The sequence below is a fragment of the Agrobacterium vitis genome, from assembly GCF_014926405.1.
Classification (GTDB): Bacteria; Pseudomonadota; Alphaproteobacteria; order Rhizobiales; family Rhizobiaceae; genus Allorhizobium; species Allorhizobium vitis_H.
Genome location: NZ_JACXXJ020000005.1, coordinates 3607566 through 3665236 on the forward strand (window position 1 = coordinate 3607566; position 57671 = coordinate 3665236).

Consider the following 57671-nt stretch of genomic DNA (forward strand, 5'->3'; position numbering starts at 1 on the left):
TCCGGTGGTTGACCGTGGCCGCCCCAGCGGGTCGCGACCGCCCTGATTGCCTTCCGCCATGCCTTGCCCCTGGCCCTGACCTTGCCCCTGGCCTTGCTGCATGGCCTGCATCATCTGGTTCATCATATCACGCGCCCCTTGGCGCAGGGCTTCCAGCGCCCGACCTTGACCCTGCACCGCCCGGTCACCCTGGCTTTTGCCGAGCGCCTCGCCCGCGCCTTGCATTTCCCGGCCTGCCTGGCCGAAATTTTCTCCTGGTTTGATACCAAGCTTGCCAAGTCCGTCCTGAACGCCCTTCAACTGCTTGCCAAGCGCATCCTGCTGCTGGCGCAATTGTTTGAGCGCTTCCCGCAATTGCTCGGCGGTCATCTGATCCGGTGATGAGGGATTTTTTCCGGCGCTGTCTTTATTCTGGTTCTGGTCCGGGTTTTGGCCCTGTTGCTGGTTTTGATCGCCATCGGGCGTTGGTTCAGCCTGAGGATTGTCCTGGCTCATGCCGTCACCGTCTTCCGGCTGAAGGTCATCGCCCATCTGTGACCGGCTCTGTAATTCCTGATCCAGTTTGAAAGTCTGGTCCATCAGCTTCTGCTGGTCCTGCATGATCTGGCCGAGTTTGTCGATCTGCTTGCGCGCTTCGCTGGTCTGCTGTTGCTGCTGCGGATTGGAGCGCTGTGGACGTCCGGCCTGGAGATTGTTCATCATCCGTTGCATCTCCTGCAACATCTGGCGGGCGGCATCCTTGTTGCCGGAACGGGCCAGGTTCTCGATCTGGTTCATCATGTTTTCCAGATCGCGCTGGGTCAGCATTTTCTGGGCGCTCTGCTGGTTCTGCTGGCCGTTTTGCGGCTGCTGGCGCTCTGCAAGAGCCTTCATATAGTCCTGCATTGCCTGACGGACCTCGTCCATCAGCTTTTTGATCTCGGCATCGGGCGCATTGCGTTCCAGTGCCTCCGAAAGCTTTTGCTGCGCTTCGCTCAGCTTGCGTTCCGCCAGTGACAAATCGCCATCGTCGATGCCGAGCGCGATTTCCCAGAGATAATCCGCCGTGTCCTTCAAGGCTTCGGTCGTGCTGGCCATCTGCATACGGGCATGGGCCGAGGAAATCAGCAGGTAATGGGAAAGCTGCGGAATGGTTTCATCTGCGCGTAGCGTCAGCGCCTCGTTGAGCGCCACGGCACGGGGCATCTGCCGCGTGTCCAGCGCAAACACCTGCCGCTGTTCGGCCACGGCGGCGGCCAGCGGTTCGGAAAAATTGCGGCCGGGCAGGATCATCTCATGGGCTGGGCTGCGGCCCTCCTGGCCCAATCCGTCCTTGGCAATCAAGGTGATGCGCACCTTCTTTCCAGCCAGCGGATGTTCGGTCAGGTTGCGGCTCGATATGCTTTTGATGTCGCGGGCATTGCGGCTTGGCAGGTCCAGCTTGAACTCGGGCAGGGGATAGAGAGGGCTGGCCTGCGGATCTGCATCCACAGGGACGATCTCGGCGCGCGCTTCCAGCAGGCCATAATCGTCGCGGGCGGTAAAGCCGATTTCCAGCGCTCCGTTGACCGCACGTTTCGGAATGCCGTCAAAGGCGATGGTTGGGCCATGGTCGGGAATGACCTTCAGCGGCCATTGCCGGGTGCCGAGGTCCAGCGTGCCGCTTTCACCCAATGTCAGGGTTAGCGTACGGGCGTTGTTGTCAGTCTGAGCGGGTGTTGGTGTGGCTGACGAGACGGCAGGCGAGGAGCCGGGCGTGTTTTCCTGGTCGGCCTTGACCGCTTGGAAAGCGACTGCCGCTGCCCCGGATGCCGGTTTGAAGTCTGCCTGTTCGTCTCCACTGCTGCCGGTCAACCGAACGGTGACCACCGATTGGGTGGGAACGGCGATATCCTGGGTGCCATCGCCATTGCGTCCCGTGAGGAAAACAGGGGGGCGGCCCGTATAGCCCGGCGGGGTAATCCAGGCATCGATGCGCAGGGTAGGGGCGTTGTCGTCCCTGTCTTGCAGCAGAAAGGCATCGGTGAGACGGCCAGCGCCATTCGAGCCGGAATAGGCAAAGGCCACCGCCAAAAGCAGAGCGGGCAAGGCGCGCAGGCCGAAGCGGTCAAAGCGGGCGATATCAGGCTTTGGTCGTCCGGCATCGAGCGTAGCGATCCGGGTTGCCATGCGCCGTTGATGCTCATGCCAGAGGGCGCGGGCAAAAGGCGTGTCGAAGGCCGGCTCCTCACCCTGCACGCCAATGGGTTGATGCGGCAGATGATTACGCTCTTCCAGCAACCGGTCCGCTTCGCCGATGTGTGGCCAGCGCAGACGGGCCAGGGGCAAAAGCGAGGCGAGAAAGCCGAAGACCAACAGGAAAACCAGCGGCCAGCGCAGATAGCTGGGTGCCTCGCGGAAAAAGCCGAGCCAGGCCAGTGACAGGAAAATAGCGGCAATCGAGGCTGGAAGCAGCAGCAAGGGCAGCAACCGCTCACAAAACAGCACGAGCCTTGCCGTCCAGCGGTTCACGGCCAGCCTGCGGGCCAGCTTTTGATCGCTGTTCAAAGCCCCTTGGCTCTTTTTCGTGCCGGAAGCGGTCATGGGCAGTCTCCGGTTTCCTGTCATCTCAACGCTTATACTGCGTATCGCAACTCATACGGTTCACGACAGCGTTGACATGTTAGGATAGCATTGTTTGTGGCGAAGACGAGGGGCAGGCCCGGTGCAGGGGTGGTTTTTTCAGCCATCCGGCTAAATTGTGAACGCTATCTCCTGAAAAGACAGCCTGCTCAGGATGCCAGCCAATCGGGCAGGCTGTCCAACCGGATCATATCCTCATAGCTCGGCCTTGGCCGGATCACGTGGAATTGGTCGCCCTTGACCAGCACTTCGGGCACCAGTCGTCTCGTATTATACGTGCTCGATTGAACAGCGCCATAAGCCCCTGCCGAACCGATGGCGATCAGGTCGCCGGGCCTTGGCATGCTCATTTCGCGGTCGAGCGCCAGATAATCGCCGGTTTCGCAGACCGGCCCGACCACATCGGCGCGGATGCGCGGGGCGCTGGCCGCAGACAGCATTACCGGGCGAAGCTCGTGATGGGCGTCATAGAGCGTCGGGCGGATCAGGTCGTTCATGGCGGCATCGACGATGACGAAGGTCTTGTTACCGCCGTCCTTCACATAAATCACTTCGGTGACGAGAATACCGGCATTGCCGACGATCAGCCGGCCCGGCTCGGCGACGATCCGGCAGTCCAGCGAGGCCAATTGCTGCTTGACGATTGCGGCGTAGGCCGCCGGGTCGGGCGGCGGATTGTTGTCGTCTTTGTAGGGAATGCCAAGTCCACCGCCGACATCGACGTGATCGATAGTGTGGCCTTCGGCCCGCAGCGTGGTCACCAGGTCGCGCAGCAGCTTGAAGGCCTCGGCAAACGGCTGGAGATCGGTGATCTGGCTGCCGATATGCATGTCGATACCGGTGACCTTGATACCTTCCAGGCTGGCGGCGTGGGCATAGACGGCGCGGGCGCGCTCATAGGAAATCCCGAATTTGTTTTCTTTCCGACCGGTGGAAATCTTCGCATGGGTGCCAGCATCAACATCGGGGTTGATGCGGAAGGAGACATGCGCCGTTTTACCGGCTTTCAGCGCTCTTTGATTGAGGACGTCCAGTTCCGGTTCGGATTCGACATTGAAACAGTAAATCCCGACCTCCAACCCGAGATCCATTTCCGACGGGGTCTTGCCGACGCCGGAAAACAGGATGCGGTTGGGGGGAATGCCAGCAGCCAGCGCCCGGCGCAATTCGCCTTCGGAGACCACATCGACGCCCGCTCCCAATTGCCCAAGGGTTTTCAGCACCGCCTGGTTGGAATTGGCTTTGACCGCGTAGCAGACCATAGAATCGACGCCGTCGAAGGCCTCGGAAAACACCCGGTAGTGGCGCTCCAGCGTTGCGGTGGAGTAGCAGTAGAAGGGGGTGCCGACCGCCTTGGCGATCTCTGGAACGGACACATCCTCGGCATGGAGAATGCCATCGCGATACTGGAAATGGTTCACGGTGCGCCTATCACAGAAGCGGATCGAGGAAGAATTTCTTCTCTGGCGCCTTGGCCTGGGTTGGCGCGTCCGCCTTGTTCTGCTGGGCAACCGGCGTGCTAGGCTTGTCCAGATCGCCCTTGCGGCCGCAGCCGGTGACGACAATGCTGGCGGCACCGAGCAGGGCGGCAGAAATCATCAGTCTTCGATAGGAAACAGCCATAATATCCTGTCCAACGTGGTGGTGGGCCTATGTCTAGCCAAAAACCGGGCTCTATGCACCCCGATTTTTGTGATGGATCGATCGGGTTTGGCGATCAGTTGCGGCTACGCCACCATTTGATCTGCTTGCGCACCTCGTCAGGTGCGGTGCCGCCATAGCTTTTGCGGCTGGCAACCGAGGCTTCCACCGTCAGGACCGAATAGATATCGGCGGTGATGGCGGTATGAATGGCTTGCAAGTCCTCAAGCGGCAGATCGGCAAGATCGCAGCCTTTTTCCTCCGCCAGGGCGACAACCCGGCCCGTGACATGATGGGCATCGCGGAAGGGAAGCCCTGCCTCGCGCACCAGCCAGTCAGCCAGATCGGTGGCCGTGGAAAAGCCGGAACCGGCTGCGGCCTTCATGCGGTCTGCCCGCACAGTCATGTCGCGGATCATCCCGGTCATGGCGGCCAGCGCCAGTTCCAGGCTTTCGGCAGCGTCGAAGACCTGCTCCTTGTCTTCCTGCATGTCCTTGGAATAGGCGAGCGGCAGACCCTTCATAATGGTCAAAAGCGCAATCAGCGAGCCGTTGATCCGGCCCGTCTTGGCGCGCACCAGTTCGGCGGCATCCGGGTTCTTCTTTTGCGGCATGATCGAGGAGCCGGTCGAAAACGCATCCGAGAGCCGGATAAAGCCGAATTGCGGTGTTGACCAGATGACGATTTCTTCTGCCAAACGCGACAGATGCACCGCCGAAATGGCGGCAATCGACAGAAATTCCAGCGCGAAATCTCGGTCTGACACGGTATCGATGGAATTGCGGGTCGGCTCGCGAAAACCGAGCGCCTTGGCGGTCATATGGCGGTCGATAGCATAGCCGGTGCCGGCAAGAGCGGCAGCACCGATTGGGCTCTCATCCAGATGTTCGATAGCGTGGCGCACCCGCTGGCGATCCCGGCCAAACATTTCCACATAGGCCATGCAGTGATGGCCGAAGGTGACTGGCTGCGCGGTCTGCAAATGGGTAAAGCCGGGCATGACTGTCTCGGCATGTTCCTCGGCACGGTCGAGAAAGGCGGCGATCAGGTCCGTTAGCAGGCTTTCGGCTTTTTGCAGCTCTTCCTTGACCCAGAGGCGGAAATCCAGCGCCACCTGGTCATTGCGCGAGCGGGCGGTGTGCAGGCGACCGGCGGCGGGGCCGATCAGGTCGGCCAGCCGCGCCTCGATATTCATGTGAATGTCTTCAAGCTTGCGGGAGAAGGTGAATTGTCCGGCTTCGATCTCTGACAAAATCGTGTTCAGCCCGGTGACGATCTTGTCTTTGTCTTCACCGGAAATAATGCCTTGATGGGCCAACATGGTGGCGTGGGCAATTGAGCCGCGGATATCCTGGGCATAGAGCTTCTTGTCGAAACCGATCGAGGCGTTTATCTCCTCCATGATGGCCGCCGGGCCAGAGGCAAAACGGCCGCCCCACATCTGGTTGGAGGATGTCGTGTCTTTGGTGTCCTCGGCCATGCTCAATAGATCCTGGAGACGTCGATGACGAAAAAAAGACCGCTGGGACTTCCTTCCGCCAAGCTGATTGCGTTTGCGGCGATTGCCGGTGTGTTGGCCGGCGCGGTTGCGGTATACGTGAAGGAGACGGGGTCTGGCAATGGCTCTGAAATCGCTGCCGCCCAAGGGTGTGAGACGGCAGCACAGGCGGTCAAGACGCTTGACCCGTTTATCAAGGGCCAGGTTGCGGCTGTGGTGGCGGCCAATCCGCCGCGCCCGATTACCGGTCTCAGCTTCAAGGATGCCAGCGGCGCCGACAAGAGCCTCCAGGATTTCAAGGGCAAGCCGCTATTGGTCAACCTCTGGGCGACCTGGTGCCTTCCTTGCCGGGAGGAAATGCCTGCCCTCAATCGCCTGCAACAGACCAAGGGCGGCGATAAATTTGAGGTTGTGGCGATCAATATCGACAGCGGTAGCGACGAAAAGCCGAAAGCCTTTCTCAGCGACAACGGCATCGATCATCTGGGCTTTTACCGTGACAGTTCTATGGGCGTGTTCAATGCACTGAAAAAGCAGGGTCTGGCTTTCGGCCTGCCGGTGACTTTGGTGCTTGATGGCAAGGGTTGCCTGCTCGGCTCCATGAATGGCCCTGCCGTATGGGACAGTGAGGACGCCAAAACCCTGATCGACGGGCTGAAGACGCTTTGATCTCGGCTTTTATCGATCTGGCTTGATAGCATCGTGCAGAAAAGCGGAATTGGCACGATGCTTTATACCAATTCTCCAAAATGCTCATGCAAGCTTGACTTGAAAAATATAAAATATATCAACTTTATCAGAGGTTTGATTTTTTTCATAGGAAATGCGAAGAGCCATTCTCAATGGCTCTTCGCATGATCCAGTCCGAATCTTTACCGTGTAGGAATCGGGATTTCGCCGCGGTAATCGTAGAAGCCTCGGCCGGACTTGCGACCAAGCCATCCCGCTTCCACATATTTGACCAGCAGAGGGCATGGCCGGTATTTGCTGTCTGCCAGGCCATCATGCAGAACCTGCATGATCGACAGGCAGGTATCGAGACCGATGAAATCGGCGAGCTGCAACGGTCCCATCGGATGATTGGCGCCGAGCTTCATCGCCGTATCGATGGCCTCAACCGAACCGACGCCTTCATAGAGCGTGTAGATCGCCTCGTTGATCATCGGCAGCAGGATGCGGTTGACGATGAAGGCGGGAAAATCCTCGGCGACGGTAATGGTCTTGTCCAGCGACCGCACGAAGTCCTTGGCGGTCTCAAAGGTCTTTTCACCGGTGGCGATGCCGCGCACCAGTTCCACCAACTTCATCACCGGCACCGGGTTCATGAAATGGATGCCCATGAAGCGCTCCGGGCGATCCGTGGATGCTGCAAGCCGGGTAATGGACAGCGAAGACGTATTGGTGGCCAGCAGCGCTTCGGGCTTCAGCACCGGGCAGATCTGGCCGAAAATCTTGCGCTTGACGCTTTCATCCTCGGTGGCCGCCTCAATCACCAGGTCCACCTGGGCCAGATCCTGCACGTCGGTGACGCCGGAAATGCGGGCCAGCGCCGCCTTGCGTTCGCTATCCTCCATCTTGCCATTGGCAACCTGGCGGGCCATGTTGCCGTTGATGGTGGCAAGCCCGGCTTCAATCCGTTCCTTGCTCAGGTCGTAAAGCGTGACATCGTAACCGGAAAGCGACGAGACATAGGCAATGCCGCAGCCCATCTGTCCCGCGCCGACAATTCCAACATTCTTGATCATCACGTCTCCCATCCCTGCCTTCGGGCTGCGAAAGCGCCCGTTTCCCATCTCGCTGCCGGGCCTTAAGCCTTGCAAACCGTGGCGCGCGCAGATTGTGCCTACAGCTCATCCGGCGTGTCATGGTCGACAGTGATAAAGCCATGTATCGCTGTTTTCCAGCCCTGATCGCAGCCCGTTGCTTTATTCCTGTCACCGCTTGGCTTCAGCCCCGGGATTGTCCCGCTCTTGTTGGCGGAGCAACCAGCGCTATCCCCAGCGCTTTAGGGTTATTTTAAGCCGCAACGATTAAAGTCACCGAAAGGGTGGCGAGGCTTTTTCAGGTGGCGCCATAAGGATGACTATAGCGCTCTGACGCATTCACTTCGTTCATGCTGTCATACGCTCACATTTTTTTGCATCGATTGTTCAAACCCGGCTGAGGCCGCCGTTTGGATCGATGCTCCAGGGGGAGAAATCGCATGCGCATTGCGCGTAAGTTGCCATTGTTTGTCTGTTTGATCACGATTCTGTCGATCGGAGCAGCCAGTTGGGCCACTTTGATTCAAAGCTCCACCCTGGTCAAAAAAGAAGTGATGCAGAAGCTGGAGGCGACGGCTGACGGTCGCCGCAACGAGGCCAGGCTTTATTTCGAAAATCTGGTCACCAATCTGCGGGCTTTTTCCAGCGTCGCCACGACGGGTGAGGCCCTTTACAAGTTCAAGGCGGACTGGCGCTATTTGGGCGAAAAGCCGCGCGAAGCGCTGGTTGATCGCTACATTACTCAGAATCCCAATCCGGCCGGGCAGCGATTGCAGTTGGAGTCGGCCCGTATCGATACCTATGACAGCAACCATGCCAAATTCCATCCGCTGCTGCGCATGGCTTTGCAGCAATATGGTTATGCGGATGTGTTCCTGATCGATCCGAAGGGCAATATCGTCTATTCGGTGCAGAAAAATGATGAATATGCCGGCAATATCGCCGATCCCACGCTGAAAGACGGTCCTTTGGCCCAGGCCTATGCCCAGGTCGCCAAGAGCGACGACCGGCAATTCTATGCGCTGTCCGATTTCACCCTCTATGGTCCGTCGCGTCAGTCGGTGGCCTTCCTGTCGACGCCGCTGTTCATGGGCGACATCAAGATGGGCGTGCTGGTCGTTGCCATTCCCTCGGAACGGCTGACCGCGATGTTTTCCAACCGGACAGGGCTTGGCGATACGGGTGAGACCATTCTTCTCGATTCCAATAGCATGATGGTCAATGATTCCGCTCTAACAGGTGAAAAGGATTCTCTCGTCACCAAGGTTGCCGCACCGATGCTGACCGATGTTTTGAAGGGTGCCAAGGCGAGCGGTCAGATCGATGGCTATCGCAATATGGTGAGCTATGCGGCGGCCATTCCCCTGTCCTTTGCCGGGCACAACTGGGCTGTCGTTGCGCTGATGAGCGAGAAAGAGGCACTGGCCAATGTCGCGCAGCTGCGCAATATCGTGCTGCTGATTGCCGCCGGTCTACTGGTTCTGGCGATCACCGGCGCGGTTCTGTTTTCCCGCTCGCTGACCGGGCCGATCAATCAGTTGGTCGATAGCATGAAACGGCTGGCCGATGGTGATACCGGCGTGACGCTTGTCGGTGAGAACCGGGCCGATGAAATCGGCGATATGGTGCGGTCCGTGGCGATCTTCCGCGACGCGGCCATCGAGAAAACACGGCTGCAATCCGCCGCCGAACAGGATCGGCAGACATCGGAGGCCGAGCGTCTGGCCCGCGAAGCCGCCCGCAACGAGGAAACGGCACGGCTTCAGCAGGCCGTCGATATTCTCGGTGCCGGTCTGCAACGGCTTGCTGCTGGCGACCTGACGACCACTATCGAGACGCCGTTCATGGAAGGTCTTGACCGGCTTCGCACCGATTTCAACGATTCGATTCGGCGGCTGGCCTCGACAGTGAGACAACTGTCCGGCAGCACCGGCTCGATCAATGGCACCGCGACCGGAATGGTCGCGGCAACGCATGACCTTTCACGCCGCTCCGAGCAGCAGGCGGCGGCCATTGAGCAAACATCCGCCGTGATCAACCAGATCATGGAAGCCATCCGCACATCCACGGAGCGGGCCGAAAATGCGAGGCGTATGGTGGCGGACGCCAAGACGTCAACAGAACGCTCAGGAGCAATTGTCGGGTCTGCAATCGACGCCATGGGCCGGATCGAAGAGGCATCACAGGCCATTTCGCAGATCATCAATGTCATCGATGAGATCGCCTTCCAGACCAATCTTCTGGCCTTGAACGCTGGGGTGGAAGCGGCCCGTGCGGGCGAAGCAGGCAAGGGCTTTGCCGTTGTTGCCCAGGAAGTGCGTGAATTGGCGCAGCGTTCCGCTGGTGCCGCCAAGGAAATCAAGGAACTGATCAGCAAGTCTGGCGAGGCGGTGAAAAGCGGTGTCGGGCTGGTGCGCAATACCGGCGACGCGCTGGGCGATATTGCTGGTCAGGTCGTGCATATCAACGAGGAAATCTCGTTTATCGCCACGGCTGTCGGCGAACAATCGGAAAGCGTGCGGGAAATTTCCACGGCGATCCGCCAGATGGAGGAAACGACCCAGCAGAATTCGCAGATGGCAGACCGCACCAATTCCGATATGTCGCGTCTGACCAGCGATGCCGAAGCGCTGTCCAATCTGGTGTCGCAGTTCCGGGTCATGGACGGTGAGATCGTTCCCAATCCGGCAGCCTCTTCCTATCGTCCCGGCGGTTCGCAGCGTCCGTCTGCCCCCAATGCCCGTCAGGCCGTCAGGCCAGCCGATCCGGCCAGCAGTCGTCCTTCTGCTTCGCCTGCCCGCGCCTTGATGGGCAAGCTGGCGGCTGGGTTGAAGACTGGCGGTGGCACACCCGCCCCAAGCGGTGGCAACAATTGGGAAGAGTTCTGAGCACTCTCCACTGTCGAAATAATCCCTGAAAAGCAAAAAGGCCGCATGTCTGCGGCCTTTTTGCTTGTCTAAATTTCGTTGATCAAGGCGCGATCAAAGCGCCTTTTCAAATTCCGGCAGGGCCTCAAACAGGTCTGCAACCAGGCCATAATCGGCGACCTGGAAGATTGGGGCTTCCTCGTCCTTGTTGATGGCGACGATTACCTTGCTGTCCTTCATGCCGGCGAGATGCTGGATGGCACCGGAAATGCCGCAGGCGATGTAGAGCTGCGGTGCAACGACCTTGCCGGTCTGCCCAACCTGCCAGTCGTTCGGCGCATAGCCTGCATCGACGGCGGCGCGTGAGGCGCCGACGGCGGCACCCAGCTTGTCGGCCAGCGGCAGGATGACTTCCTTGAACTTCTCCGAGGAGCCGAGCGCACGTCCGCCCGAGATAATGATCTTGGCGGATGTCAGTTCCGGGCGCTCCGACGACGACAGCGCATCTGAGACAAAGCTGGACAGGCCAGGATTGGCAACCGCTGCCAAGGCCTCGACCGCAGCCGAGCCATCGGCAGCAGCGGCGGCGAAAGAGGCGGTGCGCACGGTGATGACCTTCTTGGCATCGCTCGACTGGACTGTCTGGATGGCATTGCCGGCATAGATCGGCCGCTTGAAGGTGTCGGCAGAGATCACTTCGACGATTTCCGAGATCTGAGCGACATCGAGCAGGGCTGCGACGCGCGGCGCGACATTCTTGCCAACGGACGTGGCGGCGGTGATGATCGTATCGTAGGCGGGTGCCAGCGACACGATCAAGGCTGCCAGCGGTTCGGCCAGCTGGTTGCCAAGCTCGGCGCTGTCGGCCAGCAGCACTTTCGAGACGCCGGACAATTTGGCGGCGGCGTCTGCGGCGGGTTTAGCGTTTGCGCCTGCGACGAGAACATGGATATCGCCGCCAATCTTGGCCGCTGCCGTCAGGGTCTTGGCGGTCTGTTCGGAAATGGTTGCGTTGTCGTGATCTGCCAGAAGAAGAATGGCCATTTTACTATATCTCCCAATCCGAAATCAAAGCACGCCGGCTTCGTTTTTAAGCTTGTCGACCAGTTCGGCCACCGACTTGACCTTGATGCCTGCCTTGCGGCCACCCGGCTCCTCGGTCTTCAGCACCTTGAGACGTGGTGTGGTATCGACGTTGAAATCGGCGGGCGTCTTCTTGTCGAGCGGCTTCTTCTTGGCCTTCATGATATTCGGCAGCGAGGCATAGCGCGGCTCGTTCAGGCGCAGGTCGGTGGTGACCACGGCGGGCAGTTTGACAGCAATGGTCTGCAAGCCGCCATCGACTTCGCGGGTGACATTGGCCGAACCCTCACCGATCTCCAGCTTGGAAGCAAAGGTGGCCTGCGCCCAGCCCAAGAGGGCCGCGAGCATCTGACCTGTCTGGTTGCTGTCATCGTCAATCGCCTGCTTGCCGACGATGACCAGGCCCGGGGCCTCGGCCTCGACGATGCCCTTCAGGATCTTGGCGACGGCCAGCGGCTCGACGGCATCCTCGGTTTCCACCAGGATGGCCCGGTCTGCACCCATGGCCAGCGCCGTGCGCAGGGTTTCTTCCGCCTTGGCTGGGCCGATAGAGACCACGACCACTTCCTCTGCCTTGCCCGCTTCTTTCAGGCGCAGCGCTTCCTCAACGGAAATTTCGTCGAACGGGTTCATCGACATCTTCACATTGGCAAGCTCGACGCCGGAGCCATCCGGCTTGACGCGGATCTTGACGTTATAATCGACGACGCGCTTGACGGGCACGAGAATCTTCATGGGGTCCTTCCTTGCTTCACGTTCTTGTGGGCCTTGCGCATGATGACATGCGGTGCCGCAATTGCTTTATTCCTGCATCATTCCGTAGATCAGCGACGATTTAGGGAATAATGCAGTCGAGTTTTCACACTTTCTTCAATGCGATAGCCCAGTTTATCCGCCAGTCGAAACATCAGTGATCCGTTTCCAGGCAAACGCCAGACTGCGGCATTTTGCACGTCGGAGATTGTCAATTGGCGACATGGATACGCATTTTTTCCTCCATGACAACGGTGCCATTCATTCTTGCGATGCTCCTCCCGCAGACTGATGCTCCGAGGCCAGAATTACCTAACTTTTACGTTCACGTCAAATATTGCCTTTCATCGAACCAAAATCGGTTTGCTGCGCGATGCTGTCGCTACCGGTTTTTTCCAGGCACCCACAAAACATCGGCTTTGCCAATCTCATTGGCATAGCGGGCGGCGACGAACAGGAAATCGGAGAGCCGGTTCACATATTTCAGCGCTGGTGCCGAGACGGCTTCGCCGGGGATCTGCATCAGATCGACGATGATCCGTTCGCCGCGTCTTGCTATGGTGCGGGCCAGATGCAGATTGGCGGAGGCTGGTGAGCCTGCGGGCAAGACAAAGGATTTTAGCGGTTCGAGATGGGCGTTCAGCGCATCGATTTCCTGCTCTATCCTGTCCACCTGGCTCTGGACGACGCGCAAGGGTTCCCATTCCAGTTTTTCGCCGGTATCGGGCGTGGCCAGATCAGCACCAAGATCGAAAAGGTCGTTCTGGATGCGAAACAGCATGGCGTCCAGCACCTCATCGCCTGCCGTGTACAGTCGGGCAACACCGATGGCGCTGTTGGCCTCATCGATCGTGCCATAGGCATCGACACGCAGATCGTGCTTGAAGCGGCGCGGGCCGCAGACCAGCGCCGTGGTGCCGTCATCGCCGGTGCGGGTATAGATTTTATTGAGTTTTACCATGGAACCATTCGTCTTGAGAAAGCGGGTGGTACCCGCATTATTAGAGTTTGCCTGACAGCCTGCTCAAGAATTGCTGCTGGCCAGCGGCGATTTTTGGATAGACTGCTAGGAAAAGTGGAGACTGACAGACCTAACGGCCGCCGCCGGTGATCCACAATGTCAACATGATCAACACCACGGCAATGGCCTGAAGCAGCACACGCATCTGCATCAGCTTGTTGGAACGGTTGGCATCGCCGCCCTTCATCATGTTGAACAGCCCGCGCACCAGCACCAGCGCGACAAGCCCCATGACGATAATAGCCAGAATGGTGGTGAATGAGGACATGACGCGCCGCCGACTTTCGTTATTGATGCTTTCCGATCAATCCAGCGCCCGCATCAGCCGATAGAAGAGATCGGACGGCATCAGCCGTTTGAGTGCGACGCCCTGTTTCGCCGGTTTCGTGACCAGATAATGTGGCCGTGGACGCTTCGCGGTCAAGGCGTGTTGCAGCACTTTATACACGGCATCCGGTCCAAGCTTGTGGCGGTTTTTAGGCCCGGTGCCGTCAAGGCGCGCCAATTGCCGCTGATAATCTGCGGCATGGACCGAATTTTCCACGTCGATATTGCGTTTGATGGCCTCAAGGCAATTGGCGGTGAAGCGGCTTTCTATCGGACCCGGCTCGATCAGGCTGACCATGACGCCGCTGCCATCCAGTTCCATGCGCAGGGTCAGCGACAGGCCCTCCAGCGCAAATTTGGACGCCGTATAAGCACCGCGCCAGCGATAGGGAATAAGGCCGAGAATAGACGAGCATTGCACGATCCGGCCCGACCCTTGCGCGCGCATCACCGGCACGACCCGCCGTGTCAGGTCGTGCCAGCCGAAGACATTGGTCTCGAACTGTTCACGAAGTGCCTCCGTTGGCAGGTCTTCGACAGCACCTGCCTGGCCGTAGGCGCCATTGTTGAACAGGGCGTCCAGCCGCCCGCCGGTGCGCGACAACACGGTTTCCGCGAGAGTGGCGATGCTTGCCGTGTCGCGGTAATCCATCAGCAGCGCTTCAAGCCCGTCATCCTCAAGGGATTTAAGATCTTCTGCCTTGCGCACGGTGGCAAACACCCGCCAGCCATCCTGCTTCAGGGCGCGGGCGCAGTAGGCTCCAATGCCGGAGGAGCAGCCGGTGACGATAATGCTTTTCTGTGCGACCATATGAGGTTTTCCTCTTACAAATACGGTAGGGTCTCCCATATTCGACAGATATAGGCAATTGTGGCAGGCCGCTTGAGAAGCAGTCAGTGAAGAATGAACGGGAGACGGAATGCGGTCCTATCTGGGCAGGCTTTACAAGGTGGCCTTCGATGCGGTCTGGCATTTCACCGAGGACGATGGTTGGGCGATGGCGAGCCACGTGGCGCTGTCGATCCTGCTGGCCGTGTTTCCCTTCCTGATTTTCGGCACGGCGCTTGCCGGTCTTCTCGGTGCCAATACATTTGCACCAACCGCCATCCATTTCATCTTTGATACCTGGCCAGAGGAAATCGCCAAGCCGATTTCCGAGCAGGTGGTGCAGGTGCTGACCATTCCGCGCGGCGGGCTACTGACCATTTCGGTGCTGGCGGCTGCCTATTTCGCTTCCAACGGGGTGGAAGCGCTGCGCACCGCGCTGAACCGTGCCTACCGGGTCACGGAAACCCGGCCCTGGTATATTACCCGACTCATTAGCCTCGGTTTCGTTATCATGGGGGTTGCCGCTTTTGCTGTGATCAGCGTGCTGCTGATCGCCGTGCCGATCGCGCTGCGCTTTGCCGAGCGGCAATTTCCGCTTTTGAAGGATTTCCTGGCGCTGGTCTCGAACTGGAGCGTGCTTGGCACCCTGATCCTGTTGACCATCGGCCTGACGATTTCGCATCTGTGGCTACCGGCGGACCGGCGCCGGCTGATCGACGTTCTGCCTGGAATCTGCCTGACACTGCTGCTCTGGCTGCTGGGGGCGCTGGCCTTTGCCGCCTATCTCGCCACCTTTGCCAATTACGCCGCCACCTATGCCGGTCTGGCCTCGGTTATGGTGGTGATCATATTTCTCTACATGCTGGGCGTGTTGTTCCTGATCGGGGCGGAATTCAACGCGGCGCTGATGAAGTTTTCCAGGCCGCGCACGCGATCACGGCGAATGTCGGACCGCAATCCCCACCAGCCGACGGATGTCGAGGGGTGATAGCCCATCTGCGCGCAAATGCCGGAGCCCTGCCGATTGCAGGCTTTTCGATAGTTTGCGTCCATCCTCGCCCATCATCAGTCGATGGTGCGTATAGGTCGGAGCGGGCAGGCCAAGCAAGCTCTGCAACAGGCGGTGGACGGCGGTGGCCTGGTAGAGATCCTCGCCGCGCACCACATGGGTCACGCCCTGGAGCGCGTCATCCACCACCACCGACAGATGATAGCTGGACGGCGCATCCCAGCGCCAGAGAATGACATCGCCCCAGATCGTCGGGTCGGCGTCGATCTGCCGCACCGTGTCGTCTTGTCTTTCTTCCCAATGCAGGTTGCCGCCAACCATGGAGAGGGCTTTGCCGGTATCCAGCCGCAGGCTGTGGCGCTCGCCTCTGTCAATCCGTTGCTGCGTCAGATGCCGGTCCATCTGCCGTTCGTTTGCCGGATAATGCCAGGCACCATCCGGGTCGTGCGGCCAGACCTTGCCTTGGGCCTCTGCGGTCTGCGCCTGCCGCTTGATCTCGGCCCGGCTGAGAAAGGCCGGATAGACCAGATTCATGGCCTGAAGCTTTGCCAAGGCAGAACGATAGGCGTCGATATGCTCTGACTGGCGGCGCACCTGATGTTCCCATGCCACGCCAAGCCAGGCCAGATCCTCGTAGATCGCCGCCTCGAATTCGGGTGTGCAGCGGTCGATATCGATATCCTCGATCCGCAACAGCAGCCGGCCACCGGTCGCCTCAGCCATATCGGCATTGATCAACGCCGAAAGGGCATGGCCGAGATGCAGATAGCCATTCGGACTGGGCGCAAAACGCAAGACTGGTTTTTGCGAAACGGGTAAAGGATGGTGGTGATCGGGCATGGTCTGTTTTGTCATGATTTATAGCGGGAGGAAAAGAGATGGCCGAGATGATGCGAATTCGCAACCAAGCGGATCTTGCTATCGGCCTTGAGGCATTGCTGGATATCGATCCCCGGCTTCATGCCATTGCCCGCCAAGCCGGACCCTTGCCGCTCCGATTGACGGAACCGGGTTTCGAAGGGCTGGCCTTCATCATCGTCTCGCAGATGGTTTCGCGCGCCAGTGCTGATGCGATTTGGCGGCGGCTTTGCGAGGCGATGGGTACAGCCGAACCCGCCGCCTATCTGGCGCTGGGCGATACAGCGCTTTCGCTGGGTCTGTCGCGTGCCAAGCATGCCTGCCTGAGCGGTCTGGCCTCTGCTGTCCAGGCTGGTGACATCGATCTCTTCGCCATCCTCGATCAGCCGGTGGAGACCGGTATTGCCGAGCTGACCCGGCTGCGTGGCATTGGGCTGTGGACATCGGAAGTTTATCTGATGTTTTGTGGCGGTCACGCAGATGTGTTTCCGGCAGGTGATGTGGCGCTGCGGGCGGCTGTGGGGGATGGTCTTTGCCTTGCCGCGCGCCCGGACATCCGCGAAACCACCCGAATTGCACTGACCTGGCGGCCATACCGCGCCATTGCGGCACGGTTGTTCTGGGCCTTTTATGCGGCGCGTTTACGACGCGAAGCAGCGCCGGTGCCGGTCTGATGGAGAATCAGTTCACTGCTTATTTATTGGGCTTCACAATCCTGTAACAGCAAGCCTAATATAGAGGGAGCAGATGCCGAATCGATCAGGAGAACGCCTTGACGATTGCAGTTTCGCCCCAGTCCTTGCCAGCGCTTGTGCTCAACGCTGATTATAGGCCACTGAGTTATTATCCCTTGTCGTTGTGGTCCTGGCAGGACGCGATCAAGGCGGTTTTCCTTGACCGTGTGAATATCATCGCCGAATACGATCATTCGGTCTGTTCACCCAGCTTTTCCATGCGGCTTCCCAGCGTGGTCAGCCTGAAAACCTATGTGCAGCCAACACGCAATCCCGCCTTCACACGCTTCAACGTGTTTCTGCGCGACAAGTTTCAGTGCCAATATTGCGGCTCGCCTGACGACCTGACCTTCGATCACGTCATTCCCCGCGCCCATGGTGGGGAAACCACCTGGCAGAATGTCGTGGCGGCGTGTTCGCCCTGCAATCTGCGCAAGGGATCGAAATTGCCGAAACAGGCCAATATGTTCCCGGCCCAGAAGCCCTATCAGCCAAGCGTGCAGGACCTGCACAACAATGGCCGGTCGTTTCCACCCAACTATCTGCATGAAAGCTGGGTGGATTATCTCTATTGGGATTCGGAGCTTCAGCCTTAAGCTTTACGCCTTCATCCGCCGTGCGCCCCAGAAGGCGATGGCGGCGAGAAAGAGGCTGGTCAGGACATTCCAGCCGGCCAGCGACACACCGAAAATCCGCAAGGCTGCTTCCGTGCAGGACGGCCCTTTGAAACTGTTGAGCTGCGAGAGGATGTCGCCGCTGCCGTTGAAGCCTGCGCCGCTGGTGGCTGAGCAGGCGCTCGGGCCCTCCCAGAAATGCCATTCGACGCCTGCGTGGTAAACGCCGAGGCCAGCGCTGACGATCATGATCAGGCCGAGAAGCAGGATCAGGCTTTTCGTGACTTTGGCGGGTAGGTTGATGGTGGCGGCGATGACCGTCACCACTCCGATTGCTGCGCCGATGTAATAAGGCTTGCGCTGCAACAGGCAAAGCTCGCAGGGAATATAGCCGCCGAGATATTCAAAGGCCAAAGCCGAGCCGACAACCCCGGCCATGCCAAGGGTCAACAGGAGGGCAGGGGCAAGACCGGGCCGGTTGGAAGAAAGCGTGGTCATGATGGTTCTCCAATCCTCATCTTTCAATGGACAAGGAGGCGATAGGCGACGAACAGGGCGATCAGCACGATAGCGCCGACAGCGGCGATCAGGCCGAGGCGTTTTTCAATGAAATGGCGGATCGGTTCACCGTAGCGACGCAGCAGCCAGGCCAGAAGGAAAAACCGGCCTCCACGCGCGATGATGGCGGTCATGATGAACAACCAGATATCCACATGCGCGACGCCCGACAGGATCGTCACCACCTTGATCGGCGGCAGATGGGCCAAGCCGGAGGTAATCAGCAGCAGCACCACCGTTTCATAGTCCACCGACAGGCGCAACTGGTCGAAGGCATCGGCCTTGCCGTAAAACTCAAGGATGGGCCGGGCAATGCTTTCATAGGCGTAATAGCCGAGAAACCAACCGGCTATGCCGCCCAAAACCGAGGTGATGGTGGCAATGGTCGCATAGCGCCAGACCTTTTCCGGCTTGGCCAGCGCCATGGGCAGGAACAGCACATCGGCAGGGACAAGAAAGATCGAGCTTTCCACAAAGGAGATTGCCCCAAGCCAGGCTTCCGCCGATTTGCGGGCGGCAAGCGACATGGTCCAGTCGTAAAGGCGTCGCAGCATGATCGCTCCTTGGCTCGATGCAGAGGGTCTTTGCCATTGCGGCGCAGCATTCAAGATGACGAAAGACTGAATATCTGCCGTTCCGTCAAGTCTTTATGCGCAAAGCCCATGGGCTGTAAATGCGGCGAAAACAGTGATATTGCCCGGATGCCTAACTTTTGCGTGAAACCGGAAATTTGTAAAAAACCCGGTTGACCGACCCCCCTTCCTCCGTGTAGTTCGTCCTTCTACTCTCTAAGTGCCCCTTTGGCGGAATTGGTAGACGCGCCTGACTCAAAATCAGGTTCCGAGAGGAGTGCTGGTTCGATTCCGGCAAGGGGCACCATCAATATCTTTAATGTATTGAAATCATTGAGAGTTTAAGGTGTTTTTGTCCCGCCTTTTGTCGGCCCCGGAATGCCTGGGACAATCTCGGTGTTTTTTTGTTCTGGGATGAGCTTGTCAACGGCGTTCTCGGCAGTCCTCTTCCGGTTGGCATTTTTAGTGTCGGTGACCGTTTGGGTCTTTGTCACCTAAGCATAGATCGCCATTCACCTGATCGAGCGGCAGCTTTAAAGGGCCACGAGTGCGGGCCAGACGACAGAATTGAGGGCGCCTAACCATGTTATTCCGCCACTCCGAAACCGGCCGCAGAGGTCGCGGTCTGCGCGGCGACAGCAAGCTGAGACATCACGCTTCTCGCAACATGTGATGTTTCCTCACCGAGAGCCTCAGCCAGACGGACGCGGGCATCCTCCCAGGTGGCCATAGATTGAGCCATCAACTGGAGGCCTTTATCGGTAAGTGCCAGGCGTTTGCCGGCCCGGCCCCGTCCTCCTTGACTATGCACGAGATTGTTCCGTTCCAGGCTCTTTACGCTCCGGCTGAGAGTGGTGGCGTCGACCCCGGCGCGTGCCGCCAGTTCAGCGAGCGTTGGCTCGTGGCTACCGCCAATCCCCACCAGAAGACTGAACTGCTCTGCGGTGATCCCTAAGGGTCGAAAGCAGGCATTGTAATAGCGTGTCAAGGCCCTCGCGGCGACCCTGGCCTGGAAGGCCGGGCACTCGGTTTCGACGCGGCGATAGAAATCTGAAGTGTCTGTCATTTGCAGGTCTCGACAATCTCCGACTCACTGAATACTGTATATACAGTATTTTCGGGAGCTGCACTATGACTGCCTATGTTCATGTCAATCTGCGTATCAAAGATCCAGCCAAGCAAGCCGCATTAGCGCCGCGCTTTCAAGCCGCGTTAAAGGCAGCCGGGGGCCGTATCCTGCACTTTGGGCCGGTAGCCGAGATTCTGGAAGGGGACGTGACCCCATTGCCTATGGCTGGCATCTTCGAATTCGCCACCCTTGCCGATGCGCAGGCGTTTTATAAGTCGTCAGAATATGTGCCAATCAAGGTCGAGCGTGATGAGGCCCAGGAAGCACGTATGTTTATTGTCGACGCGAATTAGCGAGATCCGCACCTATGATCGCCCAGCCACTTGTCTGTGAATTAAGCACCGGCCCTTTTCCGTCGCAATTTTTGGAGAACGCCGGACAAGTCAAAAGCAGATTTTGCAGGGCAGCCCCTAGAAGCGGGCTTTCTAGGTTCGGCCCCGTCTCAAACATTTAAGATAGCCTAAGCAGGGTGGCGGATATCGGGAGCCGCCAACGCTGATGGAACGACTGAACTGGAAACTTTTAAACGCTGATTGACAACATATTGTCGAGAAAATCCCACGCACGCCACTTACTCGCGCTTTGATCGGCCATGGAGCATCTTTGAAAATCATTGGTGCGCGGCTCTGATCAATGTGCTGGTGGGCGGTGCTCGGCGCCGAGAACTATCAGCTCTCCGTTTTCAGCGCACTGATGAGGGCGCGCAGTGCCGGTGGCGTCTGACGGCGGCTCGGGTGATAGAGGTAGCAGCCCTGAAATTGCGGACACCACTCGTCGAGAACCTGTATCAATCGGCCGGAGGCAATGTCCTCGGCAACATCATGCTCCAACAGGTAGCCGAGACCAGCCCCGGCTCTGACGGCGGCGGCGGCGAGATCGCCGTCATTGCCGACAAAGGAACCGGAGGTTCTGATCTTGATCTCACGTCCATCGCGTTCAAACTCCCAAGGAAGAAGTCCGCCAGCGCTTGCGAGCCGATATCCAATGCAGTTGTGTACTTCAAGATCACCAGGCGTTTGCGGCTTCGGATGGTGCTCGAAATAACAGGGTGTCGCGACTACGATGGTTCGAAGGTCTGGACCGACCCGCACGGCGATCATATCCTTCGCGACGTTCTCGCCGAACCTTATTCCGGCGTCGTAGCCTTCGGCGACGATATCTGTCAGCCGGTCATCGATATTCACTTCGACCTGGATTTCGGGATGTGACAGGAGGAACGCTGGAAGCTTCGCCATGAGAACGGTTTTTGCAGGGTAAGAGAAGGTCGTGATCCGCACTGAGCCTGAAGGGCTGTCACGCCATTCGGCCAGCGCCGAAAGCCCATCCTCGATCGAGGCGAATGCTGGTCGGATGGATTGCAGCAGCCTGTCGCCGGCTTCCGTCGGAGCGACGCTGCGTGTCGTCCTTGCCAGCAGCCTGACACCAAGTCTTTCCTCCAACCCGCGCATGGCATGGCTCAGCGCCGAGGGCGATATTCCCAGGGATGCTGCGGCCCTTGTGAAGCTCCGCTCGCGTGCGACGGCGGCAAAAGCCAAGAGATCGTTCAATTCGCCTCGTTCCATTGCTGCAACTTGCTCACAAGTTCATGCCGCGCGCAACGGCTAATCGAGAGGCATGCGACCGGCTAGGGTGTCAGCAGAAACTTTTCGAAACACACTCAAGGAATTCAACATGGACCTGTCAAGCTACCGCACACTGGGCCGATCCGGCCTCATCGTCAGCCCGTTGGCGCTTGGAACAATGACGTTTGGTGCCGAGCGCTGGGGCGCAGGGATGAAAGGATCGCGCCAACTCTTCGACACCTATGTCGCGGCGGGTGGCAATTTCTTTGATACCGCTGACGTCTATTCAGGCGGCCGAAGCGAGGAGATGCTGGGATCTTTTGTTGCCGAAACCGGCCTTCGCGACAGACTCGTTATCGCCACCAAGTCAGGCTTTGCGCGCAGCCAGGGAACACCTCTGCATGGTGGCAATGGAGCCAAGAACATCCGGCTCGGGATCGAAGGCTCGCTGAAGCGGCTGAAGACGGACTACATCGACATGTACTGGATGCACGTTTGGGATCGGACCACGCCTGCCGAAGAGGTGCTCCAAACCCTGACCGATGCAGTCCGCAGTGGGAAAATCCTCCACTATGGATTCTCCAATACGCCATCATGGTATGTTGCAAAGATCGCGACGCTGGCGGCCGTCCACGGACTTCCGATGCCAATCGGGCTGCAATATGCCTATTCCCTCGTTGATCGGGGCGTCGAACTCGACATCCTTCCGGCAGCCGCAGAGTTTGGGATGGGGCTTGTTCCATGGAGCCCTTTGGCAGCTGGATTGCTCACGGGCAAATACGGTCGCGACATGCTCGCACAAGCCGGAGTAAGGGGTGGCCTTCCGGACAAGGCCTCAGTTGATGACGAAAGCGAGAGCAACGGCCGGCTGAACGGCGACAACCCTTTCGGGGGCATGTTGTTCACCGAGCATAATTTTGACGTCGTCGATGTGGTGCGGCAGGTTGCCACGGAACTTGAACAGCCGATGGCGGCAGTGGCGCTGGCATGGACGATACAGCGTCCCGGCGTCGATACCATTCTCGTCGGTGCCAGTCGAGCCGAGCAGCTCGCGCAGAATGTGGCATCGCTGCAGGTGGCGCTGACAGCCGATCAACTCAATCGACTGGATCAAATCAGCGCACCGCCATCGTTCAACCCCTACTTTATCTTCACATTGCCAACGCAGGTGATGTTTGGAGGGCAGACGGTCCAGCCTTGGGGGTAAATCAGATTGATCCGCTTTCCCCTGTTTGATCGCAAACAAGGGTAACGGGATCAACGACGGCAAGAGACGTAAACCCTGTAGATAATCATGATGGCCAGTGTTGTCGCAACGCGACCATGATTGCGACCGAACTCTAGCAGAAATCACTTCTGCTTTGCGCCCCCATGCCGGTCGTTCACATCACCCGCATTGGATCCTGAAAGCTGTCGGTCTGCTGTTCGAGCAGTCACGTCTGGAACGCGGCCGAAAGGTGACTTCGACAATGATAGAACGCGCCAATAGCCTCGCAAGCATTCGCGGGACGAGCGTTCCCAGCGAACTCTTTTCTGTATCGCCGCGCCGATCTCCAAGGGCCTCGGCATTTCGCCCCATTGCAGGACCAGCAGAGACTGACTTCACGTTTTGAAATGAACGGTCACCGAAAATGAGTTCCCATTCGGTGCCAATGCGGGCATGTGTTTGTGAAAGCCCGTATGAGCCACTGCTCGACGACACACAAATCAAAGAGCTGACAGATGGAAAATCCGGTTGCACTGAATCGTCTTTCCGAAAACACGGTCTTCCGTAAAGGCGATGTTTTCGTCCTTTTCGGCGAATTGTTCGGCCGCGGATACGCCACCGGATTGCTCGATGAAGCCAGGCGGGCAGGAATGGAGATTGTCGGGATCACCGTCGGGCGGCGCGACGAGAACAACGCGCTGCGGCCGCTCGACGCCGAGGAACTGTCTTCGGCCGAGGCCCAGCTGGGCGGCAGGATCATCAACATACCTCTTATGGGGGGATTCGATCTCGATGCGCCCGAAGACGGCTTAACTCCCACCGATCTCCTGGCAAAAATGACGCTTGAGAGCTGGGAACACGACAAGCTCGACTGGGACTATATCGCGCAATGCCGCGACATCGCCACTGCGCGTTTTACGGAGTCGCTTTCGAAAGTCATGACCGTTCTCGACGGAATGATCGCCGCTGGCCGCAATGTGTTCTTTGCCCACACAATGGCTGGAGGCATCCCGAAGGCGAAGGTATTCTTGGTCATCGCCAATCGAATCTACAAGGGGACCGGAAGTCGCCACATGTCGTCGCAGACCTTGCTCGACAGTGACATGGGAAAACTCATTCTGCAGAATTTTGACGAGGTTTCCGCAAACACCTTTCGCCATCTCATTGATTTTAGCGCGGCGATCCGCGAGCGCGTGGAAGCTTTGGGTGGTCAAGTCCGATATACGGCCTATGGTTACCACGGATCGTCAGTCCTCATTGACGGAAGCTATCGTTGGCAGACCTACACCAACTATACCCAAGGCTATGCGAAGATGCGGCTCGAAGGCATTGCAGAGCAAGCCTGGGCGAAAGGGATCAAGGCAACTGTCTATAATTGTCCCGAAATCCGGACCAATTCCTCCGACGTATTCACGGGTATCGAGCTGCCCCTGATACCGCTGCTGCTTGCCTTGAAGAAAGAAAACGGTGGCAAATGGGCAGATGAACAGTGGCAGGCCTGCCAGCAGCTTCTGGCAGACGGCATAACCATGAAGGATGTGTTTCAGAAGATCGCCGACATGCAGGCCAGCGAAGTTATGCGTCCGTTCTATGACTTTTCGGCATGGCCCATGGCAAACAGTCAGGCCCAAGCCGATTTGACCATCAGCACGTCCAACGGGATCACCCAGATGCATCGCAATAACAAGTTGATGATCAGCGACCTCCTGAGCGGTCTCGTTGTGAAGGCAACCGGGCAGCTCATTTTTGGTGAATCTTCAGACCCCTCCGGTCCCGTCCTATGGCTCAACCACGATATCGTGGCTCGGCGACTGAACGCTTCCCACTCGAATTCGGAGTCTCCCGCGCCGGGAATGGAATCTTCGCCCCTTGAGATGGTGTGACGGCTTCTTAAGCTTAATTTGAAAGCTGGGTGTTAGGCCATGAAGCGACGAATCTTGCGACAGGAACCGCCGCCCATTCTGGTCATTCACCATGCGGTAAGCGGTCCTGAAATCCGACGTTCGCGAGCACCCCACGTCATGGGCCCGGTCGTATGACACGGCAAAGAAGGCTATGATCTACGCATAGTTGACAAAAAAACGCCATCGTCGACGCACTGAAGTACCACATGTCGAGCGCATCGATATATTAAACTGCGAATTCAAGTTTGACGCCATTGGCATGTTGTACACGTTGTAGAAGATCGAGACGCCCGCTCCACTGCGATCGGGTAGCGCGTGGACCACTCCAGGGCGGCGCTCATGTAAAGGATCCGCTCGCCAAGACGATGATAGCGTCCTGCACTGTTCGGTTTCGGCGGGTGCAACACTTGGTGAACTCTATCCGTCAGACCAGAGCGGTGGAATATACCGGAAATCTTCTTGAATACGTCACGAGCTTCAGCCCTCGCGGCAGGTCTTTCTCGCGGGGATCATTTCCACGTTTGTGAAAGCCGCATGACGTCTGCTTCAGGCCAATGACGGAAGTCGGCGAACCGAGATGCTCTGGCCGCTTTCGTCTTTTACGCTCGAAAAACAGTCAGACTGGAGACGATCTCATTTCGGTCATTACAGCGCCGTGCGCCATATATGGCGCACAAAGGTTCGCTGTAGCTCCTTATATTTGTTGCATAATTTTCTCTTTAAACCGATTCCGGTTTAAAGAGTTATGCAATAGCGTCACAAATCGTCGATTCAAAAAGTCGTCATATATAAAGGTTATGGCAGCGTAGATGTTTGAGGAATGGCGGCGATGCATAGCGATCAAATAAACATCAACGCGGCGCACGTGAGAGATTTGATCGCTGACCAGTTTCCGCAGTTTCGAGGCGAAGAAATCATTGAACTGGAAACAGCAGGCACAGCCAATGCGATCTTTCGAATTGGTGCCAAGCATGCTGCTCGCTTTCCTCTGCGGATGATGGACCCCGCCGAATGCACCCGTTTACTGGAAGCGGAAGCCAGAGCCAGCGCGGAATTCACCGAATGTTGCCTCTTTCCCTGTCCTAAGCCAGTCGGAATCGGGCGGCAAAGTTCTGACTATCCGCTGCCGTGGTGTGTACAAACTTGGATCGAGGGACAAATTGCTACGCCGACTGGACTATGCAACTCGCCTGTTTTTGCGCTCGATCTTGTAAGACTGATCATTACACTTCGCACAGCGAATTTGAACGGACGGACATTTGAGGGGCGGGGTAGAGGCGGAAATTTGACCGATCATGATGAGTGGATGGAGGTGTGCTTCTCTAAGAGTGAACACCTTCTTGATGTTGATCACCTACGCAGCATGTGGAGAAGCCTTCGCGAATTGCCATCTCCAAATCGCGAAGTGATGAGCCACAAGGACATCATTCCTACAAATCTTTTAGTCAATGGCGAACACTTGGTTGGAGTGCTTGACACTGGTGGTTTTACTCCTGCCGATCCATCGCTTGATCTCGTCGCCGGTTGGCATCTGCTAGATCGGGATACTCGAGCGGTCTTCCGCGAAGGTCTGCAAGTTGATGACCTTGAATGGCACCGAGGCGCGGCATGGGCATTCCAGCAAGCGATGGGCTTAGTTTGGTATTATAAAGACACGAACCCTATCATGGCCGACTTGGGCCGAAGCACAATTTCTCGGCTCATTGAGGATTATCCATTGCAAGTCTAGTGCATCGTTTTCAGCGACTGCTCATGATCATTCAATCTTCAAACACACCGGTTCGCTTCTTCCTTTCATTCCATTTAAATTCGACACCTCGTGCACTAAACACGCAAGTGCGAAAAGGCGACGGGGAATTAGCGGTTACTATTATTCAGTGGTGGTGCGCCGCCAGAGCAGGTAGATGCCGCCGGCTACGAATGCATAAGTAATACTCAGCAGTGGCCCGGTCACAAAGGTCACAACAAACGGGCAAGCAACATCATTGCATTCTTAGATCCCACTTATCCCGGACCATACAGCCGTCTGATAGCCCAGGAAAACGCACAGTACCGCCATTACGACGAATATAGTCGCAATCTTGAAAATCTTCATGACTGGTCTTTCATGCGTATTTGTGAAGCAGCGTTGGATGTTTACCCCTGCGATTGTTCCCGTAAGGCACTGATTTATTAAGATGAAATTGAGATCGTATGGGATCACGATCGGTGTCGATGATGACCTCGCTCTTGTTGCAAGTTTGCGATTAAAATCAGGTGCTTACTGCCTTTTGAGCGGGGTCGACCTTCCGTGCTGTTCCACAACCAACTAACCTAAATGTTCAACACTCGCGTTAAATCGGCAATCGAAGCCACGTCGTCATTACTTAGTCCTTGGCAATCCCTTAAAATCACGCTCAAGCAGTTCTGGAGGGATTGCGATTTTAGTCCAGTGAACCGCTTCAGCTATAAAGGGGAAGACGTCGTGCAGACCCTCGAACGCGTATGCCGGCAGGTCGGTTACCCGGCCACCATTCGGGTGGACAACGGCAGCGAATTCATCTCTCGTGACCTCGATCTGTGGGCCTATCATAGAGGCGTCGTGCTTGACTTCTCGCGGCCGGGCAAGCCGACGGACAACAGCTACATCGAGAGTTTTAATGGCAAGTTCCGGGCAGAGTGCCTGAACGCCCACTGGTTTATGAGCCTTGACGACGCAAGGGCAAAGATGGAGGATTGGCGTAGAGACTATAACGAGTTCCGGCCACACAGCGCGATCGGCAACAAGGTGCCGATTTCGCTCTTGAACGGCTCATCGGCACCCACGCCAACCTGAGCCTTAACCCTGGAAAATTCCAGCTCCCGCTGGCCCAAAATCGGGGTGCACGTTCACAGAACGTCGTCCATGGAAGCCCCTCCACTTATCGCGTCATCAAATTTCAACAACTGCCGCGTTGAACGCCCACTCGGTCAACGCGTGAAAATATCTTGTTTGCGTCATTAACGTGTCGATAATAGACTTCCCTCCTAAAAGGGCAAGATGCTGGCAGCCTTAGCGGAGGCCTGATTGCCAGGCGAACTTATGGCCTTTCGCCGTTCGGACTATATCCAATCATTCACGACGGAGCTCAACATGTCAGTCATGGGCTCCCTAAGCCAATGCTGGCCCGGTGACAAAAATGCTGCGGTCTGGTGGCTGGCTTTTTGTCACAAATAGCTGAGGGCGTTTTGAGGTTCGCAGTGGATGCGGTTGCGGCCATGTTGTTTGGCGCGGTAGAGCGCCATATCGGTGGCGGCCATGAATTTCTGGAAAGTTGAAAAATGATCGGCAGATTGGGCAAGGCCAAAGCTGGCGGTGATCCTGCCAGGTGCCAGTGGTTCAAGACAAATATTTTCCAGGCAGGTGCGTAGACGTTCGGCAATCGCTTGGGCCTGGACCAGATTTGTGCCTGGCAGAAGAACGCAGAACTCTTCGCCGCCGATCCGGCCTGCCAGATCGTTTGGGCGCAAATTACTGCGGATTGTCTGTGCTGCTGCGATCAATGCTTTATCGCCGGTTTCATGGCCGAATGCGTCATTGATGCCCTTGAAATGGTCCAGATCGAAGAGAAGAAGGCACATGGGATCGCCGCTGCGGCGGGTCTCGTCAAGAGCCTCCGTTCCTCTTGCCAGAATGAACCGGCGGTTTGCCAATCCGGTCAGGGGATCAGTATTGGCTTGAAGGGTCAGGGTTTTGAGAGAACAGTCCAATTCTGTTACCAGGGCTGAAACCGCCTGGGCGACAGTGCCGATTTCATCTTTCGTCTTGACTGCGATGGTAACAGGTGCCCCTTCCTGCCGGTATCGGGCTATGGAGTGGTTGAGTTGGCGTAGCGGCTGAATGATCCGCCAGAGCGACAGCAGGCAGCCAGCCGTTCCGGCCAAGGTCGATATCAGCAGGACAAGCAAAATGCTTGCTTCGCTCAGTGCGCCACCACCAAGGACATGTGCAACCACCGCCAGAAGTGGCACGTGAATGGAAATAAAGCAGATTACAAAAATCTTTGTTATCAGCGACGAACGTATTGCCCGGGCCGTCATATGCGGCCATTCAGCCATCCAATTTCTCTTAAGCATCCCTAAAGCTTCAATCCCGTGTGCAACCGGCAGGATAGATAGGGATGATCGTGGCTTAAAAAAGCAGAATCTAGATATTTTTAGGGTTTTTTGGAATTTCGGCCATGCAAGTCGCGAGTCAATGACAGTCAAATTTGTTTGTTTTTAAAACTATTTTACAGTTCAACAAGATGGCCATTCACCAACACAGGGATATTGCCCGCTCATTGAACGGGCAATATCTACCTTGTATCAAGACAGAATCGGTAGGCTTATGGGGTACCCGTGCTGGTGCCTGTCCCTGAACTATTGCCTGTGCTGCTTCCAGGCGTAGCAGGTGCCGTTGTCGTGCCGCCTGTCGAGGAACTGGTGCCGGGGGTTGATGTCGAACTGCCACTCTTGGAGCTGCTGTCATCTCCGCAAGAGGCTAGAAGCCCGAGAAGAGCAACGACCGGTACGATTTTCTTCAGCATGTGTATCCTCCTTTTATGCTCCGCACGTTTTGAAGTGCGTGAGCTTTTAAACCAGGAAAATGCCGCAGATCTTGGTCGCAAAGACGGCATGTCCGCGACGTTTTCGTGGTCTGGCATGGCGCTTTCACGCGCGCGTTACCGCCTTTCAACCCTTTTGGCTCAGGATTGTTCCAGCAAAAGGGAACCGGTTTTGCGACCTTGAAAATCGAAGGTTGAGCGATACTGGATGTCGTCCACCCGGCAAATTTCAAGACATCAAGCCCTGACGCCCTCTCGTCGCTGCACATGGGCCACAGTATTTCCCCCGGGCTACTGCATAATTTTAGCGTTATACCGGTTGGAATTTAAGAGGAAAATTATGCAGCATATATAAAGCGCTACAGCAAACCTGAAGGCGCTATAGTCGGTGCATGGCGCTGTCGTGTGCGCTTGCGAGATGGATTGTGCGACTGCGAAAGGAATGATAGGTTTGCCAAGTGACGTTTTTCTCTATTTGACAAAAACGCTGATCCTGGATCTGCGACAAACTCTCTGAATGTTTGGCCAGTGCAGGGGAATGCGACAGGGAACTCATTCAGGATAAGATCGATGTTTCTACCTGCCGGCGCTTCCTATGAGGCTCTCTGTCATGCGTTTTCCTGGTCCATACCAGCTCAGTTCAACATGGGACGGGCCGTTTGCGATGAATGGGCTGCCCGCGAACCGGACCGAATCTGCCTTGAGCATTTTTCACCTGACGGCGCGCATCGAACCCTAACCTATGGGGCGCTTGCTGCGCGATCCAACGCATTCGCGGATGCCCTAAGCCAGCTCGGTATTGGTCCTGGGGAGCGGGTTGCTTTGCTGCTGCCGCAGGGGTTTGAGACTGTCATCGCCCATGTGGCGATTTACAAGCTTGGCGCGATCGCTCTGCCGCTGGCCTTGCTATTTGGCGCCGATGCATTGGAATACCGGCTGAAGACGGTGGGTGCCTGCGCGGTCATCACCAATGATTTCGGTCTGTCGCGGCTGGAGCCTATTCGGGCCAGCCTGCCGGACCTTCGGGAGGTTATTTCCATTGGCACGCCTTCTCCCAGCGTCCTGTCCTTTGAAACTCTATGGCAGAGCGGTTCCGCGTCTTTTGAGGGGCCACAGACCGGGCCAGACGATCCGGCACTGATGATCTTCACCTCTGGCACGACCGGTGCGCCGAAGGGCGCTCTGCATGGACACCGGGTGCTTGCCGGTCACATTCCAGGCTTCCAGCTTGCCCATGACGGTCTACCACAGCCGGGCGACAGGATCTGGACGCCTTCGGACTGGGCTTGGGCTGGCGGACTTTTGAATGTGCTGATGCCAGCCCTGATGCTGGGGGTTCCGGTCGTGTCGTCGCCTGCCCAGAAATTTGATCCGGCCATGGCCTTTCGCATCATGGCGGAGATGAAGGTGCGCAATGCCTTCATTCCGCCCACCGCCTTGCGGCTGCTCAAAACGGTGAACAATCCGCGCCAGCATTATGATCTTGTGCTGCGTTCCATCGGTTCGGCAGGGGAATCGCTGGGGCGGGAAACCTATCAATGGGTCAAGACGGCGCTTGGTATCACGCCCAATGAGTTCTATGGGCAGACCGAATGCAATTTCGTGCTGTCATCGGCTGCCGGTCTGGGCGTCAGCAAGGCAGGCGCCATCGGCAAGCCGGTGCCGGGCCACCGCGTGGCAATTATCGATGACAAGGGCAGGGAGCTGCCAGTGGGCAAGGTCGGACAGGTGGCGATTGCCCGGCCCGATCCGGTGATGTTCCTGGAATATTGGAATGATCCGCAGGCGACCCGCCAGAAATTCATTGGCGACTGGATGCTGACCGGTGATCTCGGACGCCAGGATAGCGAGGGCTATGTGGAGTTTTTCGGTCGCGACGATGATGTCATTACGTCATCCGGCTACCGTATCGGCCCGGCGGAAATCGAGGATTGTCTGGTTGGTCATCCGGCTGTTCGCCTGGCAGCGGCGGTCGGCAAGCCCGATCCGGTGCGAACTGAAATCGTCAAGGCCTATGTGGTGCTCGCGCCGGGTTTTCAGGCTGGACCGGCCTTGGCCCGTGACATTGCTGATTGGGTCAAGCAGCGGCTGTCCATGCACGAATATCCGCGTGAAGTGGAGTTTATCACCGATATGCCGCTGACCACCAGTGGCAAGGTGATCCGCCGCCTGCTGCGTGAGCGCGATGAACCGCAACAGGCACAGCCGGGCATGATGACCGGCTGATATCTCGTTCAGTTCTAATTTCGCAATGATCAGCTGTCTTTTTGCCGTCTGCCCAGCACCTTGTCCCGCAGGATGCGGGCAATATTGCGCGTGTTGCGATAGAGATGCAGTTGCGCCGCCACCTGGCGGACATCGCGGTCGGCATTGCGCTTCAGGCCGATAACCATGGTTCCCATGTCTTCCCGCTCCCGCCAGAGCCTGCTCATGACCGGGTGATCGGGTACGGCGCAGGAATCGGTGCGCAGAATATTGGCATCGTCCAGATGCCATTCCGTCAATCGAGCCACCAGAAGCTTGCCGGGTGAATATCGGGCATAGCGCTCATCATAGGCAGTCTTCCACGTATAGGCTTCGGCACCCATAATGAAGACAACCATGGAGGCGATGGCTTTTCCATCGAGATCGAGCGTATGGATGCGGACCGAATCGCGCTCGGCCAGATTGGTCATCGCCTCGCGGGCAAAGGCGGCTCGCAGTCGGTCCATGACAAGGGCGCTGCGCTTGCGGCCTTTCCAGCCGCTGGCTTCGAGCGCCAGGAATTCCTCCATGCGGACATGCAGATCCTGCGGCTGACGGGCGACGGAATAGGTCAATTCGCCCTGCTGACCCAGCAGGCGCATCTGCCGGCGCATGTCGCGCCAATGGGACTTACCAATGGCCTGGCTTAGATAGGTTTCTCCATCCTCCAGGCTCTCGAGCATTGGGCGCTGGTAGGGATTTGTCACGGTCAGTGGCAGGTCACGGCTGATCGCCACGGCCCGCAGTAGTTTTGTGACCGGCCCATCGATTCGCAGATCCGGCAGGACGAGAACGGAGGGCAATTTGGCTTTGGCATCGCTCAGTCCCTCGAAAAGGTTGTCGAGCGTTTCCACCGCATCCTCCGCATCGACCAGAGGCGTGCCAAGCGGGCCGAAGGGGTTGGACCATACGCGAACAATGGACGGACCGACTGCAAAGCCTGGTTTTTCCACCGAAAAAGGCATCAGCAACCGGATCCGGCTGCGACCCTGCCGCTCGTCGCGGATCAGTGCCATGCGCACTTCACGCTCGTCCAGGCGGGGGATGGCGGGGGCCAGGAAGCGGGCCGAGAAGAAGACATTCTGCTCCAGTGCCCGGTTGGTCAGGTAGTCCATTTCCTGTTCAAGGTCGTAGCTGGTCTGGCGTGGATAGAGCCAAAGATCGCGGCCAGGGCGTCCCACGGCAATCTGGCCATCGGCGGGCGGACGATTGACCGGCGCAGACACGGTATGCAGAACCGGGCGCTCGGTGCTCGTTTCCCGGCTGGTATCGTCGGTCACCGGTAGTGTGTTCATATCCTACAACCTGGTTCGCTTCATGCGGGCCTGTCTTGCTTCATGCGAGACAATGGGTCGGCAAATGCAAATAAGACAATGCCAAGCGCATAGCGCACGGCAAGGTGTAACAAGATCGCTTCCACCAACATTGCCGAGGCGGCAGCCGTTGCCGCGCCGGTGAGGCCATAAAGCGGAATGAGAGTCACATTCAGCCCGATATTAGATGCTAAAGCAATCACATATAGTAGCACACACAATTTTTGTCGCCCGGCCATGGTCAAGAGCATCTCACCGGGACCAATCAGCGCCTTGGTCAGGGCGCCGGCAAACAGAATGGCCATCAATGGATAGCCTGCCGTGAAATTCGGGCCGAACAGACCGAGCAAGACTTCGCCAGCCGCCAGCACCAGAAGACCGATGATCAGCGACGGCCAGAAGCACCAGCGGGCCATTCTGCCGGCAAATAGGGCCAGCGGCCGGATATCATCTTCATTCATCAGTGCTGAAAAGCGCGGTCCGGCTGCGGCCTTGACCGCGAAATAGACGAATTGCACCAGGGCCATGGTTTTTGCCGCAGCAAAATAGATCCCGACCTGGTCGGGTGGCAGATAAAGCCCAACCACCATGACGTCGGAATTGGTGAGTAGGAACAGAAAGCCCTCGATCAGGAAAATCGGGATGGCAACGCGAAACCAGACCATGAAATCGATCCGCCGAGGCCCCCGCAGATATTTACGCCGCAGACGCCAGTGAATGGTGGCGAATTGGCTGAGTGTCGTGACATAGGTGGCGGCAAGGGCCGCCTGCATGGCGGTGGTGGCTGTGCGTGGCGCCCCCAGCATTACGGCCAGCAGCATGAAGGCAAGGATCAGCACGGGCCTGACAATATAGGTGGGGCTGAGGGCTGCAACGGGCCAGCTATTGGCGCGCGCCGTACCGTCAAGCACATCGCCCAGCGCAATCATCGGCAGTGCGAACAGGCCGAGAAACAGCGGTGTCAGGTAGTAACCGGCAATCCGATCTCCGAAAAAATTCAACAGGATAAGACCGGTTGCAGTCAGACAGCTGGCGAGGCCAAGAGCGAAGATCCGGATGGTAACGGTGATGCCACGGATTTCAGGAATTTCATCTCTTGCGTGATATTGCGGCAGAAAGCGGATGACGGTCGAATGAAAACCAAGGCAAGATAGATTGCCGAACAGCACGACCAGCACCCAGACGAAAACGAATATTCCATATTCGAAATCGCCCATCAGCCGGGCCTGGACGATCTGCGAGAAAAAGGCAATCGCTGCGCTGACGATGCGGATGGCAAAGGCAATCAGCGCCATGCGCTGGGCGCGGGCCACATCGTCGTGAGCGGACAAGGCGGTGACGATCCTGCGCAGCGGGCCATGCAGCCGGGCTGGCAGGAGATGTTCCACCCTCTGGATAACCGCCATGATAAACACGCAACACTCACAGGCACATATGCGACAGGGCATTCAGTCTTGGCAGCTTACGGTTAACAAAAGCCTGCCCGTCAGTGTTTGAATAGCCTATGTCTGTGAGAAATCGGCCAACCCATCCGGCTGGCCGATTTTGATTGTCTTATGCCAGCAGGGCGCCGTGGCAGTGCTTGAAGCGCTTGCCGGAGCCGCAAGGGCACATTTCGTTGCGTCCGACCTTGCCCCAGGTCGAGGGATCGGCGGCATTGCGGTTTTCAGGGGTGACGATGCTGTCTGCGGCGACAAATTCATCCTGGCCGGTCTGTGGGTCTTCGTGGTGGCCATGCATGATCGGCAGGGTTGGCTCCGGGGGCGCTTCACGGACGATTTCCACCCGCATCATTTGGGCGGTAACGCCTTCTCGCATGTTGGCGAGCAGCGCCTGGAACAGTTCGAACGCTTCCGCCTTGTATTCCTGCAAGGGATCGCGCTGGGCATAGCCACGGAAACCCACCACCGAACGCAAGTGGTCGAGGTTGACGATATGCTCGCGCCACAGGTTATCGATGGTCTGCAACAATACGGACCGTTCGATATAGGCCATGATTTCCGGACCGAAGCGCTCGGTCTTCTCAGCCATGACCTCGTCGGCGGCTTTCTTGACCCGTTCGACGATATCGTCTTCAGCAATGCCTTCTTCCTGCGCCCAGTCCTCGATAGGAAGGTCGAGGTTGAGGATTCCGGTCATTGCCGTCTTCAGGCCAGCCACATCCCATTGTTCGGCATAGGCCTTTTCCGGGATATGCGTGCGCACGATGGTGTCGATCAGCTCGTGGCGCATATCGTCGATGGTTTCGGTCAGGTCTTCGGCATCCATCAGCTCGACGCGCTGCTCGAAAATCACCTTGCGCTGGTCGTTCAGCACGTCGTCATATTTCAACAGGTTCTTGCGGATGTCGAAATTGCGCGCCTCGACCTTTTTCTGGGCGCGTTCAAGCGCCTTGTTGATCCAGGGATGGACGATGGCTTCGCCTTCCTTCAGGCCCAGCTTCTGAAGCATGCTGTCCATGCGGTCGGAACCGAAAATCCGCATCAGGTCGTCTTGAAGCGACAGGTAGAATTTCGAACGGCCCGGGTCGCCCTGACGACCGGAACGGCCACGCAGCTGGTTATCGATGCGCCGGCTTTCATGGCGCTCGGTAGCGATCACGTAGAGGCCGCCTGCGGCCAGTGCCTTTTCCTTCAGGGCTTTGACTTCTTCGCGGATCGCCTGTTCCTTGGCGTCACGCTCTGGGCCGGGCTCCATGCCTTCCAGATCGCGTTCAAGCCGCATGTCGATATTGCCACCAAGCTGAATGTCGGTACCGCGACCGGCCATGTTGGTGGCGATGGTGACGGCGCCCGGCACACCAGCCTGGGAGACGATATAGGCTTCCTGCTCGTGATAGCGGGCATTCAGCACGCTGAAATCGGTAAATCCGCTCTGGCGCAGCATGGTGGCCAGCAGTTCGGACTTTTCAATCGATGTTGTCCCGACCAGGACCGGCTGATTGCGCGACGCGGAGGCCTTGATTTCCTCGATGATCGCCTTGAACTTTTCCTCAAAGGTCCGGTAGACCTCATCATCCTCGTCGATACGCAGGATCGGCAGGTTGGTCGGCACTTCGATGACGCTGAGGCCGTAGATATCCTGGAATTCCTCGGCTTCGGTATTGGCCGTACCGGTCATCCCGGCAAGCTTTGAATACATCCGGAAATAATTCTGGAAGGTAATCGAGGCCAGGGTCTGGTTTTCCGGCTGGATCGTTACCTTTTCCTTGGCTTCCAGCGCCTGGTGCTGGCCTTCGGAATAGCGACGGCCCGGCATCATCCGGCCGGTGAACTCGTCGATAATGACGATTTCGTCATTGCGAACGATATAGTCCTTGTCGCGCTGGAACAGCTTGTGGGCCTTCAGCGCATTGTTGATGTGATGGACGATGGCGACGTTTTCGACGTCATACAGCGAAACGCCTTTGAGCAGGCCAGCGTCTTTCAGCAGGTTTTCCAGCTTTTCGGTGCCGACTTCGGAGAAATTGGCCGATTTCTGCTTTTCATCGATCTCGTAGTCTTCGGCACTCAGCATTGGAATGAAAGCGTCGATGGTGGTGTAGAGATCGGAACGGTCGTCGAGCGGTCCGGAAATGATCAGCGGTGTGCGCGCTTCATCGACCAGGATTGAGTCCACTTCGTCGACGATTGCGTAATTATGGCCGCGCTGCACCATCTGGCCGCGCTCATATTTCATGTTGTCGCGCAGGTAGTCGAAGCCAAGCTCGTTATTGGTGGCGTAGGTGATGTCGCAGGCATAGGCCTCGCGGCGCTCATCGTCGTTCATGCCATGCACGATGACGCCGGTGGTCAGGCCGAGGAAGCTGTAGAGCTTGGCCATGATGGCGGCGTCGCGGCTGGCGAGATAATCATTGACCGTCACCACATGCACGCCCTTGCCGGACAATGCGTTGAGATAAACGGCGAGCGTTGCCACCAGCGTCTTGCCTTCGCCGGTTTTCATTTCGGCAATGGCGTTTTCATGCAGGATCATGCCGCCGATCAGCTGCACATCGAAGGGCCGCATGCCGAGCGCCCGGCGCGATGCTTCGCGCGCCACGGCAAAGGCCGGGATCAGGATGTCGTCGAGCGTCTTGCCTTTGGCAAGCTCACCCTTGAATTCGTCGGTCTTTGCGGCCAGCTCGGCATCACTCAATGCCTTTATGCTGTCCTCCAGCGCGTTGATGGCGGCCACGCGAGGCTTATTCCCCCGGATGCGGCGTTCATTCGAGGAGCCGAAAATTTTGCGGGCGATCCCACCAAGACTGACCATGTCCATGGTCCTTTCTGAATTCCGTCACGAGGTTGAAACCGAAGCCCCGGGTCTACTCCCGGTCGCTCACGGCCACATGACAGTGGAGATTGGCGTACCGCCTCCGGAAACTGCTCTGGACGCGGAGTTGCGTGACAGATAAGAGGGGGGTCGAATTATGTCAACGGGACAGCATGCACCACAAGTGCCACAATCGCGTGGTTTAGGGTGTTTTCGACCCGATTGACAGTCGCAATCGGCCTCTTTACCGAAGGGTTATTATATGCTGCGTTCTCACAAACTCGTCCTGGCGGCCTGTGCCGCCCTTGTGGCGCTGTCTTCTTACGCCCATGCCGACGATGCTGTCGTCGCCAAGGTCGGCACTCTGGAAATCCACCAGTCCGAGCTGGATCTGGCGATTGCCAACCTCGATCCTCAGTTTGCCCAGATGCCGGATGACCAGAAAAAGGTTGCGGCTCTGTCTGGCGCTATCGATGTCAAGCTGCTGGCTGGCAGCGCCATCGGCGAAAAAATGCAGGACGATCCGGCCTACAAGCAGCGCATGGCTTTCATTGCCGACCGCGAACTCCACAATGCCTATTTCAAGAAGCATGTCGTGGACGTGACAACCGATGAGGAAGTCAAGGCGCGCTATGAGAAGGAAATCGCCGCTCTGCCGAAGGAGCAAGAAATTCACGCCCGTCACATTCTGGTGAAGACCGAGGATGAAGCCAAGGATGTGATCAAGCAGCTGGATGGCGGCAAGGATTTTGCCGAACTGGCCAAGGAAAAATCGACCGATTCCAGCGGATCGGACGGCGGTGATCTCGGTTTCTTCTCCAAGGGCCGTATGGTGCCTGAATTCGAAGAAGCTGCCTTTGCGCTCAAGCCCGGCACCTATACCAAGACCCCGGTGAAGAGCCAGTTCGGCTTCCACGTCATCAAGGTCGAAGAGATCCGTGACGCGGCTCCGCCGAAATTCGAAGATGTGCAGCAGCAGGTTCGCCAGCTGGTGATGCGCGACAAGTATCTGGCCCTGCTGGAAAAGGCCAAGACCTCTGAAAAGGTCGAGATCGTCGATCCGGCTCTGAAGAAGGGCTATGAGGATATCAGCAAGCAGCAGGCCGATCCGGACGCTGCCGCCGCGCCGAAGCCATAAGCAAGCGCTCATTCCGCCGCATCGCGCTTAGGACGCGATGCGGCGGTTTCCTTTTGTCGTTTCGTCTTTTCCGGGGCCGTTTCCAGCTATGTCAGCCAGTGTTTCTCCTCTCGCGCCAAAGAGTTTTGCCGAAATGCCCGCGATCCGCGGCGTCTCCATGGCAACAGCTGCGGCGGGCATCAAATACAAGAACCGTACCGATGTGCTGTTGATGGTGTTCGATCGCCCAGCCAGCGTTGCGGGCGTGTTTACCCGGTCCAAATGCCCATCCGCACCAGTGGATTTCTGCCGGAAAAACCTGGCCCATGGCGTGGCGCGTGGCGTGGTTGTCAATTCCGGCAATGCCAATGCCTTTACCGGCACCAAGGGCCGCGCCGCGACCGAGTTGACGGCCAAATCGGCGGCATCGGCGCTCAACTGCGGTGAAGATGAAATTTATCTGGCCTCGACCGGCGTGATCGGCGAACCACTGGATGCAACGAAATTTGCCGGCGTGCTTGATGACATGGCCCGCGATGCCAAGGGCGATTTCTGGCTGGAAGCCGCCAAGGCGATCATGACCACGGATACCTATCCGAAGGTTGCGACCCGCAGCACTGAGATCGGCGGCGTCACTGTGACCATCAATGGCATTGCCAAGGGTGCGGGCATGATCGCGCCTGATATGGCGACCATGCTGTCCTTCGTCGTCACCGATGCCGATATCGCACCGGCTGCCTTGCAGGCGCTGTTGTCGGCGGGTGTCGGTCCAAGCTTTAATTCCGTCACGGTCGATAGTGACACCTCGACCTCCGATACGTTGATGCTGTTTGCGACCGGCGCTGCGGCCAGTGATGGTCAGCAGCGTGTTGACACTGCCGACGATGCCCGTCTTGACGGGTTCCGGGCTGCACTCAACGATCTCCTCAAGGATCTGGCCTTGCAAGTGGTCCGTGATGGCGAAGGTGCGCGCAAGATGGTGGAAGTCACCGTCAAGGGCGCTGAAAGCGACGCGGCTGCCAAGGTCATTGCCCTTTCGATTGCCAATTCGCCATTGGTGAAGACGGCAGTTGCTGGCGAAGACGCCAATTGGGGCCGGGTGGTCATGGCTGTCGGCAAGGCTGGCGAGTTGGCTGACCGGGATCGTCTGGCGATTTGGTTCGGTGACGTCCGCGTTGCTGTTAACGGTGAGCGTGATCCGGATTATTCGGAAGCCGCAGCCACAGCCGTGATGCAGGGCGAAGACATTCCGGTCACGGTCGAGCTTGGGCTTGGGTCGGGGACAGCCACGGTCTGGACCTGCGATCTCACCAAGGAATATGTGGCCATCAACGGGGATTATCGGAGCTGATGGCGGTGGATCAGTCACCACGCGCGCCAAACCTGCCGCAGGTCCGCAGGCTGGAAGCTGTCAGTTTTCGCGCCTGGCCCGCGGCCTCCGTTCAGTATGACGGCAGCTGGCAGGTCCGGCTGACGGGCGGTCATCCGTCGAAGCGGGTCAATTGCGTGGTGGCGCTGGACCGCTCCGATATCCGCGACATTCGTCTGCGGTTGGAAAAGGCGGAGCGCAAATTCGAATCCTACGGTCGGCCCATGGTGTTTCGAGAAACGCCGTTGGCGCCGCCGCAAGTGATCGATGTGCTGCGTGAGGATGGTTGGACCCGCTTCGACGAAAGCCTTGTTATGGCGCTCGATCTGGCAGAGCTTTGCGATCTCGATGTGATGGATCACCTGCCAACTCAGGATATCGGTCGTTTTGTTGACGCCAGTCTGGCGCTGCGCAATGAGGATGCCGCGTCGAAGCCGGCGCTTGCCGAACTGATCAGCAATATCAAACCGCCGCTTGGCCTGTTTCTGATCGAGGTGCCTGACAATGGTCCGGTGGCGGCCGCCATTTGCGTGCAAGACAATGATCTGGCCGGACTGTTGCAGCTTGCCGTGGGGGAAGCCCATCGCGGCAAAGGAACCGGCCTCGAACTGACCTATGCGGCCCTGCGCTGGGCGCGGATAAGGGGAGCGAAAAGCGCCTGGCTTCAGGTCCAGGCCGATAACGGTCCGGCCCTTTCGCTTTACGAAAAGCTCGGCTTCAAGGAAGCCTATCGCTATTGCTACTGGCGCCACGAAACCGCCGCCAAGGCAGAGGGCGAAGAATGATGGTGCCTGTACCAGTACCAGGGCCTCGGCCTATTCTGCTGGTTGCCGCCTGCGCTCTGCTGGACAGCGATGGACGCATTCTGCTGGCGCAAAGGCCGGAAGGAAAGTCGCTGGCCGGGCTCTGGGAATTTCCCGGCGGCAAGGTCGAAACCGGCGAAACACCAGAGGAAACCCTGGTTCGTGAGCTTGAGGAAGAGCTTGGCATTGCCACGAAAATCCCTTGTCTCGCGCCGCTGACCTTTGCCAGCCACACCTATGAAACATTCCATCTGCTGATGCCGCTCTATGTCTGCCGTCGCTATGAGGGCATGCCGCAGGGGCGGGAAGGCCAGGCGATCAAATGGGTCAAGCCCCGCGATCTGCGGTCCTATCCGATGCCGCCAGCCGATGAGCCGTTGATCCCATTCCTGCTGGATTTGCTATAGGCTTTGCCTTTAGAGCTTGTCAGGACAACCGGAATCCGAGTCCGATTTCAGCAATTATCCAGCAGATTTGCCCTTTGGGCCGGTGTGAAATGCCTGGATAAGCCCGCGCGATGGGCCATTGCTCACCGGTTTTTATCGGCGATTAATAGAAAGTTAATCCTCAAACCGGCATTATTCCCTCATCATGCACAGGCGCTTCGTGCATCGTCTTATGTGCGTTGGGCGTCGGATGGCATGATCGCATGGGGCGCGGTATCGTTCGATAAAAAATAACGCAGTAATCTCAGGGCTTTACGGTTCTACCGCGCAGGATGTCGCCTGCTGCGGTGTGTTGATGTCGAGAGCCTCTTGGGCGCGATATCAAGAATCGAATCGGGTCTTGGGGGCTGCAGCAGGAGTTTTGCATGTTCAATGATGCAAAACCTCCTGATCTATGTGGTCGATTGTGGGGCAATCGTCCGGCGGGCCATGGTCCGGGAAGAAGCCCTTTGGATTTTGTGAGGTTTGCGATGACGCAGAAGGATTTCGGAAAGGGCGGACGGCAGTCGCGACGTGCGACTTCCAGGTCCGGCAGAGTTGGCGTTGTCAATCTTGCCTTGCTGTTTGCTGTCACGGCCGTGGCGGTATCGCTGGTTCTGACGCCGATGCTTGCAGACAAGACCACCTCCGGCCAGTTTGCGGCGCGACCGACTGATGTCGATCGGATGAGCACGGGCTCCATTCCTGGCGAACACGATGCCGGAAAACGCTACACGATCCGGCGCAGCGTCTTGCAGGAGACGCCCGGTTCCGTCTGTATCGTCAATCCCGGCAATGGGGATGCCTGCTGATAACCCGTGATGGTATGGGCTAGGCGATTTTGAAACAGGAAATATTTGAAAACAAACAGACAGAGCGTTTTGGTATGACAAAACGTTCGCTTCGATCACCCATGCGGGGGCGCATGGTTTTAGGCTAGGGGTATGATGGGGCTTTTACGCCGGTTTTCCGGCTTGTCGGCGATTTTTCGCCAAACATCTGGTGCAACTGCAATCGAGTATAGCCTGATCGCGGGGATAATCGCGGTGACGCTTTATCTGGCGCTTGGCGTTTATTACGAAGCGCTGGACAGGCTGTTTGATTCCATCATTGCTGCCATACCGCAAGCCTGACCGGCAGTGCGTTCAGGCTTGCGGCAAAGGCTTGAATGATCCCCTACGGCTTTCCGCCCAATGCGTCGGCGAGGCGGATTTTCGCAGACCCCGGCTTGAGCGGTTTGGGCTGGCTTTCATGCGGGGCCCAGCCTGACATGTAGATGATCGAGAAACTGGCGCGAATGCGGCCATCGGCATCGCTATAGCGTTCGGCATACAGCTCGGCGGCGCGCAGGAAAAACTGCCGGGTCAGCGGTTTGCGGCTGCGGGCGGCCAGCGGATTGGCCATGCCCATGGCTTTGAGATCGCGCATCAGCGCCAGAATCCCATCATATCGCACCGTATAGGTCTCGACATCGACAACCGGAAGGGCAAAGCCCGCCCGCTGTAACAATGCCCCTATGTCGCGCACATCGGCAAAGGGCATGACGCGGGGGCTTGCTCCGCCGCTGATCTCGATCTCTGTTGTCAGCAGCACGTCGCGCAATTCGCCAAGCGTTCCGGCTCCGGGCAAGGCTGCGAGCAACAGACCGTCAGGCTGGAGTGACCGGCGCATCTGGATCAGCAGGCCCGGCATGTCATTGGCAAGATGCAGGGCAAGCGGCGACAGCAGAAGATTGGCGCTTTGCTCGCCAAGTGGCAGATGCTCGATAGGGCCAGGGATCAGCGTTTCTCCCTGCCGGGCAAAGCGGCTGCTGGTTTCCACCCGCTGCAACTGGTCGATCCGTCCTGTTTCCAGACAGGCCCTCCCGACCCTGCCATCGATTCCGTGCAATTCGACTGCGGTTTCAAACCGGCGTTCCACCACAGCCAGCCGCTCGGTCAGCTCCTGTGCGACGATATCCAGTAGGAAACCGGCTCCGGCATCATCAGCGCCGAAGGCACGCTCGCGGTTGCGGACGATGAGATCAGGATCGAATAGCGGCTCCATGGAGGCCTCCCGGTGTTGTTCTTCGAGACACCAAGTGCCTACTGCATAATTGCATCAATCGGAATCGATTTGCGCAGGAAATCGCGTAATTGGGCTCGAACATTCCCGTGTTTACCCCAGGCGGATTCTGGACAGCTCTGTCCCCTTAAAGTTTCCAAGCGGCTTGAATCCTCTTTGGTGTTGAGTGCAGTATATCGCACCTACGCTTTTATGGTGCATTCATGGGCCTTGGGCGAGATCGGATTAGGGTATATCGGTATGATGCGGGCGAATGGAGGCAGGGTGGACTATATCCGGCAGGCCAGCGACAGCATGGTGGCCCTGGCCCATCGGGGCTTTCGGGGGACGCAAATTCTTGGCCGGGTGCTGCGCGATCTGGTCTATCCTCCCGGTTGCGCCACCTGCGGTCTGCCGGTTGCCAAGGCTGGCAGCCTGTGTTCCGATTGCTGGTGCTCGGTGCGGTTCATCGAGCGGCCTTATTGTGAAATTCTCTGTCTGCCTTTCGGTTTTGATCCAGGCCAGGGCATGGTTTGCGCCGAGGCGATTGCCAATCCTCCGGTTTTCGACCGGCTGCGGGCAGCGGTTGTGCATGATGGTGCGGCGCGTGATCTGGTCCATCGGCTGAAATATGGCGACAGGACCGATCTGGCACCGATGATGGCGCATTGGATGATCCGGGCTGGCGGCCAGGAACTGCTCCGCGCCGATGCGATCCTGCCGGTGCCGTTGCATCGCTGGCGGTTGTTTTCACGCCAATATAACCAGTCAGCGGAACTAGGTCGGGCGCTGGCCGGGCTGTCAGATAAGCCCTTCCTGCCGGGGGTTCTGACGCGGGTGAAGCGGACGCAAAAGCAGGTTGGACTGACGGAAAAGGCGCGGGCGGACAATGTTCGTGGCGCTTTCAAAGTGGCGGAAAACCGCCGCGATCAGGTGTTTGGCCGCCATCTGGTGCTGGTCGATGATGTCTACACGACAGGGGCCACGGTCAGTGCTGCGACCCGCGCGCTGAAGCGGGCGGGGGCCGTGGAAGTCACGGTCTTGACCTTTGCAATGGCGCTTGTAACACCTATATGAGATGACAATACTGATAGACATTATTTCATCAACACTGAACCGGAGACGAGCATGGCGTCCGTGATCATCTATACGCGGAAATATTGTGAATATTGCGCCCGCGCCAAGGCGCTTCTGACCACCAAGGGCGTGGCTTTTACCGAGGTCGACGCGACGGGCAATGCGGAACTGCGCCAGGAAATGGTCAATAAATCCGGTCGCAATACATTTCCGCAGATCTTCATCGATGGCACCCATGTCGGTGGTTGCGATGATCTGCATGCGCTGGAACGGGCTGGAAAGCTCGATCCGATGCTGGCGGCCTGAGGACATGTCATGACCATTACGGTTGCAGCCCTGCAAATGTGCTCCGGCACCGATCTTGAGAAGAATGCCGCTACCATGGCGCGTCTGGTGCGCGAGGCAGCAGCAGCAGGGGCGATCTATGTCCAGACCCCGGAAATGACCGGGGCCTTGCAGCGCAACCGTGAGGCTTTGCGGGCCATGCTGCGCGATGACGACAATGACTTGATTGCCGTCACGGCGGCTCAACTGGCTGGCGAACTGAAGATCCATGTCCATGTCGGTTCAACAGCGATTGCCCGTGCCGATGGGATGATTGCCAATCGCGGCCTGTTGTTCGGGCCGAATGGTCGGCGGATCTGCACCTATGACAAGATTCATATGTTCGATGTGGATCTGGACAATGGTGAAAGCTGGCGGGAAAGTGCCGCTTATGCGCCCGGCAAGAGCGCTTGCGTTGCTGATTTGCCCTTCGCCAGGCTCGGCTTTGCGATTTGCTATGATGTGCGGTTTCCCTCGCTGTTTCGCACCGAAGCCATGGCGGGTGCCGACATTCTGACGGTGCCAGCGGCCTTCACCCGGCAGACCGGCGAGGCGCATTGGCATATCCTGCTCAGGGCGCGGGCCATCGAGAATGGTGCGTTCGTCATTGCCGCCGCCCAGGGCGGTACCCACGAGGATGGACGCGAAACCTATGGGCATTCGCTGATCATCGATCCCTGGGGGAAAATCCTGGCGGAAGGCCCGGCGGCGGGCGAGGCCGTGGTGATGGCCGAGATCGATCTCGATGCCGTCAAGGCGGCGCGCATGAAGATCCCCAACCTCAAAAATGGCCGTGATTTCAATCTCGACATGGTTCCAACGCTCGCCAAGGGAGGGCAGACGGTTTGATCCGCTATTCCCTCATCTGCGATCAGGCCCATGAATTTGAGGGCTGGTTTGCGCAAAGCGATGATTTCGACCGCCAGAAAGCCAGTGGCTTTTTGACCTGCCCGGTCTGTTCTTCCGCCTCCATTTCCAAAAGCCTGATGGCGCCGATGGTGTCGACGGCGCGCAGCAAGGAAGAACGCCAGAAGGTAGCCTATGACGCTGCCCAGCGTGAAGCCTTCCTGAAGTTGAAGGAGGCGGTTGCGACCGTCAGGGCCAATAGCGAAGATGTCGGCGAGCGGTTTCCCGAAGAGGCCCGCAAGATCCATTACGGCGAGGCCGATGCCCGGGGGATTATCGGCAATGCCAGCCCCGACGAGGCGCGCGCCCTGATTGAGGAAGGCATCGAAATTGCGCCCCTGCCAGTTCTGCCTGACGATGTGAATTGAGCATGTCGTCCACCCATCACCTCGCGCTCTATAATTTCGGCCTGCATGTCGCGCCATCTGGAGATCCGGCAATTCAGGGCTTTGTTGACCGAGAGCCTCTTAATTTTGAGGCCGCTACGCGCTCCACGGGCTTTATCGACCGTTCCGGTTATGAGGGCGAACCGGGGCCGGAAAGCTGGGGCGTGCAGGTGTTTCCGCGTTTTATGGAAGGCAGCGGATTTACCTCCGGTCCATCGTCTCTTTCGCTCTGGCAAGACCCGGAGGCCCTGATGGCCTTCTCCTATAGTGGCGTCCATGCTGACGCCTTGAAACACGCGCGCCACTGGAATGTGAAGCAGACCTGGCCTTCTTTGGTGCTCTGGTGGGTGCCAGTTGGCAGCAGGCCGCAATGGTCAGATGGTGTGGAAAGGCTCGAGCATCTCGCCGATCACGGACCGACGCCCTTCGGCTTCACGTTCAAGCAGGCTTTTGCTGAGGATGGTACATCCTATCATCTTGACCGAGCGCGGATAACGCAGCTTGCCACCGGCAATTGCGCCCGCCAGCAGGATTTGCTGGAACGCCTTGCCTCAATGCCGGTATGAGATGGTTCACTCCCGGGTGGACGTCGGCCTGCGGGTCAGCATCATGTAATTGACATCCGTGTCGGAGGACAGATTCCACTGATTCTGGAACGGGTTGAAGAATACGCCGACAGTCTCGGACACATTCATGCCTGCGCCAAGGATTGGCTTTTCCAATTCTTCCGGGCGCACCAGTTTTTCATATTGATGGGTGCCGCGCGGCAGCCAGCGCAGAACGTATTCGCAGGCACCGATGGCAAGCGCCGCAGCCTTCAGGGTGCGGTTGATGGTCGAAATCAGCATGATCCCGCCAGGGCGCACCATGGAGGCGCAGGTGGAGATGAAATACTCGACATCGGCGACATGCTCAACGACTTCCATGTTCAGCACGATATCGAAGCTTTCGCCAGCAGCGGCCAGGGCCTCGGCGGTGACGGCGCGGTAATCCACGCTCACGCCGGTCTGGGCGGCATGGGTCTGGGCGATGCCGATATTCTTGGCGGAGGCATCAGCGCCCAGCACGTCGGCGCCCATGCGGGCAATGGGTTCCGACAGCAAGCCGCCGCCACAGCCGATGTCGAGAACCCGCAGGCCCGATAGCGGCTGATTGGAGCGTGGATCGCGCTGATAGTTTTCGCAGGCTTTGTCGCGGATATAGGCAAGGCGCACCGGATTGATCTTATGGAGCGGCTTGAATTTGCCGGTGGGGTCCCACCATTCAGCAGCCATGGCGGAAAAGCGGTCGACCTCGGCCTGATCGATGGTGCTCTTGGCGGTCTCGCTCATCGGGTTCTCCTGACTGTGCTGCATTCCATAGCTTTGTTGATCCGGGGCTTTGTTGATCCGGGCGGATATCTCAAGGCTCACTACCGCGTTTTACGCTGCCGCGCCATCCTTGAGGCGCAGCCGCTTCGCCGTCTCATGTGTGAGGTCGGACGATCCTGGCTTAAAGTCAAGAGTGAGCGACACCTTGTCGCTTCAAAACATGCCGCCTCAAAAAAGCCGGAGGACATTGCTTGACATAAGCGGGTCAAGTGCGGGTGGGGCGCTGGGGGAACAAATTGCTCCTGATGGCGTTACCATGCCGAATGAACCCAATTCCAATTGGCGGGACAAGCCAAGGTCAGGGACGGCCAAGGAGATCAGATCGATGAAACCACTTTACCTGTCGGCCTTTGCAGGGCTGATGGCAGTTGCGTTGCCGGCGGCCGCTGAGGCGGCCCAGGCATTTGCAACGGCGAATGTTAACTTGCGGGCTGGGCCCAGCACACAATATCCACCTGTTCTGGTCGTGCCAGCCGGTAATTCCGTGCGGATCTTCGGCTGCCTGTCTTCGGCCAATTGGTGCGATGTCGGTTACGCGGGCTATCGCGGCTGGATTTCCGGCAGCTATTTGCAGACCCAATATTCCAACCGCCGGGTCTATGTCGATCCGGATTATTATCAGCCGCTCGGCATTCCGACCGTGACCTTCCAGGTTGATAATTATTGGGATCGCTATTATCGCGGCCGCGATTTTTACCGCGAACGGGATCGCTGGCGCCGTGCGCCGCCACCGCCGCCGGTTTGGCGCCGCGATGGTCCACCGCCCCGCTTCATGGGTGGTGATGGTCCCCCGCCTCCAGGCGCACCGGACATGGATCGCCGTCGTGGACCGGACCCAAGGATGCAGGATCCGCGAATGGACGGCGACCGTGACCGGATGATGCGCGATGACCGGCAGAGGCCTCGCCCGGATGATCGTCGGCCAGATGATCGCAGGCAAGATGACAGGCGGCCAGACGATAGACGCCCGGACGACAGGCGTCCCGATAACAGAGGGCCGGATAACATGCGTCCAGGCGATCAGCGTCGTGACCAGATGCAGCCGCCACAAGGCCAGCGTCCTGATCGGCCAGACCGCAATGCGCCGGATGGAAACCGTCCGCCGCCACCGCCGCCGCCAGCGCCAGGTCAGGCTGCCCCGCCTCCGCCTCCGCCACCACCACCGGGTGCAGCCTGTGCGCCAAACACACCGAATTGCCCGCCACGGTAATCGGCACGGACACAGGATACAGATATGAAAAGGGCCGCTTTATGCGGCCCTTTTTCATGCGGTTCATTTAAAATCTTGTTGCGCCTATACCGCGCAAAGGTCGAGCAGGGTGCGAGCAACGCTCCTTGCTTTATCAATCCAGCTTGCGGGTTTTCAGCCGATCCAGAAGCAGTTTGGCAAGGGCTTCATAGTCGCCATCGAAATGGTGACCGCCCTCAAGCTTGACGACATCGACCTTCTTCGGGTCGAGCTTGTGGCAACCATCATCTTCCTCGTCATCGGCGCCATAAAGGCATTGCACCAGGCCCGCTGGCATTTTGGCGACTTCCTTGGTGGGATCGCCGCCGGCGCCGCTGCTTTTTGCTCCCAGCCAGCCGGTCACGGAAATCTCGAAATCGGATGCCTGCGACATGGACAGCAGCGATACCTGATTGATTTTCTGACGGATATTGTCTGGCAGGAGATTATAAACCGGCGGGCTAATGTCCGCTCCGAAGGAAAAGCCGACCAGCATCACATGCTTGACCTTCCAGCGCTTGGTGAAGGCGGTGATGATGCGGGCGAGATCGTCCGCTGTTTCCTGCGGTTTGCGCTCCGACCAGAAATAGCGCAGCGAATCGACGCCGACGACGGGCAGGCCTTCACTCTGGAAATAGCTTGCCATTTCGCTGTCGATATCGCGCCAGCCACCATCACCGGAATAGATGATCGCCATCGTATCAAATGCCGGTTTATCGACATCCATCAGTGTCAGCGGCAAGCCAAGGGGCGAGGCCTCCTTGGCGGTGGCTGCGATCATCAAGTCGATGCCGTCCGACAGGGTCTGGGCGGCAGGCTTCTGGCTATCGGCCACGTCGATATCGGAATGATCCTTCAGGAGATCGGCCACATGGGCGCGCCCGGCGGGATCGGCAGAAGGCGAAAACCGGACGCTGGCCGGATCGGGAAGCGCGCCGTCGGTCAGGCCATAGACGATGCCGCCGTTCTTTTCGGTCTTGACTGCCGGGGTGCAGAACTGTTCGGGCAGGGGAATGACGTCGCCGGGATCGACAGCCAGCGTTTCGCCGATGGTCGCGTTGGGTGTCTGGGCCAGGATCGCTAAGGCCAGCGTACCGCCTTCACCGATGCCCGCCACCAGCGGCGGCAGGTAATCCGCACCGCCGACATGCCGCTGAATCTGATGGGACAGGTCCTCGATGTCGGACACGGTATAGATGCAATCGTCCTCATCGGACGACTTCAGATCGGCTTGTAGGGATTGCAGATAGCGCGGCGTATCGATGCCGACGACGATCGAGCCGTTGCTGCGCAATCTTTCAGCCTCAGTCTTCATCTTGTCGCTCCAGCCGTCCTTGTCGGACAACAGGAAAACGATGGATTTCGGTTTGTCGTCCGGCATGGCGATAACCGGATCGGGTATCGTGCCTGTTTCGTATTGCGGGTCCTCGGCCAGGGCGGGCTGCACGAAGGCGGCCGTAGACGACGCCCATGCCAGAACGCCGGCAGCCAGACAATTGCGGGCCAGACTGCCCTTGGTGAGACGATAAGTTGACGATTTCATTTCTTTACCACGCCTTTCAGACCGCCACCGATCAGGAGAGTTGCGTCCAGGAGCGCGATGACCGGACTGAGGCCGCCTGAAACGGCGAGATAGCGGGGTTGCCATTCGGGATGAAACTTTGTCTTGAAAGCCCGAAGCCCCTTGAAATTGTAGAAGCGCTCACCATGCTCATAGAATGTGTTGGCAATGCGATCCCAGACCGGGGCCACATCGCGTCTCGACAGGCCCGATAGGGGCGCCATGCCCAGGTTGAAATGTTCGTACCCCTCGCTGCGCAGATGGGTCAGCAGGCTGACGAACAGATAGTCCATTGATCCCTTCGGGGCCTCCGGCGAAAAGCGCATCAGGTCGATGGATGACTCAGCCTTGGTTTCCGTCACCAGGATATTGGCAAAAGCGACGATCCGACCTTCGAAACGCAGCACGATCACTGGCTGGCTCAGGATATAGTCATCGGTGAACGCGCCGAGGGAAAAGCCCTTTTCCTTGGCGCGGTGCTGGGCAAGCCAGCCATCCGACACGCCCCGGAGATCTTCGAGAATATCAGGCACGTTGGCCAGGGGAATGATGTCATAACTCAGTCCGTCGCGCTCGGCCTTGGCGGCACTTTGGCGAAGATTGGCCCATTTTCCGCCCTTCAGGTCGAAGCGGGAGAGATCAACGACCGCCAGTTCTCCCAGTTTGAAGGCCTGCATGCCGGCATCGGCAATCGCCGGCAGCAGTACGGGCGAGGCCTGGTAGAAGACGGCCCGGCAGCCAGCCAAACGAGCCGATTCGACGAATTGCCAAACCAGTTCGTCGCGGGACTTTTTCGGCCCGACCGGATCGAGAAAGGCGATCCACGAGCGGCCCTGCTTGCCATACATCAGGAAAGCCAGGCCATCCGGTGAAAACATCACGGCCTTGTCGCCGGTGCGCACCAGATTGCTATCGGCCACATCCGACTTGCTGAGAATGGCGACGGCCTTCTCTATATCTTCCGGGCTTGACGGCGTCACGGCGGGCGCTGCGGGGCGCAGCAGGCTGAAGACCGCCAGCGCCGATGAGAAGATGGTCAGGCCCAGCATGGCGCGCAGCGAGCGCGGCGCTTCTTCCGAAAACTCGAATTCCCACCAGAGCGAGCGGGTGTAATCGACATCGCGATAGACGAAGAACAGGATGAAGCAGGCAAAAATGCAGATCAGGGCGATGGCAGTCAGCCAGGACGAGGTCAGCACCTGGCGAAACAGCGAGGCGGGGCGAATGAACAGCCGCTTGCTGGCGAACAGGCCGATCAGCAGGATGGCTAGCGCCGAGGCTTCCAGCACCGCAAAGGCTTTCAGCAGCGAGAGGACCAGGGCGGTCGAGGCTCCAACCATGGCCGCCCACCACGCGCCGTCCAACCGCTGGGCAAGGCCGCGCGCCGCGATGACCAGAAATAGCCCGAGCAAGCTGGTGAAGAAATGCGCGCCTTCCACCACGGGCAGCGGCACGATGTTTTGCAGGAATTCGAGATTGCTTTCCGGCGTCGGCGTGACGCTGGAGAAAATCAGCATGACGCCGAGAATGAAGGTCAGTGCGCCGAGAAGTGCCGGTGATATTCGGGCTGCGGTGCGTCCGACCCCGGCTAGTGCCGGGGTTTTGGAATAATGACGCAGCTCGGTGATTGTCACCAGCACGATGGCCAGAATCAGCGGTAAAACATAATAGATCAGGCGGTAAACCACCAGCGAGGCGAGCACCGCGTCGATATTGGTGGTCGGGCCAAGCGCGGCGATGATGACGGTTTCAAACACGCCGATGCCAGCAGGCACATGACTGAGTACGCCAATACCAATCGCGATGGAATAGATTGCAAAGAAGGCTGGCCAGGAAATGGCGGCCTGTTCCGGCAAGAGCGCATAGACGACCGAGGCGGAAAAGGCGAGATCGGCCACGGTGACCAGAAACTGCCGCGACAGGGTCGGGGTATCGGCCATCCGTAACGTCACGCCGGCAAAGGTCAGGCTGCGGCGCTGGCCGATGACGATCAGCACGGCAAAGCCAAGGACGATGGCAATCGCCAGGCCGCGCAGCCAGAGCGGGCTGATATTCAGCAGCGGCGCGATTTCCGAGGACATCGGAATAAGCGACAGCGCGGTGACCGCGGCAAGCCCCAGGCTGAAGGACAGGGTGACGAAGGCGATGACACGGCCGATTTCATCCGGGGCAAGGCCTGCCCGCGAATAGGCCCGGTAGCGGATCGCGCCACCCGACAGCATGCCGAAGCCCGCCGCATTGCCAACTGCATAGGCACTGAAGGCGGTCAGCGCCACTTCCGCCATCGGGCGTTTGCGGCCGATGAATTCCATGGCGTTCCAGTCGTAGAGACACAGCGACAGGAAGCTGAGCGCGGTAAACACCACCGCCAGCAGGATCTGGTCATAGCCGGTGGTGGCCATGGCCGAGACGACGTCGTCATAGCTGACTTCTTCCGTCAGCCGGTAGATCGCCAGCGCTACGGCGGCAAAAATGACCAGCGTGAACACGGCGGCAATCGCCCTGCCATAATCGGCAAGGGCTGCCCGCCATCCGGACCTGGTCGGCGGCTCGGCGCTTTCCTGGCTCTCGGATTGTATTTCGGCTGCCATGCGATCGTCCCTTTCATTGACTGCTTTTGTCTGCCGCGACCGGTTCGCGGCGGCATTTTATATGTCGCGCCTATTCCCATTTGGCATCCGCCGCATGAATTTCCCCTGAAACCCTGACAGGTTTAAGGAAATATGCGGTAAATCTTATACCAACTGCCATTAAAAATGGCAGTTGGTATTCCTTTTTCGAATATTTCAAGCCTTTGACGTATTTGAGATATTCGAAACTCGCTTAAGGCGAGGATGCGTTAGCATCTTCGAGCCTCGGTATTAACGGTATCGGACATGTTGCCGTTCTCTACTGAATTATCGCTGAATGGGGTATCCCAAATTCATGACAAAAACGTTTGCATAGAGAGCGGCATGGATGCCGCCTCAATGCAGTGAACTTGCCGTTGCACCTTGGCCCCGAATTGTCTAAAAGCCCGCCAGCCGCATTGTGAAATGCAGAGATTGGTTTCAGCCGGATATGTCCGGCACAGGTTTGAGGTCAAGACGGTCGGGCCATGGCGCGCATTGTGATGAAATTCGGCGGTACATCCGTCGCCAATCTTGAACGCATTCACAACGTGGCGCGGCATGTGAAACGTGAAGTGGATGCCGGCCACGAAGTTGCCGTGGTGGTTTCGGCCATGTCCGGCAAGACCAACGAATTGGTGGACTGGGTCCAGACCATGCCCAAGGTCGCCGGTGCTGCTTCGCCTTTCTATGATGCGCGTGAATATGACGCTATCGTGGCCTCCGGTGAACAGGTGACATCCGGTCTGCTCGCCATCGCCCTGCAATCGCTCGGTATTAATGCCCGCTCCTGGCAGGGCTGGCAGATTGCCATCAAGACCGACAATGCGCATGGCGCGGCCCGCATCCAGGACATCGACGGTTCCGATATCATCCGCCGTATGGGTGAGGGGCAGGTCGCCGTGGTGGCCGGTTTCCAGGGCATTGGCCCGGACAATCGCATTGCCACGCTGGGTCGCGGCGGCTCCGATACATCGGCTGTCGCAATCGCTGCGGCTGTGAAGGCCGACCGTTGCGACATCTATACCGATGTCGATGGTGTCTATACCACCGATCCACGCATCGAACCCAAGGCGCGCCGCCTGAAAAAGGTGGCCTTCGAGGAAATGCTGGAAATGGCTTCGCTTGGCGCCAAGGTATTGCAGGTGCGCTCCGTCGAACTGGCCATGGTACACAAGGTGCGCACCTTCGTGCGCTCGAGCTTTGAAGATCCCGATGCTCCGGGCATGGGTGACGTGCTGAATCCGCCCGGAACGTTGATTTGCGATGAGGAAGAGATCGTGGAACAGGAAGTTGTGACCGGCATTGCCTATGCCAAGGACGAAGCCCAGATATCCCTGCGCCGGCTGGCTGATCGTCCCGGTGTTTCGGCGGCGATTTTCGGACCGCTGTCCGAATCGCATATCAATGTCGATATGATCGTCCAGAATATTTCCGAGGACGGTTCCAAGACCGATATGACCTTTACCGTCCCATCCGGGGATGTGGATAAAGCCCTGAAAGTGCTCTCCGACAACCAGGAAAAAATCGGTTTCGACGTGGTGCAAAGCGAAAAGGGCCTGGTCAAGGTCTCGGTGATCGGCATTGGCATGCGCAGCCACGCAGGGGTTGCGGCGACCGCTTTCCGTGCACTTGCCGATAAAGGCATCAATATCAAGGCGATCACCACCTCCGAGATCAAGATTTCCATCCTGATCGACGGTCCTTACGCTGAATTGGCTGTTCGCACTTTGCATTCCTGCTACGGTCTCGATAAGGCTTGATCAACGGGTGGGAATTTGCCACCCTTGATCACTACCTCCGGGCCCATTTTGCGCCTGGATTGTCATTATCGGGAGCATGCACGCGATGAGAGACCTTTCCGCAGGTCCGCGCGTCCTCCTCAAGCGGCTTCGCGAATTGATGGCGGAGCCCCTTGAGCCTCAGGAGCGTCTTGACCGTATCACTCGCCAGATCGCGAGCAATATGGTTGCCGAAGTTTGCTCCGTTTATGTTTTGCGTTCCGATGGTGTGCTGGAGCTTTACGCCACCGAAGGTCTCAATCCCGACGCGGTGCATCTGGCCCAGCTGAAAATGGGGCAAGGTCTGGTCGGTACCATCGCGGCATCCGCCCAACCACTCAATCTTTCCGATGCGCAGGCGCATCCCGCTTTCCGCTATCTCCCTGAAACCGGTGAGGAAATTTATCATTCCTTCCTCGGCGTGCCGATTTTGCGGGCTGGCCGCAGTCTTGGCGTTCTTGTCGTCCAGAACAAGGCGCAACGGAATTATCGGGAAGACGAGCTTGAAGCGCTTGAAACCACGGCCATGGTGCTGGCCGAAATGATTGCCACTGGCGATTTGAAGAAGATTACCCGGCCGGGCCTTGAACTGGACCTGACGCGGGCCGTGACCATCGATGGCGACAGCTATAGCGAGGGCATCGGCCTTGGCCATGTCGTGCTGCACGAGCCGCGCATCGTGGTTACCAATCTGTTGAACGAGGATACTGAGACCGAGTTGAAGCGGATGGCCGAATCGCTCGGCTCTCTGCGCATCTCCATCGATGACATGCTGTCGCGCCGCGAAGTGGCAATGGAAGGCGAGCATCGTGAGGTGCTGGAAACCTACCGGATGTTTGCCCATGACCAGGGCTGGGTGCGGCGCATGGAAGAGGCAATCCGCAACGGTCTGACGGCGGAAGCGGCGGTTGAAAAGGTCCAGAGCGATACCAAGGCGCGGATGATGCGCCTGACCGATCCCTATATGCGCGAGCGCATGCATGATTTTGACGATCTGGCCAACCGGCTGCTGCGGCAATTGACCGGATTTTCCGGCAGCAGTGCCGAAGGATTTCCCTCGGATGCGGTGATTTTCGCCCGTGCGATGGGCGCTGCCGAATTGCTCGATTATCCGCGTCAGAACATTCGCGGTCTGGTACTCGAAGACGGCGCCGTCACCAGCCATGTGGTGATCGTCGCCCGTGCCATGGGCATTGCCGTGGTCGGACAGGCAGCCGGTGCCGTGGCGCTGGCTGAAAACGGTGATGCCGTTATTATCGATGGCGATGACGGTAAGGTGCATGTGCGCCCGATGGTCGATTTGCAGACGGCCTATGAGGAAAAGGTCAAGCTGCGCGCCCGCCGTCAGGAGCAGTTCAAGGCGCTGCGCGATGTTGAGCCGCTCAGCAAGGACGGACAGCGAATCAAATTGCAGATGAATGCCGGTTTGATGGTCGATCTGCCGCAATTGGCCGAATCGGGGGCCGAGGGCATTGGCTTGTTCCGCACCGAGTTGCAATTCATGATCGCCTCGACCATGCCCAAGGCCGATGAGCAGGAAGCGCTCTATCGCAATGTGCTGAAACAGGCGAAGGGTCGGCCCGTCACCTTCCGCACGCTGGATATCGGCGGCGATAAGGTCCTGCCCTATTTCCGCAGCCATGAGGAAGAAAATCCGGCTCTCGGCTGGCGCGCCATCCGGCTGTCGCTGGACCGGCCCGGCCTGTTGCGCACCCAGATGCGGGCGCTGTTGAAGGCCGCGACCGGGGGTGAGCTGAAGATGATGCTGCCGATGGTCACGGAAGTGTCGGAAATCCGCGCTGCCCGCGAATTGCTGCAGAAGGAAGTGCAGCATATTTCCAAATTCGGCCATGGCCTGCCAAAGCGGCTGCAATTCGGCGTGATGCTGGAGGTTCCTGCCCTGATGTGGCAACTTGACGAGTTGATGCAGGAAGTGGATTTCGTCTCGGTCGGCTCCAATGACCTGTTCCAGTTTTCCATGGCGGTCGACCGGGGCAATGCCCGGGTGTCCGACCGGTTTGACACTCTGGGCCGGCCTTTCCTGCGCATTCTGCGTGATATTGTCCGTGCTGCCGACCGGCATGATACGCCGGTGACGCTGTGTGGTGAGATGGCGGGAAAGCCGTTGTCATCCATGGCGCTGTTTGCTATCGGCTTCCGTTCGGTGTCGATGTCGCCGACGGCCATCGGTCCGATCAAGGCCATGCTGTTGCAATTGGATATCGGCAGGCTTTCCGCCGAGTTGAACGCGCTTCTGGACGACAACAGGCCAAGTGAGCCGATCCGGGCTTTCCTGACACGGTTTGCCGAACAGAACGGCGTTCCGGTCTGATTTCTGAAGAAAAACAAGAGGTAAAGGGTGGCGAAGCTTCCTGTCGATAAAATGCGCGAGCTTGAGCGCCGGTTTGGCGAAATCGAGGCGCGCATGTCTGCCGGGCCTGCCGCCGACGTCTATGTCAAGCTTGCCTCGGAATATTCCGAGTTGCAGCCGGTGGTCAAAGCCATCCGCGAACTGGGGCTGGCGGAAAAGGAAGTTGCTGATCTGAAGGCGCTGCTGGCCGACAAGTCCACGGACCGCGAGATGCGCGATCTGGCGGAAATGGAGCTGCCGGATGTCGAGGCGCGGCTGGAAGGACTGGAAAAGGAAATCCAGATCCAGCTTCTGCCCAAGGATGCCGCGGACGAGAAAAGTGCGATCCTGGAAATTCGTGCCGGTACGGGTGGGTCCGAAGCCGCGTTGTTTGCCGGTGACTTGTTTCGGATGTATGAGCGTTTCGCGGCGGGCAAGGGCTGGAAAGTCGAGGTCCTGTCTTCCAGTGAAGGCGATGCCGGGGGCTTTAAGGAAATTATCGCCACCGTGACCGGACGCGGGGTATTTTCCAAGCTGAAATTCGAATCCGGTGTTCACCGGGTGCAGCGCGTTCCCGATACGGAGACGCAAGGACGTATCCATACGTCGGCTGCTACCGTGGCGGTTTTGCCCGAGGCGGAAGAGATCGATATCGAGGTTCGGGCTGAAGACATTCGCATCGACACGATGCGCTCTTCCGGGGCAGGCGGCCAGCATGTCAACACCACGGACTCTGCGGTGCGCATTACCCATCTGCCGACCGGCCTGGTGGTGACCAGCTCAGAAAAATCCCAGCACCAGAACCGGGCAAAAGCCATGCAGGTGCTGCGTTCGCGTCTGTTCGACATGGAACGCCAGCGGGCCGACAGCGAACGATCGGCTGATCGCAAGAGCCAGGTTGGCTCCGGTGACCGGTCCGAGCGGATCCGCACCTATAATTTCCCGCAGGGCCGGGTGACCGATCACCGGATCAACCTGACCCTCTACAAGCTCGACCGGATGATGATGGGTGAAATCGATGAAGTGGTCGATGCCCTGATCGCCGATTATCAGGCTGGACAATTGGCGCAACTCGGCGAACACGCATGACAGGCGCACCGGTGACGCTGAAGCAGGCGATCACTGCCGCCCGTCTCCGGTTTGCGCAAGCGTGTATCGCCGATGCGCCAAGCGATGCGCGGACCTTGATCGCCGGTCTTCTTGGACTGACGTCGACCGATCTTATCCTGCAGGACAACCGGGTTTTGAGCGCCGAGGAGACGAGCCTGATCGAGGCGGCAGTCGAGCGACGTCTGTTGTTTGAGCCTGTCCACCGGATTTTGGGACGGCGGGCCTTTTACGGTCTGGAACTGGCCCTGTCGCCAGCGACATTGGAACCGCGACCCGATACGGAAATCCTGATTGAGCGTGTTTTGC

The 57671-nt window shown here is 58.1% G+C and carries 50 protein-coding genes, 1 tRNA gene and 1 pseudogene (2 of these 52 cut by a window edge); 28 read left to right on the forward strand and 24 right to left on the reverse strand.

What is annotated here, in order from left to right; translation table 11 throughout:
- The 4 genes from IEI95_RS28050 to argH form a co-directional block, all read right to left on the reverse strand.
- Positions 1–2562 carry the 5' portion of a TIGR02302 family protein gene (locus tag IEI95_RS28050; protein ID WP_234934276.1) on the reverse strand. 147 nt of this gene lie to the left of the window's left edge, so only the first 2562 of its 2709 coding nucleotides appear in the window; its start codon is at positions 2560–2562; the stop codon falls past the left edge of the window.
- Between the two features lie 188 nt (positions 2563–2750).
- A complete protein-coding gene (gene lysA / locus IEI95_RS28055) occupies positions 2751–4022 on the reverse strand; it encodes a diaminopimelate decarboxylase (RefSeq protein WP_194417259.1) in 1272 nt (423 codons plus the stop codon).
- 10 nt (positions 4023–4032) lie between these two features.
- The gene (gene lptM / locus IEI95_RS28060) at positions 4033–4224 is read right to left on the reverse strand and encodes an LPS translocon maturation chaperone LptM (protein ID WP_156531841.1); all 192 of its coding nucleotides are present in this window, start codon (positions 4222–4224) and stop codon (positions 4033–4035) included.
- A 94-nt stretch (positions 4225–4318) separates the two neighbouring features.
- Positions 4319–5722, reverse strand: coding sequence for an argininosuccinate lyase (gene argH / locus IEI95_RS28065; protein ID WP_087729349.1), 1404 nt, complete (start codon positions 5720–5722; stop codon positions 4319–4321).
- Between the two features lie 24 nt (positions 5723–5746).
- On the opposite strand from argH, the gene tlpA reads away from it, so the two are divergent.
- Positions 5747–6409 (forward strand): thiol:disulfide interchange protein TlpA, encoded by a 663-nt coding sequence (tlpA, locus tag IEI95_RS28070; RefSeq protein ID WP_156531842.1) that lies wholly within the window; start codon positions 5747–5749, stop codon positions 6407–6409.
- 203 nt (positions 6410–6612) lie between these two features.
- Here tlpA and IEI95_RS28075 read toward each other — a convergent pair whose 3' ends face one another.
- Entirely contained in the window at positions 6613–7485 is an 873-nt protein-coding gene (locus tag IEI95_RS28075) for a 3-hydroxybutyryl-CoA dehydrogenase (RefSeq protein ID WP_015917310.1), read from the reverse strand.
- A gap of 458 nt (positions 7486–7943) precedes the next feature.
- Here IEI95_RS28075 and IEI95_RS28080 point away from each other — a divergent pair, with 458 nt between their 5' ends.
- Positions 7944–10391 carry a methyl-accepting chemotaxis protein gene (locus IEI95_RS28080; protein WP_156531843.1) on the forward strand — a complete coding sequence of 816 codons (2448 nt, stop codon included), beginning with the start codon at positions 7944–7946 and terminating at the stop codon, positions 10389–10391.
- Between the two features lie 93 nt (positions 10392–10484).
- On the opposite strand, the gene IEI95_RS28085 is transcribed toward IEI95_RS28080, so the two are convergent.
- From IEI95_RS28085 to IEI95_RS28105, 5 genes are all read right to left on the reverse strand, one after another.
- On the reverse strand, positions 10485–11414 hold the full coding sequence (locus tag IEI95_RS28085) for an electron transfer flavoprotein subunit alpha/FixB family protein (protein ID WP_156531844.1): 930 nt from the start codon (positions 11412–11414) through the stop codon (positions 10485–10487).
- A 24-nt stretch (positions 11415–11438) separates the two neighbouring features.
- Positions 11439–12188, reverse strand: a complete 750-nt coding sequence (locus IEI95_RS28090) for an electron transfer flavoprotein subunit beta/FixA family protein (protein ID WP_156531845.1) — start codon at positions 12186–12188, stop codon at positions 11439–11441.
- Between the two features lie 400 nt (positions 12189–12588).
- Positions 12589–13167 (reverse strand): cob(I)yrinic acid a,c-diamide adenosyltransferase, encoded by a 579-nt coding sequence (locus IEI95_RS28095; protein ID WP_015917306.1) that lies wholly within the window; start codon positions 13165–13167, stop codon positions 12589–12591.
- A gap of 130 nt (positions 13168–13297) precedes the next feature.
- Positions 13298–13495 carry a twin transmembrane helix small protein gene (locus IEI95_RS28100; protein ID WP_015917305.1) on the reverse strand — a complete coding sequence of 66 codons (198 nt, stop codon included), beginning with the start codon at positions 13493–13495 and terminating at the stop codon, positions 13298–13300.
- A gap of 36 nt (positions 13496–13531) precedes the next feature.
- Positions 13532–14365 carry an SDR family oxidoreductase gene (locus IEI95_RS28105; RefSeq protein ID WP_156531846.1) on the reverse strand — a complete coding sequence of 278 codons (834 nt, stop codon included), beginning with the start codon at positions 14363–14365 and terminating at the stop codon, positions 13532–13534.
- Between the two features lie 109 nt (positions 14366–14474).
- On the opposite strand from IEI95_RS28105, the gene IEI95_RS28110 reads away from it, so the two are divergent.
- Positions 14475–15371, forward strand: coding sequence for a YihY/virulence factor BrkB family protein (locus IEI95_RS28110; RefSeq protein WP_070164378.1), 897 nt, complete (start codon positions 14475–14477; stop codon positions 15369–15371).
- Here IEI95_RS28110 and gluQRS read toward each other — a convergent pair.
- The gene (gene gluQRS / locus IEI95_RS28115; RefSeq protein ID WP_156531898.1) at positions 15318–16232 is read right to left on the reverse strand and encodes a tRNA glutamyl-Q(34) synthetase GluQRS; all 915 of its coding nucleotides are present in this window, start codon (positions 16230–16232) and stop codon (positions 15318–15320) included. The genes IEI95_RS28110 and gluQRS overlap by 54 nt on opposite strands.
- A 47-nt stretch (positions 16233–16279) precedes the next feature.
- Between gluQRS and IEI95_RS28120 the strand changes: the two genes are divergently transcribed.
- Positions 16280–16924 carry a DNA-3-methyladenine glycosylase family protein gene (locus IEI95_RS28120; RefSeq protein WP_156531899.1) on the forward strand — a complete coding sequence of 215 codons (645 nt, stop codon included), beginning with the start codon at positions 16280–16282 and terminating at the stop codon, positions 16922–16924.
- Positions 16925–17022: 98 nt separating this feature from the next.
- A complete protein-coding gene (locus tag IEI95_RS28125; RefSeq protein WP_015917300.1) occupies positions 17023–17580 on the forward strand; it encodes an HNH endonuclease in 558 nt (185 codons plus the stop codon).
- Between the two features lie 3 nt (positions 17581–17583).
- Here IEI95_RS28125 and IEI95_RS28130 read toward each other — a convergent pair whose 3' ends face one another.
- A complete protein-coding gene (locus IEI95_RS28130) occupies positions 17584–18096 on the reverse strand; it encodes a disulfide bond formation protein B (RefSeq protein ID WP_156531847.1) in 513 nt (170 codons plus the stop codon).
- A 23-nt stretch (positions 18097–18119) separates the two neighbouring features.
- Positions 18120–18710, reverse strand: a complete 591-nt coding sequence (locus IEI95_RS28135) for a YqaA family protein (RefSeq protein ID WP_156531848.1) — start codon at positions 18708–18710, stop codon at positions 18120–18122.
- Positions 18711–18950: 240 nt separating this feature from the next.
- Between IEI95_RS28135 and IEI95_RS28140 the strand changes: the two genes are divergently transcribed.
- Positions 18951–19035 (forward strand) — tRNA-Leu (locus IEI95_RS28140).
- Positions 19036–19314: 279 nt separating this feature from the next.
- On the opposite strand, the gene IEI95_RS28145 is transcribed toward IEI95_RS28140, so the two are convergent.
- On the reverse strand, positions 19315–19794 hold the full coding sequence (locus tag IEI95_RS28145; RefSeq protein ID WP_156531849.1) for a MarR family winged helix-turn-helix transcriptional regulator: 480 nt from the start codon (positions 19792–19794) through the stop codon (positions 19315–19317).
- Positions 19795–19859: 65 nt separating this feature from the next.
- Between IEI95_RS28145 and IEI95_RS28150 the strand changes: the two genes are divergently transcribed.
- A complete protein-coding gene (locus IEI95_RS28150; protein ID WP_041697131.1) occupies positions 19860–20150 on the forward strand; it encodes a DUF1330 domain-containing protein in 291 nt (96 codons plus the stop codon).
- A gap of 375 nt (positions 20151–20525) precedes the next feature.
- Here the strand turns inward: IEI95_RS28150 and IEI95_RS28155 are convergent, their stop codons facing one another.
- Positions 20526–21419 carry a LysR family transcriptional regulator gene (locus IEI95_RS28155; RefSeq protein WP_156531850.1) on the reverse strand — a complete coding sequence of 298 codons (894 nt, stop codon included), beginning with the start codon at positions 21417–21419 and terminating at the stop codon, positions 20526–20528.
- A 109-nt stretch (positions 21420–21528) separates the two neighbouring features.
- Here IEI95_RS28155 and IEI95_RS28160 point away from each other — a divergent pair, with 109 nt between their 5' ends.
- From IEI95_RS28160 to IEI95_RS28175, 4 genes and pseudogenes are all read left to right on the forward strand, one after another.
- Positions 21529–22626 carry an aldo/keto reductase gene (locus tag IEI95_RS28160; RefSeq protein ID WP_156531851.1) on the forward strand — a complete coding sequence of 366 codons (1098 nt, stop codon included), beginning with the start codon at positions 21529–21531 and terminating at the stop codon, positions 22624–22626.
- A 515-nt stretch (positions 22627–23141) separates the two neighbouring features.
- Positions 23142–24509 (forward strand): enoyl ACP reductase FabMG family protein, encoded by a 1368-nt coding sequence (locus IEI95_RS28165; RefSeq protein ID WP_156531852.1) that lies wholly within the window; start codon positions 23142–23144, stop codon positions 24507–24509.
- An 850-nt stretch (positions 24510–25359) separates the two neighbouring features.
- Positions 25360–26259 carry an aminoglycoside phosphotransferase family protein gene (locus IEI95_RS28170; RefSeq protein WP_156531853.1) on the forward strand — a complete coding sequence of 300 codons (900 nt, stop codon included), beginning with the start codon at positions 25360–25362 and terminating at the stop codon, positions 26257–26259.
- Positions 26260–26967: 708 nt separating this feature from the next.
- Positions 26968–27345: pseudogene (locus IEI95_RS28175) on the forward strand (integrase core domain-containing protein); the annotation flags it as partial.
- 371 nt (positions 27346–27716) lie between these two features.
- Here the strand turns inward: IEI95_RS28175 and IEI95_RS28180 are convergent.
- Together IEI95_RS28180 and IEI95_RS28185 are read right to left on the reverse strand one after the other, a co-directional pair.
- Positions 27717–28757, reverse strand: a complete 1041-nt coding sequence (locus IEI95_RS28180) for a sensor domain-containing diguanylate cyclase (protein ID WP_156538280.1) — start codon at positions 28755–28757, stop codon at positions 27717–27719.
- Between the two features lie 119 nt (positions 28758–28876).
- Positions 28877–29077 (reverse strand): hypothetical protein, encoded by a 201-nt coding sequence (locus tag IEI95_RS28185; protein ID WP_156531854.1) that lies wholly within the window; start codon positions 29075–29077, stop codon positions 28877–28879.
- A 588-nt stretch (positions 29078–29665) separates the two neighbouring features.
- On the opposite strand from IEI95_RS28185, the gene IEI95_RS28190 reads away from it, so the two are divergent.
- On the forward strand, positions 29666–31321 hold the full coding sequence (locus IEI95_RS28190; protein WP_194417261.1) for an AMP-binding protein: 1656 nt from the start codon (positions 29666–29668) through the stop codon (positions 31319–31321).
- Between the two features lie 29 nt (positions 31322–31350).
- On the opposite strand, the gene IEI95_RS28195 is transcribed toward IEI95_RS28190, so the two are convergent.
- The 3 genes from IEI95_RS28195 to secA all read right to left on the reverse strand — a co-directional run bounded on the left by IEI95_RS28195 (position 31351) and on the right by secA (position 36906).
- Entirely contained in the window at positions 31351–32634 is a 1284-nt protein-coding gene (locus IEI95_RS28195; RefSeq protein ID WP_156538278.1) for a GNAT family N-acetyltransferase, read from the reverse strand.
- Between the two features lie 20 nt (positions 32635–32654).
- Positions 32655–34058, reverse strand: coding sequence for a lipopolysaccharide biosynthesis protein (locus IEI95_RS28200; protein WP_156531856.1), 1404 nt, complete (start codon positions 34056–34058; stop codon positions 32655–32657).
- Between the two features lie 148 nt (positions 34059–34206).
- Positions 34207–36906, reverse strand: coding sequence for a preprotein translocase subunit SecA (gene secA / locus IEI95_RS28205; protein ID WP_156531900.1), 2700 nt, complete (start codon positions 36904–36906; stop codon positions 34207–34209).
- Positions 36907–37168: 262 nt separating this feature from the next.
- Between secA and IEI95_RS28210 the strand changes: the two genes are divergently transcribed.
- The 6 genes from IEI95_RS28210 (at position 37169) to IEI95_RS28235 (ending at position 41753) form a co-directional block, all read left to right on the forward strand.
- Positions 37169–38044, forward strand: a complete 876-nt coding sequence (locus tag IEI95_RS28210) for a peptidylprolyl isomerase (protein WP_071203205.1) — start codon at positions 37169–37171, stop codon at positions 38042–38044.
- Positions 38045–38132: 88 nt separating this feature from the next.
- Positions 38133–39374: a bifunctional glutamate N-acetyltransferase/amino-acid acetyltransferase ArgJ gene (gene argJ, locus IEI95_RS28215; RefSeq protein WP_156531857.1), complete on the forward strand. Its 1242-nt coding sequence runs from the start codon at positions 38133–38135 to the stop codon at positions 39372–39374.
- On the forward strand, positions 39374–40177 hold the full coding sequence (locus tag IEI95_RS28220; RefSeq protein WP_015917284.1) for a GNAT family N-acetyltransferase: 804 nt from the start codon (positions 39374–39376) through the stop codon (positions 40175–40177). The genes argJ and IEI95_RS28220 overlap by 1 nt, the downstream gene beginning before the upstream one ends.
- Positions 40177–40602, forward strand: coding sequence for an 8-oxo-dGTP diphosphatase MutT (gene mutT, locus IEI95_RS28225; RefSeq protein WP_156531901.1), 426 nt, complete (start codon positions 40177–40179; stop codon positions 40600–40602). Before IEI95_RS28220 ends, mutT begins: the two co-directional genes overlap by 1 nt.
- A 509-nt stretch (positions 40603–41111) precedes the next feature.
- Positions 41112–41432 (forward strand): hypothetical protein, encoded by a 321-nt coding sequence (locus tag IEI95_RS28230; RefSeq protein ID WP_156531858.1) that lies wholly within the window; start codon positions 41112–41114, stop codon positions 41430–41432.
- Positions 41433–41564: 132 nt separating this feature from the next.
- The gene (locus IEI95_RS28235; RefSeq protein ID WP_071203199.1) at positions 41565–41753 is read left to right on the forward strand and encodes a Flp family type IVb pilin; all 189 of its coding nucleotides are present in this window, start codon (positions 41565–41567) and stop codon (positions 41751–41753) included.
- Positions 41754–41796: 43 nt separating this feature from the next.
- Here IEI95_RS28235 and IEI95_RS28240 read toward each other — a convergent pair whose 3' ends face one another.
- The gene (locus IEI95_RS28240) at positions 41797–42666 is read right to left on the reverse strand and encodes a methyltransferase domain-containing protein (protein ID WP_156531859.1); all 870 of its coding nucleotides are present in this window, start codon (positions 42664–42666) and stop codon (positions 41797–41799) included.
- A 312-nt stretch (positions 42667–42978) separates the two neighbouring features.
- On the opposite strand from IEI95_RS28240, the gene IEI95_RS28245 reads away from it, so the two are divergent.
- Genes IEI95_RS28245 through IEI95_RS28265 form a run of 5 tightly spaced genes read left to right on the forward strand, consistent with a single transcriptional unit; the run spans position 42979 to position 45922 of the window.
- Positions 42979–43740, forward strand: a complete 762-nt coding sequence (locus tag IEI95_RS28245; RefSeq protein ID WP_156531902.1) for a ComF family protein — start codon at positions 42979–42981, stop codon at positions 43738–43740.
- A gap of 51 nt (positions 43741–43791) precedes the next feature.
- Complete coding sequence (grxC, locus tag IEI95_RS28250; RefSeq protein ID WP_156531860.1) at positions 43792–44046, forward strand: glutaredoxin 3; 255 nt, start codon at positions 43792–43794, stop codon at positions 44044–44046.
- A gap of 9 nt (positions 44047–44055) precedes the next feature.
- A complete protein-coding gene (locus IEI95_RS28255; RefSeq protein ID WP_015917277.1) occupies positions 44056–44913 on the forward strand; it encodes a carbon-nitrogen hydrolase family protein in 858 nt (285 codons plus the stop codon).
- Complete coding sequence (locus IEI95_RS28260; RefSeq protein ID WP_156531861.1) at positions 44910–45338, forward strand: DUF1178 family protein; 429 nt, start codon at positions 44910–44912, stop codon at positions 45336–45338. The genes IEI95_RS28255 and IEI95_RS28260 overlap by 4 nt, the downstream gene beginning before the upstream one ends.
- A gap of 2 nt (positions 45339–45340) precedes the next feature.
- Entirely contained in the window at positions 45341–45922 is a 582-nt protein-coding gene (locus tag IEI95_RS28265) for a DUF3291 domain-containing protein (protein WP_156531862.1), read from the forward strand.
- A 6-nt stretch (positions 45923–45928) separates the two neighbouring features.
- Here IEI95_RS28265 and ubiG read toward each other — a convergent pair whose 3' ends face one another.
- Positions 45929–46687: a bifunctional 2-polyprenyl-6-hydroxyphenol methylase/3-demethylubiquinol 3-O-methyltransferase UbiG gene (gene ubiG / locus IEI95_RS28270; RefSeq protein ID WP_156531863.1), complete on the reverse strand. Its 759-nt coding sequence runs from the start codon at positions 46685–46687 to the stop codon at positions 45929–45931.
- Between the two features lie 364 nt (positions 46688–47051).
- Between ubiG and IEI95_RS28275 the strand changes: the two genes are divergently transcribed.
- Entirely contained in the window at positions 47052–47936 is an 885-nt protein-coding gene (locus IEI95_RS28275; protein ID WP_156538277.1) for an SH3 domain-containing protein, read from the forward strand.
- Positions 47937–48069: 133 nt separating this feature from the next.
- Here the strand turns inward: IEI95_RS28275 and IEI95_RS28280 are convergent, their stop codons facing one another.
- Positions 48070–49497, reverse strand: coding sequence for a virulence factor family protein (locus IEI95_RS28280; RefSeq protein WP_234934277.1), 1428 nt, complete (start codon positions 49495–49497; stop codon positions 48070–48072).
- Positions 49494–52106: a bifunctional lysylphosphatidylglycerol flippase/synthetase MprF gene (mprF, locus tag IEI95_RS28285; RefSeq protein ID WP_156531866.1), complete on the reverse strand. Its 2613-nt coding sequence runs from the start codon at positions 52104–52106 to the stop codon at positions 49494–49496. The genes IEI95_RS28280 and mprF overlap by 4 nt, the downstream gene beginning before the upstream one ends.
- Before the next feature lie 506 nt (positions 52107–52612).
- Here mprF and IEI95_RS28290 point away from each other — a divergent pair.
- From IEI95_RS28290 to prmC, 4 genes are all read left to right on the forward strand, one after another.
- Entirely contained in the window at positions 52613–53887 is a 1275-nt protein-coding gene (locus tag IEI95_RS28290; RefSeq protein ID WP_015917270.1) for an aspartate kinase, read from the forward strand.
- Positions 53888–53972: 85 nt separating this feature from the next.
- Positions 53973–56237: a phosphoenolpyruvate--protein phosphotransferase gene (gene ptsP / locus IEI95_RS28295; RefSeq protein WP_015917269.1), complete on the forward strand. Its 2265-nt coding sequence runs from the start codon at positions 53973–53975 to the stop codon at positions 56235–56237.
- 27 nt (positions 56238–56264) lie between these two features.
- Positions 56265–57344: a peptide chain release factor 1 gene (prfA, locus tag IEI95_RS28300; protein ID WP_071585084.1), complete on the forward strand. Its 1080-nt coding sequence runs from the start codon at positions 56265–56267 to the stop codon at positions 57342–57344.
- On the forward strand, positions 57341–57671 hold the beginning of the coding sequence (gene prmC, locus IEI95_RS28305; protein ID WP_156531867.1) for a peptide chain release factor N(5)-glutamine methyltransferase. 551 nt of this gene lie beyond the right edge of the window; only the first 331 of its 882 coding nucleotides appear in the window; the start codon lies at positions 57341–57343; the stop codon falls past the right edge of the window. The genes prfA and prmC overlap by 4 nt, the downstream gene beginning before the upstream one ends.

What these genes read in the sequence shown, in the direction of transcription:
- IEI95_RS28085 (WP_156531844.1), bottom strand. Translation starts at nt 11,414, where the DNA reads ATGGCCATTCTTCTTCTGGCAGATCACGACAACGCAACCATTTCCGAA.
- gluQRS (WP_156531898.1), bottom strand. Translation starts at nt 16,232, where the DNA reads ATGCCCGATCACCACCATCCTTTACCCGTTTCGCAAAAACCAGTCTTG.
- IEI95_RS28210 (WP_071203205.1), top strand. Translation starts at nt 37,169, where the DNA reads ATGCTGCGTTCTCACAAACTCGTCCTGGCGGCCTGTGCCGCCCTTGTG.
- IEI95_RS28240 (WP_156531859.1), bottom strand. Translation starts at nt 42,666, where the DNA reads ATGGAGCCGCTATTCGATCCTGATCTCATCGTCCGCAACCGCGAGCGT.
- mprF (WP_156531866.1), bottom strand. Translation starts at nt 52,106, where the DNA reads ATGGCAGCCGAAATACAATCCGAGAGCCAGGAAAGCGCCGAGCCGCCG.
- IEI95_RS28280 (WP_234934277.1), bottom strand. Translation starts at nt 49,497, where the DNA reads ATGAAATCGTCAACTTATCGTCTCACCAAGGGCAGTCTGGCCCGCAAT.
- IEI95_RS28075 (WP_015917310.1), bottom strand. Translation starts at nt 7,485, where the DNA reads ATGATCAAGAATGTTGGAATTGTCGGCGCGGGACAGATGGGCTGCGGC.
- grxC (WP_156531860.1), top strand. Translation starts at nt 43,792, where the DNA reads ATGGCGTCCGTGATCATCTATACGCGGAAATATTGTGAATATTGCGCC.
- tlpA (WP_156531842.1), top strand. Translation starts at nt 5,747, where the DNA reads ATGACGAAAAAAAGACCGCTGGGACTTCCTTCCGCCAAGCTGATTGCG.
- IEI95_RS28090 (WP_156531845.1), bottom strand. Translation starts at nt 12,188, where the DNA reads ATGAAGATTCTCGTGCCCGTCAAGCGCGTCGTCGATTATAACGTCAAG.
- IEI95_RS28155 (WP_156531850.1), bottom strand. Translation starts at nt 21,419, where the DNA reads ATGGAACGAGGCGAATTGAACGATCTCTTGGCTTTTGCCGCCGTCGCA.
- IEI95_RS28095 (WP_015917306.1), bottom strand. Translation starts at nt 13,167, where the DNA reads ATGGTAAAACTCAATAAAATCTATACCCGCACCGGCGATGACGGCACC.
- IEI95_RS28130 (WP_156531847.1), bottom strand. Translation starts at nt 18,096, where the DNA reads ATGACCACGCTTTCTTCCAACCGGCCCGGTCTTGCCCCTGCCCTCCTG.
- IEI95_RS28120 (WP_156531899.1), top strand. Translation starts at nt 16,280, where the DNA reads ATGATGCGAATTCGCAACCAAGCGGATCTTGCTATCGGCCTTGAGGCA.
- IEI95_RS28245 (WP_156531902.1), top strand. Translation starts at nt 42,979, where the DNA reads ATGGTGGCCCTGGCCCATCGGGGCTTTCGGGGGACGCAAATTCTTGGC.
- IEI95_RS28145 (WP_156531849.1), bottom strand. Translation starts at nt 19,794, where the DNA reads ATGACAGACACTTCAGATTTCTATCGCCGCGTCGAAACCGAGTGCCCG.
- ubiG (WP_156531863.1), bottom strand. Translation starts at nt 46,687, where the DNA reads ATGAGCGAGACCGCCAAGAGCACCATCGATCAGGCCGAGGTCGACCGC.
- IEI95_RS28165 (WP_156531852.1), top strand. Translation starts at nt 23,142, where the DNA reads ATGGAAAATCCGGTTGCACTGAATCGTCTTTCCGAAAACACGGTCTTC.
- IEI95_RS28170 (WP_156531853.1), top strand. Translation starts at nt 25,360, where the DNA reads ATGCATAGCGATCAAATAAACATCAACGCGGCGCACGTGAGAGATTTG.
- IEI95_RS28135 (WP_156531848.1), bottom strand. Translation starts at nt 18,710, where the DNA reads ATGCTGCGACGCCTTTACGACTGGACCATGTCGCTTGCCGCCCGCAAA.
- argH (WP_087729349.1), bottom strand. Translation starts at nt 5,722, where the DNA reads ATGGCCGAGGACACCAAAGACACGACATCCTCCAACCAGATGTGGGGC.
- argJ (WP_156531857.1), top strand. Translation starts at nt 38,133, where the DNA reads ATGTCAGCCAGTGTTTCTCCTCTCGCGCCAAAGAGTTTTGCCGAAATG.
- IEI95_RS28195 (WP_156538278.1), bottom strand. Translation starts at nt 32,634, where the DNA reads ATGAACACACTACCGGTGACCGACGATACCAGCCGGGAAACGAGCACC.
- IEI95_RS28105 (WP_156531846.1), bottom strand. Translation starts at nt 14,365, where the DNA reads ATGGTCGCACAGAAAAGCATTATCGTCACCGGCTGCTCCTCCGGCATT.
- IEI95_RS28100 (WP_015917305.1), bottom strand. Translation starts at nt 13,495, where the DNA reads ATGTCCTCATTCACCACCATTCTGGCTATTATCGTCATGGGGCTTGTC.
- lptM (WP_156531841.1), bottom strand. Translation starts at nt 4,224, where the DNA reads ATGGCTGTTTCCTATCGAAGACTGATGATTTCTGCCGCCCTGCTCGGT.
- IEI95_RS28265 (WP_156531862.1), top strand. Translation starts at nt 45,341, where the DNA reads ATGTCGTCCACCCATCACCTCGCGCTCTATAATTTCGGCCTGCATGTC.
- IEI95_RS28080 (WP_156531843.1), top strand. Translation starts at nt 7,944, where the DNA reads ATGCGCATTGCGCGTAAGTTGCCATTGTTTGTCTGTTTGATCACGATT.
- IEI95_RS28275 (WP_156538277.1), top strand. Translation starts at nt 47,052, where the DNA reads ATGAAACCACTTTACCTGTCGGCCTTTGCAGGGCTGATGGCAGTTGCG.
- ptsP (WP_015917269.1), top strand. Translation starts at nt 53,973, where the DNA reads ATGAGAGACCTTTCCGCAGGTCCGCGCGTCCTCCTCAAGCGGCTTCGC.
- secA (WP_156531900.1), bottom strand. Translation starts at nt 36,906, where the DNA reads ATGGTCAGTCTTGGTGGGATCGCCCGCAAAATTTTCGGCTCCTCGAAT.
- IEI95_RS28110 (WP_070164378.1), top strand. Translation starts at nt 14,475, where the DNA reads ATGCGGTCCTATCTGGGCAGGCTTTACAAGGTGGCCTTCGATGCGGTC.
- IEI95_RS28230 (WP_156531858.1), top strand. Translation starts at nt 41,112, where the DNA reads ATGACGCAGAAGGATTTCGGAAAGGGCGGACGGCAGTCGCGACGTGCG.
- IEI95_RS28290 (WP_015917270.1), top strand. Translation starts at nt 52,613, where the DNA reads ATGGCGCGCATTGTGATGAAATTCGGCGGTACATCCGTCGCCAATCTT.
- IEI95_RS28150 (WP_041697131.1), top strand. Translation starts at nt 19,860, where the DNA reads ATGACTGCCTATGTTCATGTCAATCTGCGTATCAAAGATCCAGCCAAG.
- IEI95_RS28235 (WP_071203199.1), top strand. Translation starts at nt 41,565, where the DNA reads ATGATGGGGCTTTTACGCCGGTTTTCCGGCTTGTCGGCGATTTTTCGC.
- mutT (WP_156531901.1), top strand. Translation starts at nt 40,177, where the DNA reads ATGGTGCCTGTACCAGTACCAGGGCCTCGGCCTATTCTGCTGGTTGCC.
- IEI95_RS28255 (WP_015917277.1), top strand. Translation starts at nt 44,056, where the DNA reads ATGACCATTACGGTTGCAGCCCTGCAAATGTGCTCCGGCACCGATCTT.
- IEI95_RS28220 (WP_015917284.1), top strand. Translation starts at nt 39,374, where the DNA reads ATGGCGGTGGATCAGTCACCACGCGCGCCAAACCTGCCGCAGGTCCGC.
- IEI95_RS28185 (WP_156531854.1), bottom strand. Translation starts at nt 29,077, where the DNA reads ATGCTGAAGAAAATCGTACCGGTCGTTGCTCTTCTCGGGCTTCTAGCC.
- IEI95_RS28190 (WP_194417261.1), top strand. Translation starts at nt 29,666, where the DNA reads ATGTTTCTACCTGCCGGCGCTTCCTATGAGGCTCTCTGTCATGCGTTT.
- IEI95_RS28160 (WP_156531851.1), top strand. Translation starts at nt 21,529, where the DNA reads ATGGACCTGTCAAGCTACCGCACACTGGGCCGATCCGGCCTCATCGTC.
- IEI95_RS28200 (WP_156531856.1), bottom strand. Translation starts at nt 34,058, where the DNA reads ATGGCGGTTATCCAGAGGGTGGAACATCTCCTGCCAGCCCGGCTGCAT.